Source organism: Sorangium sp. So ce1014, from assembly GCF_051521505.1.
Taxonomy (GTDB): domain Bacteria; phylum Myxococcota_A; class Polyangia; order Polyangiales; family Polyangiaceae; genus Sorangium.
In genome coordinates this window covers 2,304,860-2,362,029 of sequence record NZ_CP150356.1, presented here as the reverse complement: position 1 = coordinate 2,362,029, position 57,170 = coordinate 2,304,860, and the positions used below count along the sequence as shown (strand labels likewise).

Here is a 57,170-nt window from a genome sequence, read left to right as displayed (position 1 = left end):
CGGCGCTCGACGCTTCGTAGGATTTCTTGATCCAGCTCTGTGAGCTGCCGGCGGAGCTCCTCAAGTCGCTTTCTCTCATCCATCCTGGCCACCCTAGCACCGCCCCCGGCGCACGTGGACACGCAGCGCTCCGGGCGCAGCTCCACGGCACCACGCCGCGCACGGCTGGCCACACCTCGCCGCGGATCGCCGGGGTGGCGTCAGGCCGCCGCGGTGGCGGAACCGGAGCCGGAACCGGAACTGGAGCCGGACGAGGCGCCGGTGTCGCTCTTGGTGCTGTCGCTCGTCGCCGACTTGGTGCTGTCGCTCGTCGCCGAGGAGCTGCCCGAGCCGGCGTCGGAGCCCGTCCCCGCAGATCCCGAGGAGCTGCCCGTGTCGCTCTCCGACTTCGCGGGCGGCTTGTTCGAGCCCGAGGCATAGAGGTCGGAGTACCAGCCGCTGCCCTTGAGAATGAAGCCCGTGCCGCGCGAAATCTGCCGCCGGGCGGTCGCGTTGTGGCACGACGGGCAATCGGAGAGCGCCGCCTCCTTGATGGACTGCTCGGCCTCCCATTCATGCGCGCAAGATGTGCAGGCGTACTCGTAAGTGGGCATGGCGTTTCTACTCCTCGGAACAACGCGAGGGATATGGCCATGTTAGCAACCTGTCAAGGCGACTGCCAAGAGCGGCCGTTGCGTTTCCGACACAGTCATCGAACCGCACACGCGCCGCCCCGCCGTCACGCCCTGAGCTGGGCAAGACCTGGTCCTCCATGTGCGCGTGAGGAGGCGGGATCCGGTCTTGCCGCGCGGCGCCAGTCCACGTAGACCCCGGGGAAAGCCAGATGTGACGGTACGTGGCGTGCTGTGACGATACGTTAAGCTCGCCTGGCCGGTCCCGGGGACGTCATGCGCATTCGGAAGCTCGAGATCAGCGGGTTCAAATCGTTCGTCGACCGGACGGTTGTCCATTTCGACACGGACGTGGTGGGCATCGTCGGTCCGAACGGCTGTGGCAAGTCCAACATCGTCGACGCGATCCGGTGGGCCATCGGCGAGCAGAGCGCGAAGCACCTGCGCGGTAAGTCGATGTCGGACGTCATCTTCAACGGCTCCGAGACCCGCGCGCAGCACGGGATGGCCGAGGTGACGCTCACCTTCGACAACAGCGAGCCGACGGGGGCGTCGCAGCTCCCGCTGGAGTACCGGGACTACGCCGAGATCGCGGTGACGCGCCGGCTCTTCCGCGACGGGACGAGCGAGTACCTCATCAACAAGACCCAGGTCCGGCTCAAGGACGTGACGGACCTCTTCCTCGGCACCGGCGTCGGGACGAAGGCCTACTCCATCATCGAGCAGGGCAAGATCGGGCTCATCGTCTCGGCGCGCCCGGAGGACCGGCGGATGCTCATCGAGGAGGCCGCCGGCATCACGAAGTACAAGGCCAGGAAGAAGCAGGCCGAGCAGAAGATGGACCAGACGCGGCAGAACCTGCTCCGCGTGGGGGACATCGTCTCCGAGATCCAGCGCAACCTCGCGTCCCTGAAGCGCCAGGCCGCGAAGGCCGAGCGGTACGTGAACTACCGCAAGGAGCTGGAGGACCTCGTGCTCCACGAGGCGTCGCACAAGCTCCTCGAGATCACGGTGCTCACGCAGCACGAGTCGTTCGGCAGGGCCGAGCACGCCGAGCGCGGGCAGGCGGCCCGGACCGCGCTCGCCGCGCGCGAGGCCGAGATCGAGGTCACCCGGCTCGAGGCCCTCTCGTGCGAGGAGCGGGCCGAGCGGGCGCAGAACGAGGCGTTCACGGCCGACAACCAGGTGCGCACCCACGAGGCCGAGATCGCGCGGGCGCGCGACCGGATGCGGCACCTGGAAGAGCGGCTGGTCACCGCGGCCAAGGAGCAGGGAGAGCTCGAGAAGACGGTCGCGGAGCTGACGGCCGAGAAGGAGCAGCTCGAGGCGCAGCTCGCCGGCGTCGACGAAGAGGAGGCGCGCGAGAGCGAGCTCGCGCTCGAGCAGCACGAGCGTCTCGAGGAGCTGCGGCACGGCGAGCGCACCGCCGAGCACGAGGTCGCCGCGCTGCGCCGGCGGGCCGCCGAGGCCGCCGCGGCGGTCGCGGCCGCCGAGGCGTCGCTCACCGGGTTCGACCGGCGCATGACGGAGATGAGCCAGCGGCGCGCGAAGCTCGAGGACGAGATCGGCCGGCTGATGTACGAGTCGGAGGAGCTCGAGCGGCGGCGCTCGTCGCTGACGCGGAACGTGGCCGAGCTCGCCGACGGGAAGCGGATCTCCGCGGAGGAGCGGTCGCGCCTCGACGTGGAGATGAAGACGCTGCGGGAGCAGGCGGTCGCGAGCGACCGCACCGTGGAGCACGCGAAGAACGAGCTCGGGCAGCGGCGCAACCGGCTCCGCGCGCTCGAGGAGCTGCACGCGCGGCTGGAGGGCGTCGGCGCCGGGGTGAAGAACCTCCTCAAGACCAAGGATCCGGCGCTGCTCGGGCTCGTGGCCGACCGGATCGAGGCGCCGGCCGAGCTGACCGCGGCCTTCGCGGGGCTGCTCGGCGACCGGCTGCAGTGCGCGGTCGTGAGCGACGTCGAGCGCGGGATCGCGCTGCTCGCCGATCTGTCGAAGAACAACCGCGGGCGGGCCAGCGTGATCGCGGCGCGGCCTTCGTTCGTGGCCGGCGCCGCGCGGCGGCCGCCCAGCGGCGAGGGGGTGCTCGGGCCGCTCGTGGACCGGCTCGTCTTCGCGCCCGAGGACGAGGCGCTGGCGCGCGCGCTCGTGGGGGACGCGGTGGTCGTCGCGTCCGCCGAGGTGGCGGCGCGGCTCGCGGCCGAGGGCGCGGGGTGCACGCTCGTGACGCTCGACGGCACGGTCCTCCGCGAGGACGGCGTGGTGAGCGGCGGCTCGGGCGACGCGGTCGCGGCCGGGATGATCGAGCAGAAGCGGGAGATGCGCGCGCTGCACGAGTTCGTCGCGACCAAGTCGGACGAGGTGACGGCGCTGCTCGACGCGCAGCAGAAGCTCCGCCTGCGGATCACCGAGGTGGGGACGGCGCTGGAGCGGGCGCGGAGCGAGGCGCACGAAGGAGAGCTCGCGCTCGTGACGGCCGAGAAGGACCTCCGCCGCGCGGAGGAGCAGCTCGCCGCGGCGCAGAAGCGCGAGGGCGTGGTGCGATCCGAGCTCGAGGACCTCGCGGACAACCTCGACGCCGGCGGGAGCGAGCAGCAGGCGGCCCGCGACAAGCTCGCGGCCGGGCGCGCGGCGCGCGAGGCGGCGGCGGCCGGCCTCGATCACGCCGAGCAGGTGGCGGCCGAGTGGCGCGAGCGCGTGCTCGGGCAGCAGTCGGTCGTGACCGAGCGGAAGGTGAAGCTCGCGCGCGTGCGCGAGCGCGCCGCGGCGGCGCGGGGCACGGTCGAGCGGCTCACGCGGTCGTGCACCGAGCTCCGGGGCCGGATCGCCCGGCTCGACCAGGAGCGGACGGAGAGCGCGATCTCCGCCGGGAAGGCCGCGGCGACGATCGTCATGGCGCGCGAGGCCCTGGTCTGCGCCGTCGCCGACGCGCACGCGGCGCAGGCCACGCTGACCGAGGCGCGGCGCGCGCTGGACGAGGCGCGGCAGGCGCACGCGGGGCGCGAGGCCGACCTGCGCGGGCTGCGCCAGGAGCTCGCCGCGGTGTCGGAGCAGCTCCGCAAGCACGAGCTCGCGCTGGAGCGGCTGCGCGTCGAGCACACCCACCTCATCGAGGGGGTGCGCGAGCGCTTCCGCGGGCTGGAGCTCGCCCGCGTCGTCGGCGACTACCACAAGCGGCCGCCGGTCGACGCCTCGCACCGCTCGCGCATCCAGGAGCTGACGGAGCTGCTCGACCGCATGGGCCCCGTCAACCTGGACGCCGTGCGCGAGCACGCCGAGGCCGAGGAGCGGTACACGTACTACTCGACCCAGAAGGCCGACCTCGAGAAGGCGATCGACGACCTCGAGAAGGCGATCGCCCAGATGAACCGCGAGTCGAAGCGGCTCTTCAAGACGACGTACGACGGCATCAACGCGCGCTTCAAGGCGCTCTTCCCCAAGATGTTCCGCGGCGGGCAGGCGGAGCTCAGGCTGACGAACCCCGACGACATGCTGGAGACAGGGATCGAGATCCTGGCGCAGCCGCCGGGGAAGAAGCTCGGGAACATCGAGCTCATGAGCGGCGGCGAGAAGGCGCTCACCGCCGTGTCGCTCATCTTCGCGATCTTCCAGTTCAAGCCGTCGCCCTTCTGCATCCTCGACGAGGTCGACGCGCCGCTCGATGAGGCGAACGTGACCCGCTACAACGAGGCGATCCGGAGCATGACGAGCCACTCGCAGTTCATCCTCATCACGCACATCAAGCGCACGATGCAGTCGGTCGACGTGCTCTACGGCGTGACGATGCAGGAGCCCGGCGTGTCGAAGCTCGTCAGCGTGCGGATCAACGAGACGGCGAAGCGCCCGGAGCGCGAGGCGGCGCCGGCGGCGGCGGTGGCGTGAGCGCGGGGCCTGGCTCGGGCGGGGCGGCCGGGCGGCGCCTGTCGCGCGGCGCCTCGGGGCTCCGGCACCTCCGCTGGGCCCGCGAGGTGCTGGCCACGCTCGAGGCCCACGTCGAGCACAACCCGGCGCTCGACGACGCCGATCGCGAGGCGCTGCGGGGCGAGGCGCGCGCGCTCGCGGCGGCGGTGCAGGCCCTCAGCGGGGCCGTGAAGCCGTACCGGGATTTCCTCGAGCGGACGCGGGTGCGCTACCGCGGGCGCGTGCGCGTGGCGGAGCACCTGGTCCGGGGATCCGGCGCGGGCGGCGCGGACGAGGCGGCGCGCGCCCGCCTCGAGGAGGCGCTGGCGGAGCTCGCCGCGATCGAGGAGACGCAGCGCCGGCCGCTCAGGGCGGAGCTCTCGGCGGAGATCGATCGGCTCCGCGAGGCGATGGCGCGGATGGACGCGCGCCTCGCGGAGCGGCTCTCCGGGGAGCTCGTCGAGAGCCTGTACCCGCCCCTCACGGACGGCGCGTCGAGGGTCGCCGACGACGGCGATCCGGACGACGACGCGACGGCGAGCCCTCGCTAGCGCCGCGCGACCGGCGAGCCGACCGCAGGGGCCGCGACGGGGGCCAGCCGATCGCCGGGCGAACGGCGCGGAAGCGGCCAGCGACGCGGCAAGGTGCGCGGCAGGCGCCGGGGGAGGGATCACCATGCCTGCACGCCGGGATGGAGATGCGGTAAAGGGTCCACGAAGGACACGGAGAGGACGTCGATGGGCTGCGCGGAGTCGGTCGCCTTCCTGCTTCTCCGCGGGCGCGCCGCGGCGAGCGAGCGATTCGAAGCGCTGATCCGACGCCATGTGCCGGACGTCGCCGTCGTCTTCGATCCCGAGCGCGCGCTGGGGCGGTGCCTGGGCGAGCCGCCGCCGGTGCTCGCCGTCGACTGGAGCGACCCGGCCGGCGCCGCGGCGCTCTGCGGCCGCGTGCGGGCGCAGCCCGGCGGCGAGGCGGTGTTCCTCCTCGCGATGACCGAGCGCGACGCCGACCTCGATGGGATCCTCGCGGCGGGCGCGAGCGATTTCCTGCTCGTGGGCAACGAGGGCGGGGGCGCTCGGGCGCGGCTCGCCGTCGCCCGCGAGCGCGCCGCGCGCGACGCCGCCGCGCGCCACGCGCTCGCGCAGACGCAGGCCCGCCTCGTCCTCGCCGGCCGCATGGCGAGCGTCGGCACGCTCGCCGCCGGGGTCGCCCACGAGATCAACAACCCCCTCGCGTTCGTCATCGCGAACGTCGACGCGACCCTCCGGCGCATCGGCTCGATGGAGCGGCGGAGCAGCGCTCCGCGCAGCGGACTGTGGGCTCGCCCTCACGCCGACGGCCGCGGGACCTCGAGCGAGCTCTCCGAGGTGCTGAGCCTCCTGGAGGACGCCCGCGAAGGCGCAGAGCGGGTGCGGCTCATCGTGCGCGATCTCCACAGCTTCTCGCGCGCCGAAGAGGACCACCGCGGGCCGGTCGACCCCCGGCGGGTGCTCGACTCCTGCGTTCACATGGCGATGAACGAGATCCGGCACCGCGCCCGCGTCGTCCGGAGCTTCCAGGACGTGCCGCCCGTCGAGGCGAACGAGCCGCGGCTCGCGCAGGTCTTCCTGAACCTCATCGTGAACGCCGCGCAGGCCATCCCCGAAGGGCTCGCCGAGCAGAACGTGATCGAGCTCTCGACGCGCTGCGATGCCGCGGGGTGGGTCGTCGTCGAGGTGCGGGACACCGGCGCCGGGATCGCGCCCGGATCGCTCGGGCGGCTCTTCGAGCCGTTCTACACGAGCAAGGAAGCGGGCGAAGGGCTCGGCCTCGGGCTCGCGATCTGCCACGCCATCGTCGCGGCGCTGGGGGGTCGGATCGAGGTGGAGAGCCGCCATGGCGAGGGGAGCACGTTCCGCGTCATCCTCCCCGCCGCCACGGGCAGCGAGGCGCGCGCCCCGGCGGCCGCCGGCTCCGGCGCGTCGAGCGGGCGGCGCGAGAACGGCAGGCCCGCCGCGGCCGCGCCGGAGGTGGCGCCGCGACAGCGGGTCCTCATCATCGACGATGAGCCGATGCTCACGCGCGCGATCGCGGGGACGCTCGAGCCGCGGCACGAGACGACCGCCACCGCGAGCGCGCGCGACGCGCTCACCCGGATCCGCTCCGGGGAGCGCTACGACGCCATCCTGTGCGACCTCATGATGCCCGATATGACGGGGATGGATTTCTACGCGTCGCTCGCCGAGCACGCACCCGAGCAGCAGCGCCGGGTCGTGTTCCTGACCGGCGGCGCCTTCACGGAGCGCAGCAAGGCGTTCCTGCAGCAGGTCAACGCCCGGCTGCTCCTGAAGCCGTTCGACGCGGCGACGCTGCTCTCGCTGGTCGACGAGGTCGTCGCCGCGCCCTGACGCGCGCTGGGCTCCTCACGCGCCGCCGACCGCTCGTCCTGCGCCCTCCGGGGAGCGCACCTCCTCGAGCCCTCAGTGATAGTCGCGCGATCGGAGCGTGACCTCCTCGCCGCTCGGCAGCTCCAGCCGCTCCAGCTCGCGCGCGACCACATGGATCACCTCCCCCTGCCGCTCGACCCGCCCGGCGACGAGCAAGAGCGCGGCGTGCCGCGCCACCTGGTAGTGATCTGCGAAGACCTGCTTCTGGACGATGACGTTGATCACGCCGGTCTCGTCCTCGAGCGTCACGAACGTCACGCCGCTCGCGGTCGCCGGCCGCTGGCGGCCGACCACCATCCCGGCGACCCGCACGCTCTCCCCGTTGCGCGCCGCCTTGATCTCCTCGGCGGTCCGCACGCGCCCGGCCCCGCGCCGCCGCTTGAGCGCCGGCCGCAGGTGCCGCATCGGGTGGTCGTGCAGCGACAGGCCCACGCGCCCGTAATCCAGCGCCAGCTGCTCCAGCGGCCTGAGCGGCGGAAGCCCGACGTCCTTGTCCCGCTCGATCGGCACGCCCTCGAACAACCCCTCCACGCGGGGCGCGCGCGCCCGCCAGAGCGCCTCTCTCCGGGCGGGCACCAGCGCGGCGAGCGCGCCCGCTTCGGCGAGCGCTTCCACCTCGTTCTTCTTCAGCTCTGTGCGCGTCACGAGATCCGGGAGGCTCGTGAACGGCGCCACCTCTCGCGCGGCCACGATCGCGGCCCCGGCCGCCTCCCCGAGCCCCTTCACGAGGCGCATGCCGAGCCGCAGCGCCGGCCCCGCCGAGGGCTCGGCGCCGGGCTCGAGGGTCGCGTCCCACGCGCTCTGCACCACGCACACCGGCCGCACGTCGACGCCGTGCCGCTGCGCGTCCTGCACAAGCGCCGACGGGCTGTAGAACCCCATCGGCTGCGCGTTGAGCAGCGCGCAGGTGAACGCCACCGGGTGGTGCACCTTGAGCCAGGCCGACGCGTACACGAGCAGCGCGAAGCTCGCCGCGTGCGACTCAGGGAAGCCGTACTCGCCGAAGCCCTGGATCTGCTGGTAGAGCATCTCCCCGAACCTCGCCGAGATCCCCCGCTCGGCGAAGCCCTGGATGAGCCGCCCGCGGTGCCGCTCCAGGCGCCCGTGCTTCTTCCACGCCGCCATGTCGCGGCGCAGCTGATCGGCCTCGCCCGGCGTGTAGCCCGCGCCGACCATCGCGATCTGCATCACCTGCTCCTGGAAGAGCGGCACGCCGAGCGTGCGCTCCAGGATGGGGTCCAGGCACGGGTGCGGAGACACCGGCGGCTCCTGCCCCGTCCGCCGGCGCAGGTAGGGGTGCACCATCCCGCCCTGGATGGGCCCGGGACGCACGATCGCCACCTCGATCACCAGATCGTAGAACTTGCTCGGCTTCAGCCGCGGGAGCATCGCCATCTGGGCGCGGCTCTCTATCTGGAACACCCCCACCGTGTCGGCCCGGCCGATCGCCTCGTAGACGGCCGGATCCTCCGGCGGGATCTGCGCGAGCGCCGCGATCGGATCGAACGCGGCGCCTCGGCTTGCACGGACCGAGAGAGCCGCGGATGCAGGGTCACGAGCCGCATGAGCCGAGAGACCCGCGAGCTCGGCGTACCGGTCCGCGTGGATCAACGCGAGCGCCTTGCGGATCGCCGTCAGCATGCCGAGGGCCAGGACGTCGATCTTGAAGAAGCCGAGATCGTCGAGGTCGTCCTTGTCCCACGGGATCACCGTGCGGCCCTCCATCCGCGCAGGCTCGACCGGGGCCACCTTGTGCAGCGGCTCCGACGACAGCACGAAGCCGCCGACGTGGATCGAGAGGTGACGCGGGAAGCCCTCCAGCGCGCTCGCCATCAGGACGGTTTGCCGGACGCGCACGTCGTCCGGATCGAGGCCCGCCTCGCTCACCCGCTGCTCGGTGATGTCCGCCTCGTGGTGGAGCACGAGGCCGCTCAGCCTGTCGACCTGATCCGCCGAGAAACCGAACGCCTTGCCCACCTCGCGCAGCGCGCTCTTGCCGCGGTAGGCGATCACCTCCGAGACCATCGCCGCCCGATCGCGGCCGTACATCTCGTAGATCGCCTGGATCACCTCCTCCCGGCGCTCGTGCTCGAAATCGACGTCGATGTCCGGCGGCTCGTTGCGCTCCTCCGACAGGAAGCGCTCGAAGAGCAGGTTGGACCGGGCCGGATCCACCGCCGTCACGCCAAGCACGAAACACACCGCGCTGTTCGCCGCGCTCCCTCGGCCCTGGCAGAGGATCTGCCGCGCGCGGGCGATCTTCACGACCTGCTGCACGCTGAGGAAGTAGGGGGCCACGCCGAGCTTCGCGATCAGGGCGAGCTCCTTCTCGATCTGCGCGCGCACCTGCGGCGGCGTCCCCTCCGGGTAGCGGTCGCGGCAGCCCTCCTCGGTGAGGCGGCGCAGCGCCTGATCCGACGTCTCCCCCGGCATGCAGAGGGCGTCGCTCGGGAAGCTGTAGCGGAGCTCGGCCAGCGAGAAGCGGCAGCGGGACGCGACCTCCACCGTGCGCGCGACCCAGGCCGGATGATCGCGGAACAGCGCCGCCATCTGCGCGCCGGACCGCACGTACGCCTCCGCGTTGGGCGCGATCCGCGTCCCGGCTTGATCGAGCGTGGTCTTGGTCCGGATGCACGTGAGCACGTCGGCGAGCGGCTTGCGCGACGGGTGATGGTAGAGCGGGCGCGCGGTCGGCACCACGCAGGGGCCGTAGCGCCGCTCCGCCGCGAGGGCCGCCGCGACGCGCTCGCCGTCGCGGCGATCGAGGTGCTTCCAGGTCGCGACGAGCGCGCGCTCGCCGAACGCGTCGCGCAGCGCGCCGATGAGCGCGCCGGAGACGGCCGCGGGCACGAGCGGATCGAGCGGCACGATCGCGGAGAGGCCCCGCGGCGCCGCCGCGATCGCCTCCGCCGAGAGGCTCGCCGTACCCTTCTCGCAATCGGCGTGCGCGATCGTGAGCAGCCGGCAGAGGTTCGCGTAACCCTCGCTGTCCTCGACCAGGAGGACCACCGAGGGCTGGACCTCCGGCGCGCGCTCGGCGCGTGGCGCGACGCGCTCGACCGCCGAGCGCGGCGCCCCGATCGTCAGCTCGGCCCCGACGATCACCCGCTGATCGATCTTCTTCGCCGCCGTGTGCGCGCGGACGCTGCCGTAGATCCCGTCGCGATCGCAGAGCGCGAGCCCATCGAGGCCGAGCTCCTTGGCGCGGTGCACGAGCTCCTCGGGGTGCGAGGCGCCCTCGAGGAACGAGAAGCAGGAGCGGCCGCACAGCTCCGCGAACGGCACCGAGGCGCCGGCGCTCACTCGCACCACCCCTGCAGGAAGGCCTCGCCCGTCGCGCGGTCGACGTAGATCCACGCCTCACCGCAGGAGCTCGCGCTCGCGCCGTCGCGGGGAGGGCGCAGCTCGCCGAGGCGCGCCGGGGCGGCCCTGCCGGACGGAGAGCCCGAGACCAGCCAGGCGCGCGCGTAATCGCGCGAGGCCGGCGTGGGCGTCCACCACTCCACCGCGTCGATCCGCATCACGAAGGAGAGCCGCTCGATCGCGTAGAGGTGCCGGTCGACCGCCACGATCGCCCCGCGCCCCACGCGGCCGAGCGGGATCGGCTGCGCGAGGAGCCGCGCGGGCTCCGGCGCCGACGCGTCGGCCCCCTCCACGCGCTCGCCCGCGGCCGCCCCTTGCTCCGCCGCGGCTCGATCCGCCGCGACGCGCGCGCGGGCAGCGGCGGACGCGCGCGCCGTGGCCGCCTCGTCCGCGACCGGCACGAGCCGCGAGCGCGCCTCGGGGCGGTGCGCATCGGCGATCTCCAGGACGCCCACCCGCTCCGCGCCGATCTCGGCCGAGAGCTCGGCCAGGAGCGCCGGCAGGCTGTCCGGATCGACCGATCGGTCGCGCGACAGATCGAGCTGCACCCGGCGGGCGCGCGCGATGCGGGAGGCGATGAGGTGGACCCCCACCGCGGGCGCCGCGAGCTCGATCCGGTCGAGCTTCGTCCTGAGCGGGCGGAGCAGGTCGCCCGCGTCCGAGAGGGGCACCGGCATATCGACGTGGAAGCGCAGCGAAGGGCCGCGCTCCTCGTCTTCCAGGAGCGCGGCGACGTCGTCCTCGCGATCGCCGAGGCGGAGCCGCGCGATCGAGCGATCGTAGGCGATCGCCACGTTGAGCCGACCGCAGGCCTCGCCGCGCGCGGCGAGCCGCGACGCGATCCGCGACGTCATGCCGCGCAGCACGAACAGGAGCGACTCGGCGCTCTCGACCGGCTCGTCGAAGAGCACCTCCTCCTCGATCAACCGGGGCACCTCGTACGGCAGGAGCGGCACGGGATCGCGGCCGGCGAGGAGCTCCATCACCTCGGCCGTCCGCGGGCCCAGCCGCGCCGCCGCCTGCGCCCGCGGCAGGCGCGCGAGATCCTCGACGCGGAGCACGCCGAGCCGGACGAGGAAGCTCGCCACCTCGCGCTCGACCGGGAGCGCCTGCACCGGCAGGGGCCCGATCGCCTGCGCCCCCTTGCCCGGCGGCGCGATCGGCGCCTCCGCCCCTGCCCCGCCGTCCGCGTGCGCGCCGAAGCGCGCCAGCGCCTGCGCGAGCCGCGGCCCGTCGGCGATCGCGAGCCGCGCCCGGTGGCCGAGCGCCGCCACGCGCTCGCCGAGATCGCCGAGCAGCGCCTCCTCGCCGCCGACGAGGTGCGACGCCCCGGTGATGTCGAGCCACACCGTGTCGTACGGGCCGTCGCCCCAGGGGCTCCGCGCCGCGCTCGCAGCGCGCTCACCAGCGCGGCCCGCCCGCGGCGCCCCCGCGCGCGCCGCAGCGCCCTGCTCGCCGAGCTGGATCGCCGCCGTCGCCCCGAGCCCGAGCGCCACCTCGGCGACCCGGCCGAGCGCCGCGTCCATCTCGGTGAACGTCACCCGGTGGATCGCGAGGTGCGCGACAAGCGCCGCCGCCTCGACGACCTTCTGCCCCGGCCTCACCCCGTATCGCCTCGCCTCGTCGTCGACGACGTCGAGCACCGCCACCGGCGCCGCCGGCTCGCGCTCTGACCGCGCGCCGAGCGCCGCCCGGCGCTCCTCCTCGCCCCCGATGATCACCGCGAGCGGCGCCTTCCCGCTCGGTGAGACCGGTCCACGCTGCTTCACCAGCTCGCACGCGAGCTGCGGGAGCACGATCGCCACAATGCGCCTCGCCGCCATCGCCTCTCCTCCTTCACGCCCGCGACAGCGCGGGCCGCGTCTCGCTTCCCGCCGCCCGCTCCGCCTTCTCCCTCGATCGCTCCCCGAGCACCACCGGTGTCGGCGAGGTCACGCGCCCGCGGCGATCCTTGGCGACGCGGACCATCAACCGCCCCTCGGCGACCTGCTCGAGCTCCAGCCGCATCGCGACCGGCAGCGGCATCGGCCGCGCCGCCTGGCGATCGGTGAGGAGCAGGATCGTCCCGTCGCTCCCCTCGGTCGCCAGGGCGAGCTTGCGCACCACATTGACCCACCGCGCGAGGTCCTCCTCGCGGCGCCCCGCCGCGGGCGCGCCCCGCTCCCCTTTCCCCGCGCCCTGACCGAAGGCCCCCGGGACCCCGGCCACGTCGATCACGAGCACCGCGAATGCCCGGCTCATCGCCATCCGGACCGCGACCTTGGCGAGCATCTCCACGGGGGGCCGCGCCACGAGCAGCCGGCTCAGGTCGACCCCCGCACGCGCGACCGCCGGCGCGAAGAGCGAGCCGCTCGGGTCGATCCACGCGCACCACGCGCCCGCCGTCGCGCTCGTCCCGCGCAGCCGCGCCTCCACCTGCGCCGACGCGCACGCAGAGAGGGCGAGCGAGGTGGAGCGCCCCAGCCCCCGCGGCGCGGCGAGCTCCACGACCGCCCCGCGCGGAAGACCCCCTTCCGGGAGCGCGTCGTTCATTTCCTGTATACTGAGCGGCAGCGTCTTGGCGCGCGCTTCGAACTCGGGAAGGGTGTGGCGCAGGAGGTCCCGGGCGAGAGGGGCGGCAAGAGCGGCGGGCGACATACTGAACATGGTACCAGTGCCCTCGCGAAGCTGCCAACTTTGCTGGACGAACAAAGTCCTACCTGTGCCCGTCGCGTTCCCCTTTCGCCCTTCAGGACGGCGGAATGCCCTCGTCGGCGATCTGTGATCGGCAGGGTGACAGGACGGCGGGGATGAGGGGAATGCCCGTCCTGGGTTCTTCAATAAGTTCGGCCTGCGGCCTGTCGACCTGGAGACCGCCGAGGGCTGGCACGGCGCTCCTGTTGGCGCGCTGGCGGAGCATCTGCCGCTTCGACGTCAATGCGGCGGAGCGGTCGCTCCGGGGACAGCGGCCGGCTCGGGCACGTCCCCGATGTAACGGGAGCTCGGTCGGATGAGCCGCCCCGCGCGCCGCTGCTCGTCGATGTGGGCGCACCAGCCGGCGACCCTCCCCACCGCGAAGGTCGGCGAGAAGAGCGCGCGCGGCAGCCCGAGCGCGTCGAGCAGCACCGCCGTGTAGAACTCGACGTTCGCGCGCAGCGGGCGCTCCGGGTGCCGCGCGCGGAGGGCCGCCTCCGCCGCCCGCTCGACCGCGCGCGCCAGCGCGAGCCGGGCGCCTTGCGCCCTGCCGGCCGTCCGCCCGAGCCGCTCGATCGCCCGCTCGAGCACCGCCGCCCGCGGATCCCTCACCCGGTAAATCCGGTGCCCCATGCCCATGATCCGCCGTCGCGCCGCGAGCTCCGCCTGGACCCAGCGCTCGGCGCTGCCCGGGGACGGCGCGCCGCCCTCGCCCGCCGCCCCGATGGCGTCGAGCATGTCGAGCACCGGCCCCGGCGCGCCGCCGTGGAGCGGCCCCTTCAGCGCGCCGATCGCCGCGACCACCGCCGAGATCGCGTCCGACCCCGTCGAGGTGATCACGCGCGCGGCGAAGGTGGACGCGTTCATGCCGTGATCCGAGACCGTCACGAGGTACGTATCGAGCTCGCGCGCCTCGGCCTCGCTCGCCGCCGCGCCGCGCACCATGCGCAGGTAGTCGGCCGAGAGCCGGAGCGCCGGATCGGGCGCGACCGGCTCCTCGCCCGCGCAGCGCCGCGACCAGGCCGCCGCGAACGTCGCGACCGCCCCGGCGATCGCCGCGGGCAGGGCGTCGCCCCGGTGGTGCGCGACCGCGGCGCGGAGCGCGTCCATGCCGTCGCCCGCGTCGAGCGCGTCCCCGAGCCGCCCGAGCAGCGCGAAGGCCCGCGTCCGCCCCTCGGCGATCGCTCCCCGGAGCGACTCGCGCTCCGACGTCGACGGCAACGCGCCGCCCCAGAGCAGCCCGCACGCGTCCTCGAAGGTCACCCCGCCGTCGCCGGCGAGCGCCTCGACGTCGTGGCCGGCGAGGGTGAGCCTCCCCCGCTCCCCGTCCACCTCCGAGAGCCGCGTCTCCGCCACCACAACACCCTCCAGGCCGCTCGCGAGCGGCGCCGCCATGTCCCTCATTCCGATCACCTCCACCGAGGACATGTTGGGCATCGCATGAAGTTGATCAACCTTGATTGTACAATCAACCATGCACGCTATCGAAGCGCGTCGAGGATGCCGCCGGGCGCGGGTCGCCCAGCCCGCGCCTCCCCGGCTCGGGCGCGGCGCACGGTGGGCGCTCGCGGGCGGCGGCCAGGCGACGCGCGGCCCGCGCCTGCGCGAAGAATCCCGGCGAGGACCGGGGAAGCCGGTGCTAGGAGGGACACAGGCGCCCGGCGATCCGCGGGCCGCGCCTCACGCACCGGTGGACAGGATCTGGAGCTGACGTTGATGGGCCATCATGGTTGATCTACCTGAATCGGAGCAGCGGCCCTCGGCGTACGTGACCGGCGCCGAGGCGGCGGAGCTGCTCGGCGTGAAGCGGGAGACGCTCTATGCGTACGCGAGCCGCGGCGTGCTCCGGGGCGTGCCCGGCGGGCGAGGGCGCGCGCGGCTCTACCTGAGGGCGGACATCGAGCGGCTCAGGGCGCGGCATGACGCGCGCGCCGGCCACGGCCCGGTCGCCGCCGAGGCGCTCCGGTGGGGCGAGCCGGTGCTCGAGTCGGCGCTCACCGCGATCGGCCCGCGCGGGCCCCTCTACCGGGGCAAGGAGGCGGTCGCGCTGGCGCTCGAGGACGTGCCGTTCGAGGCGGTCGCCGAGCTCCTGTGGACCGGCGAGCTGCCGGCGGAGGGCGCGCCGGCGGCGCGACCCGGTCGGCTGGGCGTCCGCCCGGCGAAGCTCGCGGCGCTCCTGCCGGAGGGCGCGCCGCCGTTCACCGCGCTCGCGCTCGTGGTGCCCGCGCTCGGCGCGCACGACGCGACCCGCCACGTGGGCGCGCCCTCGGGCGACGGGCGCATCCCCACGAGCGACGCGGAGCGCGCGCGGGCGCGGGCGCTCGTGCGATCGCTCGCGGCGCTCGTCGGCCTCGGGCGGGAGGCGGGCAGGGCGACCGCCGCCCTCGAGGCCGAGGGGACGGCGCGGCGCCTGCTCGTCGCCCTCGGCGCGAACCCCACGAAGAAGGCGGAGCGCGCCGTGAACCGGGCGCTGCTGGTCTCGGCCGATCACGAGCTGAACGCCTCGACGTTCGCGGTCCGGGTGGCCGCCTCCACCGGGGCCGACCTCTACGCCTGCGTCAGCGCCGGGCTCGCGGCGCTCTCCGGCCCGAGGCACGGCGGCGCCAGCGACCGGGTGGAGGCCCTGGTCGCCGAAGCAGGCCGGCCCGAGCGCGCCGCCGCCGCGGTCCACGAGCGGCTGCGCCGCGGCGAGCCCATCGCCGGCTTCGGGCACCGGCTCTACCCCGAGGGCGACCCCCGCGCCCGGGCGCTGCTCGACACGGCCCGGGCGCTCGCGCCGCAGAGCGCGGCGCTGCGCACGGTGCTCGCGCTCGTCGACGCTCTGCGCGACGCCGGCCACGACCCGCCGTCGCTCGACGTCGGCCTCGTCGCGATCGCTGCAGCGCTCGGCCTGCCGGCCGGCTCCGCGGCGGCGCTCTTCGCGGTGGGGCGCGCCGCGGGGTGGATCGCCCACGCGTTCGAGCAGCGGGAGGCCGGGTACATGCTGCGGCCCCGCGCCCGGTACACCGGGCCCTGATCGCCGCGCGCCCGCGCTCTAAAAATCGACCTGCATGCCGAGCTCGACCACCCGGTTGGGCGGCAGACCGAAGTACGCCGTGGCCGGCCGCGCGTTCCGCGAGATGAACGCGAACAGCCACTTCCGCCACCGGGACATCTTCGAGCTCCCCGTCGTCAGCAGCGTCTCCCGGCCGAGATAGTAGCTCGTCCGCCCGAGATCGATGTGGAGCCCGTGCCGCTTGCACCCCTCCAGCACCGACGGGGCGTTCGGCGTCTGCATGAAGCCGTAGCACGCCGTCACCTGATAGATGCCCTCGCCCCGAGGGATCACCGTCATGCGCCGCACCTCCGGCACCTCCGGCACGTTCAGCGCCTGGATCGAGAGGAGCACCACCTGCTCGTGAAGCACCTGGTTGTGCTTCACGTGGTGCAGCAGGATCGGCGGCGTGCCCTCCGGGCTCGACGCCATGAAGACCGCCGTCCCGCGCACCCGGTGCGGCTTCACGCGCTTCACGTCCTCGAGGAACGTGTCGAGCGGCAAGATCACCGACTTGATCGCCGCGGCGAGGTGCTTGCGCCCCGTCTTCCACGTCGTCATCACCGTGAAGATCGCCGCCCCCATCACGATGGGCACCCAGCCCCCGTGGAAGAACTTGGCGCTGTTCGCCGCGAAGAACGCGAGATCGATCACCAGGAAGAGCCCGGCCAGCGGGAGCGACTTCCAGACCGGCCAGCCCCACGTCTTCCGCGTGACCACGTAATAGACCACCGTCGTGATCCCCATCGTGCCCGTGACGGCGATGCCGTACGCGGCCGCGAGCGCGCTCGAGCTCTTGAAGGCGAGCACCAGCACGAGGCACGAGATCAGGAGCCCGCTGTTCACCTCGGGGATGTAGATCTGCCCCGCCTCGTCCTTCGAGGTGTGGACCACCGTGACGCGCGGGAAGTACCCGAGCTGCACCGCCTGCTGCGTCAGCGAGAAGGCCCCGGAGATGAGCGCCTGGGATGCCACGACCGTCGCCGCGGTCGCGATCGCCACCGTGGGGTAGAGCGCCCACGACGGGACCAGCGCGTAGAACGGGTTCGCCGCGGCGGCCGGGTCCTCGAGCAGCTTGGCGCCCTGGCCGAAGTAGTTGATGAGCAGCCCCGGCCAGACGATTGTGTACCAGGTGTACTTGATCGGCCTGCGGCCGAAATGACCCATGTCGGCGTACAGCGCCTCGCCGCCCGTGATGCAGAGGACGACCGCGCCGAGGATCAGGAAGCCGTGCACGTTGTTCTCGACGAAGAAGCTCACCGCGTAGGTCGGTGAGACGGCCCGGAGCACGCCGGGGCTGTGGAGGATCTCCTTGGCCCCGAGCAGCGTGAGCGCCACGAACCACACGAGCGTCACCGGCCCGAAGATCGTCCCGACGCCGGCCGTGCCGCGCTTCTGCACGAGGAACACGGCGAGCAGCACGGCGCACGTGATCGGCACGACGGCGGGCTTCAGCGTCGACGTCGCGACCTCGAGGCCCTCCACCGCCGAGAGCACCGAGATCGCCGGCGTGATCACGCCGTCGCCGTAAAGGAGCGCGGCGCCGCAGAGGACGAGGAGCACGAGGAGGCCGCGACCCTCGCCCTTGCGCTCGCTGTTCGGGACGAGCGCGAGCAGCGCGAGGATGCCGCCCGCCCCCTCGTTGTCAGCCCGCGTGATGAACGTCACGTATTTGACGGTCACCACCATCATCAGCGCCCAGAACATCAGCGAGAGCACGCCGAGCACGTTCTGCGGCGTCGGATCGACGTGATGCGGGCTGATCGGGCTGAAGCACTCCTTCATCGCGTAGAGGGGGCTCGTCCCGATGTCGCCGTAGACGACCCCGAGCGCCGCGAGCATCAGCGGCCACGTCTTCTTCGGGCTCGATCCGTGAGCGCCCTCGGCCGACGCAGACGCCGCGGGGCGCTCTGCGCCCGGGGCCGGTTGTGGGCTTATCGTCATGGGGCGCGAATCCTACTCCATCGCGAGCGCCCCCCGCGAGGAGGCGGGGCGCGCCGTCTCAGCCGAGCGCGCGCGCCGCCGCGGTGAGATCGTCGATGAAGCGGGAGAGCTCGGCTTGCCTGGAGACCTCGTCCGGCATGCGCAGGATCGACGCGGGGTGCACGGTCGCCAGCGTGCGCGGCGCGAGCGGCGAGGCGACGATCTGGCCGCGATCGCGCGTGACCCGGAACGAGCTGCCGAGCAGCGCCTGCGCCGCCGTCGCGCCGAGGCACACCACGATCGCCGGCTGCACCGCCGCGATCTCCGCGGCGAGCCAGGGAAGGCACGCGCGGATCTCGCGCGCGTCCGGCTTCTTGTGGATGCGGCGCTTGCCGCGCGGCTCCCACTTGAAGTGCTTGACCACGTTGGTCACATACGCCCGGCGCCGATCGATCCCCGCCGCCTCGAGCGCGCGATCGAGCAGCTGCCCCGCCGGGCCAACGAACGGCTTGCCGGCCAGATCCTCCCTGTCGCCCGGTTGCTCGCCGACGAGGAGCACGTCCGAGCGCGCCGCGCCCTCGCCGAACACCGTCTGCGTCCCCCGCTCCCAGAGCGGGCACGCCCGGCAGCCCGCGGCGGCTTCGCGCAGGCGCGGCAACGAAGGATCGCTGGGGACCAGGGCCGCCGCCGTCGCCTCGCCGGCACCGGCGTCGCGCCCTGCTGCATTTCGTCTCGCCACGGTCGCCATGGATTCCCCTGAAGCATCGCGCGTGCCACCCGCGCGGCGGCGCTTCCTCGCGACGCGGCGCCGCGCTCGAACGCGCCGCGTCGCGAGGAAGCGCGGCCGAGCCGTCTTGACGGCTCCGGGTGGCCTTCCCATAGTGCCAAGGTCCCTCGAATTGACCCACCAGTCAGCATGCCCCGCCTCGCCGATCGCCGCGCCAGGATCGAGTTGCTCCGCGCCGCCGAGGCGGCCTTCACCGAGCGCGGCCTGGCCGCGGCGCGGGTCGAGGACATCACCGAGCGGGCCGGCGTCTCGAAGGGCGCCTTCTACCTGCACTTCCACAGCAAGGACGACTGCTTCAAGCAGATCGTCGAGACCTTCATCGCGCGGCTCGCGGGGTGCGTGCAGCTGCCGCTCATCGCCATCGAGGGCGTCGATCGAGCCCCGGTGAGCGAGTTCTTCAAGCGGCTCCTCGCCCACGACATCGAGGTGCTCGAGTTCTGCTGGCAGAACCGGGCGCTCCTCAAGATGATGCAAGCAGGCGGCGGCGGGGCCCCCTACGCCTACCTGATCGACGAGTTCGCCCAGCGCGTCGCGTGCCTCGTGGAGAGCCGCGTCCGGTACGCGATCGACATCGGCCTCTACCGGCGCGACCTCGATCCGAGCGTCATCGCGGCGCTCATCTCGGGCGCCTTCGATCGCCTGGTCCGCAAGCTCATCGACGCGCCCTCCAGGCCAGATATCGCCGACTGGTGTGCGCAGGTGCTCCAGCTCTTCATGCACGGCCTGCTCACCCCGGAGGCGCGCGCCGTCGCTGACCTGTCGGTCACGGAAGCGCCGCCGCGCAGCGCGCGGCAGACCGCCGGCTCGGCTCCTGCCTCAGGCCCGAGCCGCGAGCGCCGGCGCTCGAAGGCCAAGACGACCTGAGGCGCGCGCCACCTGCCCGCGGCCCTCGGCGACGGCTGCGGTGCACGCCGACCGCGGCCCGTCGTCAACCGGCGACGGTGAGCCGAGCCCGCCGTCGAGCGCCAGGGCGCCGGAAGTAGGGAATTACCTGAGCCAGCACGCGGATCCCCTGTCCAAACACGGCAAATGTACAGGAAATCCCTGACGAGTGATTCCTCATTGCCCTAGCGGTCGGTCGAGCTGCAGCTGAGGTAGAGCTAACAGTCAACCGGGACTTCGGCCTCGGGACAGTGAGGGGGGAGGAGCGGGGAGTCGGAGGGGAATCGCCCGGGCGACCCGGAGGAGCGCAGCCATGGGGGAGCGGTCCTGATCGTTCAACCGCGCCATGGTGACCATCGCGCGCTCTGTCCGATAACAGGCGCTCTCCGGGCGGTTCTCCGCAGGGGAACGGGGCTGTCGAGGGGGGCTGTATGAGCACACGATCGGGTTGCGACAGACGGTTGATCCAGGAGCTGATCCGGCAGACGTGCCGTTCGCTCCAGTGGCGCGCCGACACGGAGACGTCGATCGCGGACAGGATCGAGGTCGCCCTCGCCGAGCACGCGCTCCACGTCTCCACCCCCGACGTCGACCTGCGCGTCCGGCTGACCCCGGACTTCGCGCTCGCCATCGCGATACGCGTGCTCTCCTTCGGCGATGACGCCGAGGAGTCCCTGTGCAAAGCCCTCTTTCAGGACAGGTCGCTCATGGCGGAGCTCGTGAAGTCAGAGTGGCAGCTCGTGCGCACCGCCTGCAGAACGGCCGAGCGGACCGCCGGAAGGCTGGTGCTGCTCACGACGGTACCTGAGGCGTGAGGCGGAGAGCAGGACGCGCCCCCAGAGCTCGCGCAGAGGGCTCACGGCGGCAGACCGGCGGGAACGTGACACAGCGGCGTACTCGCATCCTCGACCCGGCGCCACGACGAGCTGACCCCTGGAAGCTGCTGTCGAGAAGAGCGAGGAGCACCGCATGACGCGGCCAGGCCCACGAGGCGATGCAGATGGCGCCCCAGACCACCTACAGCATCTACGTTCGCTTCCGGGGCAGGCGGCTCGCGCTCATGAAGCACATCCGCTCGCTCGAGACGGCGCGCGCCTCGTTGCGGGCCCTGCGGGCCGAGCGGTTCCACGACGCGGATCAGGTGTTCCTCGTCAACGACGCGACGAAGCAGGTTGTCGACGAGCGGGGGTGGGAGGACGGCCGGGAGCCCAGCGCGGACCGGGAGCTCGGCGTCAGCCTCCGCATAGGCGCCGATGACCAGCGCGGGGAGCGCGCGCACGAGGCGGGGAACCAGGCGGATCGAGCGCAGCAGGAGGCGCACGAGGCCCCCGCGCCGCGCGCGGCGCCCGCCGAGCACGAGGCGCGGGCCGAGGACAAGGCGCGGCGCGAGCCGCCGGAGAGGAGGTTGCCGAGGGTCGAGAGCCCGGAACCCCCGCGCACACGTCTGCGCCGCGCGATGGCGGCAGCCCAGGTCGCCCGGGCGCGCCACGACGCCGCGCTGGAAGCCATGACCAGGCTCCAGCCCAGCGGGAAGATGGATGAAAGGACGCTGGTGAGGCTCAACGACTCCGCCCGCATGGCGTCCGACCGATCGGCGCACGTCATCGAGCAGCTCGAACAACTCCTGAAGCGCCTGGAAGGGGCGCGCTGAGCAAGCGTGGGGTGGCCGCCTGGCGCCGTGTCCGGCGCTCCGCGCCGGCAAGGACAGGCACGTTGACCGATCGTTCGCAGCAACCCTAGCTTCGCCCCTGTCAGATCCCGCGGCAGCGAGACGCCAGAGAGAACGCTTCACCGTTCAAGCCAACAATGCCGGAACAGAAGAAGTCACGCCGGACGCAATTCAGGGCACCTGGCCACAGCGACGCCGCGCCCCATTCCGGCAGGGCGGCTGCGCCGAGGCGCGCGCCGGACCCGCTTCAGGACGCCGGGGAGGAGGCCGCGGCGGGCGAGCCGCACTCCGGGAACGAGCGGCGCTTTCCGGTCGTCTGCGTCGTCGCGTCGGCCGGTGGACGCGGCGCGATCGCGGAGCTCCTCCGGCGGATGCCGAGCAGGGACACGAGCCTCTCCCTCGTCCTGAGCTACAGCGCAGATCCTGGGGAGATCCCGGTCCTCGAGCTCGCGGCGCAGAGCAGCCCGCTCCCCGTGACCGAGCTTCGGCCAGGGGCGAGGCTCATGCCAGGTCACGTCCAGGTCCTGCCCCCGGACACGCGTGCGACGCTCGACGGTGTTCGCGTCGAGCTCGCGCCGCGCGGCGAGGGCGGCCCGAGCCCTGCCGATACTTTCCTGCGCTCGCTCGCGATCGAGCTGGGGTCGAGCGCGGTGGGCGTCGTGCTCTCCGGCGTCGGGAGCGAAGGTGCCCTCGGGCTCAAGGATGTGAAGGCGGAGGGCGGTGTCACGTTCGCGGAGGACCCGCGCACCGCCGAGTGGCCGGCGCTCCCGCGCAACGCCATCGCGGCCGGAGGCGTCGACTTCTCCCTCGGCGTCGAGGCGATCGCGGCGGAGCTCGTGCGGATGGGCCGCCCCGGTCGCGGGCTCACCCCGGGCCTCGCGCAGGGCACATCCGTGGGGGTGGACCCGGATCTCGGCAAGCTCTTCCGGCTGCTTCACGCCGCGGTGGGCGTGGACTTCAGCCACTATAAAAAGAGCACGCTGAAGCGCCGCATCCAGCGTCGAATGACGCTCCACAAGCTCGCTGCCCTGCAGGAGTACCTCGATCAACTGAGAGCGGACCCGGACGAGCTCGAGCATCTCTACCAGGAGCTCCTCATCAAGGTGACCACGTTCTTCCGCGATCCGGGCGCCTTCGCCGCGCTGAAGACCCACGTGTTCCCGGTGCTCATGCACAAGAGGCCGCAGGACTCCCCTGTTCGCCTCTGGGTGCCGGGCTGCTCGACGGGCGAGGAGGTCTACTCTCTCGCGATCTCGCTGCTCGAGTTCCTCGAAGCCGACGCGAGCGACAACGCGGTCCAGATCTTCGGCACCGACCTGAGCGAGACCGCCATCCAGCAGGCGCGCGCCGGGATCTACGTCGATAGCATCTCGTTCGACGTCTCGCCCAGCCGGCTGCGACGCTTCTTCGTCAGGGTGCACGGCGGCTTCCAGGTCAACAAAGCGGTCCGCGACCTGTGCATCTTCTCGCGCCACAACGCCGCGGCCGACCCGCCCCTCGCGAAGCTCGATCTCATCAGTTGTCGCAACCTGATGATCTACCTGGAGCCGAGCCTGCAGCGCCGGCTGCTGCACACCTTCCACCAGGCGCTCAAGCCCACGGGCTTCTTGCTCCTCGGCTCCTCCGAGAGCATCAGCACGATGTCCGACCTGTTCGGGGTCGTGGACAGGACCCACAGGATCTTCTGCAAGCGCGCCGCCTCCGAGGGGACCTGCTCGCCCGGCCTCCCCGCCGCGCTCGCGCCCGCGCTGGAGCCCGCGCCCGCGCTGGAGCCCGCGCCCGCGCTGGAGCCCGCGCCCGCGCTGGAGCCCGCGCCCGCGCTGGAGCCCGCGCCCGCGCTGGAGCCCGCGCCCGCGCTGGAGAAGGAGAAGCCACGGAGCGCCGAGGGGCTCATCATGGACGCGGTGCGCAAGGAGGCCGACGCCATCGTCATGGCGCGCTACGCCCCGGCCGGCGTGGTGGTCGACGAGGAGATGCAGATCGTCCAGTTCCGGGGCAAGACAGGGCCCTACCTCGAGCCGGCGCCGGGCGACGCCAGCCTGCACCTCTTCAAGATGGCCCGGGAGGGGCTCCTGCTCAGCCTCCGGGCTGCCCTCGACGCATCGATGAACTCGGGCGCGATGGCCCGCAAGGAGCAGATCAAGGTCCGGCAGGGAGACAGGCGCCGGGACGTTGACGTCGAGGTGTGGCCGCTCAAGGTGCGGCTCCCGCAGGGGCGCTGTTTCCTCGTCATCTTCTCCGAGTCGGGCGGGCCCTGGCTGGATCGGCCAGGCGACGATCCGGCCCAGAGCGATCCCCGGAAGGATCTGGAGATCGCCCAGCTCCGCAGGGAGCTCGTGACCACGAGGGAGTACCTCCAGTCGCTCATCGATGAGCTGGAGGCAACGAACGAGGAGCTCCTCTGCACGAACGAGGAGCTCCTCGCGAGCAACGACGAGCTGCACCGGATGAACGACGCGCTCGAGTCCGCCCACGAAGAGCTCCGGTCGACGAACCAGGAGCTGACGGCCATCAACGAGGAGCTCTGCAGCAGCAATGTCGCGCTCGGACTCGCCAACGACGATCTGCGCAACCTCCTCGGCAGCATGAACATCCCGGTCCTGATGGTCGACGCGGACCTCCGGATCCGCCGCGTCGCCGGCGCGGCCGACAAGCTGCTCGGCCTCGTCGCGAGCGACGTGGGCAGGTCGATCCTCGAGGTGAAGCCGAGGAGCGCGGTCGACATCGCGCCCGTCGTCGCCGAGGTGCTCGACACGAGGAGCACCGTCGAGCGGCAGGTCGAGGATCGCGAGGGGCGCCTCTATCTCATGCGAGCGCGCCCCTTCCGGACCACCGGGAACGAGGTGGACGGCGCGGTGATCTGCTGGCTGGAGAGCGACGCGCCGAGGCGCGCCGGGCGCGAGCTCGCGGGCGCGCGCGATCGCATCTCCGCCGTCTTCGAGGTGCTGCGCCACCCGTTCCTCCTGCTCGACGGCGAGCTCCGGATCCGCGCGGCCACCCGGCGGTACTGCGAGCTGTTCATGGTCCCGCTCGGGGACATCGAGGGGCGGCCCCTCTCCGCCCTCGACGCCGGGTGGAACACCCCGCAGCTCGAGCAGCGGCTCCGGGACGTCCTCCGCCGCAGCGCCGCGCTTGTCGACTTCCGCCTCGAGGCCGTGCTCGCGCACGCCGGGCGGCGGACGCTGTCGTTCTCCGCCTTCCGGCTCCAGGCCGACGAGGGCGAGCTCCCGGCGCTGCTGCTCGTCGTCGAGGACAGGACGGGGCCCGAGAAGGACGAGCCCCCTCCGCCGGGGCTACGGCCAGCGCGCCGCGCCGGCCCCGACTGACGCGCTCATCGCCGCCGCGCCCGCCAGTCCCCCGAGTCGATGCGGGGACACCCCAGCGCCTGGCCCGCAGGCATCAGGTACGCCTCGCAGGGCGCGCCCCCGTCGAGCTGGATCGGCTCGCGCCGGAAGAGATCGGGGCAGCCCTCGTAGACGTCGAGCGAGGCGAGCGTCTCCCGATCCGGCTCGTAGAGCTCCCCGAGGACCGCGTTCGAGCCCCCGCGCACGAGCGCCGGGTAGGCGCCGAGGTCAACGAGCTCGAACGACCGAGCGGTGCGCGCGCCCCCGAGGTAGCGCGCGCGCCCGAGCAGCCCGTGCGAGCGCTCGCCCCGCATCAGCGTGCCGTAGACGAACAGGGGCACGACGCCGTCACCGGCAGTGCTGTTCGACCGCGGCGAGCAGCTGCTCGAGGTTGATCGGCTTCTTGAGGAACTGCGCGGCGCCGAGCGAGGACACGAACTCGTCGCGGCCTGTCGCCGAGATGATCACCACCGGGATCGACGCGAGCTCCGGGTCCTTCTTCTGCTCTGCCCTGAACTGCCAGCCATCCATGATGGGCATCATCAGATCGAGCAGGATGAGGCCAGGCCTGGGATCCGTTCGAAGCGCGCTGAGCGCCTCGCCGCCGTGCGCCGCCGACGCGACGGCGTAGCCCTCCTCTTGCAGGAGCTCGGCGAGGGTCTCTCGAATATCCGGATCATCATCGACAACGAGGATCCTCTTCAAGGGAGTGGCAGGCACGGTGCATCAACCACTATGCGAAAGCCTGACGTCACGGCGAAACAGGGAAAGCCCTGAATCCCTGCTCGGGGTCCGCTTGATCAGGCCTGTTCTGCGAGGAAGGGGGCGCATGAAGGTCTCTCTGCGGCAATGGGCGCCGCGGGGGGCATCTCGGAGCGGAGCCCGCTCGATCGACGCCCCTCACGCCGTGGACCCGCGCGGAGTCAACGGTCCTCAAGCCGGACAGGTCATCGGGCAGGAGGGGTTCGGGCGTGCGCATCGTGCTCGATCGTCGGCGGTCGAGCCCGATGTTACAGCACGGTCGCGCTCCGGCGAAGCCGCTCTCTGTCCGATCTGCGGCCTGCCAGGGTGAGCATCGCGCGGCTCGGTCGCGCTCCACCACGTCATGAGCCTGCGATCGTACCACCGGCGCGGGGGTGCGCAGCAGGGCGGCCCACCGGAACAGCGGCGCGCGACACCGCCGCGCCGCGCGGATCGAACGGGCAGCGTCAACCTTCCTGGCCCGCGGAGCCGAGCACCACCTTCGCAAGGGTGCTCAGCAGCACATCGATGTCCACCGGCTTCGGGATGAGCGCGGCCGCGTGCAGCCGCTCGGCGATCGCCTGCATCTCGTGGGGCAGGCGGGCCGAGAAGATCATGAGGGGAGAGGGCGTGCCGAGCCGCGCGATCTCGGAGACGAACCGGTCCGTCGTCATTCCCGGCATCGTCAGATCGAGGAGGACGGCGTGGAAGCGTCGCTCCGCGAGCGCGTCGAGCACCGCGCGCGCGGTCGCGGTCAGCTCGACCTCGTACCCTTCCAGCGTCAGGAGCTCCTGCAGCATTGCCGCAGTGTCAACGTCGTCCTCTGCAACCAGGATCACGTGCTTGCCACACATGGCTCCCCTCGGCTTTCCTCGGAAACGGGGGCCGCTCCGCGGGGCGGCGCGCCCTCTTTCCCCCACGCACGGAGGAGCGACGCTCGACGCGACGCGAGCCCCCACTGGCCAGCAACCGGCGCAGCGCAGGCCCGCTCGATGACGATGACCGACCCGGCGTGACGAATCACCCGGGCGAACGATCTGCGCAGTCCAGAGCGCTCACCGCGGCGCGCCACGTCCACGCCACGAAGCGCGCAACCCGACAGACCGCCGCACTCCGGCGATCCGGTACGTTCCTTTCCCCCTCTTTCGCCCCGGGCACTATGAAAGCCCGGACGCGCTCCGGATGCAACTCCGGACGCGAGCGCCGGACGTAAGCCTGGGCGTAACCCCGCACGCCCTCGGAGCGGACGGGAGCGGGAGCCAACAGAGAGCGCGAACGGACTCCCCGACGGGCGAGACACCCTGGTAGACTCCCATGGATGCCTGGCGAACGCCGCGTCGCGCTACTCGCGATGGAGTCAACCATGCCGGACGGTGGGGGAGCGCCGTTCAGCCATGGAATCCGTCGTGTCGAAGCTTCTTTGCTCGCCGATCCGGAGCTCGCCGGCGTGCCGATCCATGGGATCGACGCGCAGACGAGGGATCTCGACGCGTGGATCGCGGAGGTCGAGACCGTGGACGCGGACGTGGTCGGCCTCGCCGCGCACGTCTGGTCCTTTCCCACGTTCATCGAGGTCGCGCGCCACCTCCAGCGCAACCGGCCGGGGCGCACGATCGTCCTCTGCGGTCCCCTCGCGCGCCCCGCGATGTTCGCGCTCGCGCCCTGGCGCGACGCCGCCGCCAGCATCGACGCCCTCGTGTACGGCAACGAGCTCACGTTCCGGAACATCGTCCGCCTGAGCGAGCGCTCCTCCGAGGCGCTGCGCACCGTGCCCGGGCTGCACGTCTTCACGGCCGACGGCTGGGTCTCCACGGGCGAAGCGCCTCACGTGACGCCCGACGAGCTCCCCTCGCCGATCCGGATGAAGCTGCTCCCGACCGATCGCATCGTCCCGATCGAGATCTGCCGCGGCGGCGTCGTGAGCTGCCCGGCGTGCGGCGTCTCGACGGGCGACGCCGGCGCCGGCGTCTTCTCGGAGGCCTACCTCGTCGAGGAGCTGAGCGCGCTCCGCGACGCCGGCGCCCCGGGCGCGCAGGTCGTGGACGCCCCGCTCAACCTGAACGCTGAGGCGTTCCGGAACCTCGTGGCCGCGGAGAAGCAGGTCGGCTTCTTCAAGCAGGCGACGCTGATGGCGTCGATCGATCCGGAGCACGTGCACGACGAGCACCTCGAGTTCCTCCGCGGCGCCGCGCGCGTGTCCCTCGAGGCGCGGCTGCCGCCGCTCAACAAGGACACCGGCGACGGCACGCAGCGCCCCTTCCGGGAGTCGAAGTTCGCGAAGGTGATCGAGGAGCTCTCGACCTTCACGGACATCGAGGTGGACATCCTCCTCGGTCTGCCAGGCGACGGCCCCGTCACGTTCCGGCGCACGCTCGAGCGCGCGCGCGAGCTGCCGTGCAAGGTCCGCATCTTCCACAGCCTCGTCCTTCCGGACGACCTCATGACCCGCGCGCCCGCGTCGTTCGAGCTCCGCTTCGACCCGTTCACGCTGATGATGCGCTCGTGCCTCGGCTGGTCCGAGGACGCGCTCTCCCGCGAGCGCAGCCGCCTCATCGAGATGGCGTACCGCGAGGGCGGGGAGATCACGCCGGACATGTGGTCGTTCCCCGGGCCGCGCGAGATGCGGCGGCCGGCGATGCCGCTCGGCAGCGGCGTGGTCCCGCCGGGCGGGGAGATCCGGGTCGAGGGCGCGACGACGCTCGCGCCGGCGGGGCAGGATCTGCAGCGCGTGCTCGAGCTCGGGATCAAGGAGGCCACCTCCGGCGGGTGGACCTTCGTGGAGGCCTCCGCGCGCCCGGGCGAGATCGTCGTCATCATGAAGACGCGCGACGGCGCGCTGGTCGTCGAGATGCGCCCCGCCTCGCCCACGGAGAACGCCTACAAGGTGGTGGACGGCGTCGCGTTCGGCTACCGCTCGCCGCGCGGCGTGAAGATGAGCGACGGCGCGCTCCGCCTGCTCGATCGCGTCCTCCAGCGCCTCCACGCGCCGGCGCGCACGGCGCTCGGCCTGTCGACGCAGGACGGCGGCCCCGGCTCGGCGCGGGTGCGGCGCTTCCGCGCGACGCCCTCCTGACGCCGCGACGCTACTGCGCTCCTTCGCGATCCGTGCTCTGCCAGGCGGCGGGCGCCAGCGCCGCGTCGGCCCGAGGCGGTATCGATGCGATGGGGCGGGGCGCCGAGAGGAGCTGCTGCCGGAGCGCCTCCAGGAGCGCCGGCGGGAGCTCCTGGTGGTCCACGATGTAGGGGTGGACCTGGCGGCTCTTGCCCCGGATGCTCAGGGCGCCGGTCGGCTGCGTCGGGACGCAGTCGTCGAGGTTCGCGTACGTCGACTGGCAGATGATGATCTTGGAGCCGAGCTCCTTGTTGAACTGCTCGAGGCGCGAGGCCGTGTTTACTGTATCTCCGATGCAGGTGTATTCCATTCGCTGGAGCGACCCGATGTTGCCGGAGATGACGGTGCCGGTCGCGATCCCGACGCCCATCTTGATCTCGCCGCCGCCGAGGAGCTGCCGCTGGTTCATGCGCTCGAGGGCCTGCACCATCTCGATCGCCGCGATCACGGCGCGCTTCGGCGCGTCCTCGACCGAGAGCGGCGCGCCAAACACCGCCATCAAGCCGTCGCCGATGTACTTGTCGAGGGTGCCCCCGTAGCGGAACACGATGTCGACCATCGCCGTGAAGTACTCGTTCAGGAACGAGACCACGACCTCCGGCTCGACCGACTCGGTGAGCGGCGTGAAGTTGCGGATGTCGGTGAACATCACCGAGACGTGCCGGCGCGTGCCGCCCAGCTTGAGCCGCCCCGGGTCGGACAGGACGAAGTCGACGAGGTCCTTCGAGAGATACCGGCCGAGCTCCTGCTTCTCGCGCTCGAGCCGGAGACGGCCCAGGGACTCGATCTCGGCGCGGAGGACCAGGTTGCGCGACATCCGCGCGATGATGCCGGCGACGACGCCCGGGAGCGCGATGAAGAGGACCTGCTGGCACTGGTCCGCGATGTTGATGGCGTTCTGTCCGTAGACGGACACCGGGCTGATCGGGATCGCGCCGGAGTGGACCGTGATCGCGAGCACGACCGAGTTGAAGAGGGCCGACAGCCCCGCCGAGTACAGGCACGCCGCGAGGCTGTAGCGGAAGCCCGACATCAGGTTCCAGAGCACGTAGACGGTCGCGAGGTAGCTCGAGAAGTACTCGATCATCCCCGAGTGGTTCCTCGCCGTCGCCAGCGCTGTGAGCGTCAGGAGCGCGAGGTCGACGAAGATGCTCACGTACTTGAGCCAGCCCGCGTAGGCGCCGGGGCGCAGCCGGAAGAACGCGTAGAGCAGGAGCGAGAAGGCGAGGTACCCGCCGATCTGGATCGCGAAGACCTGGTTCGCGGCCGGCGTGTTGACGGTCCACACGTGCGTGAACGTGTAGGCGGAGAGCAGCGCGAACACGAACCGGACGTGGTTCACGATCTGCTCTCCGCGCATCTCCTGCGCCTGGAGGATCCGCACGATCTCCGTCGATTTCTCGATGCTCATGCGCGCCGCTCTCCTCCGCGCCACCGCCGCGACCACGCCGCGGCGAACCCGCGCGCGCACAGCGCGGTCGTCAGCGCCCTGCCCTGGTGGTGCCCCTCGCGGCCGTGCTTCATCGGCGCCCGGTAGAGCGGCTCGGCCGACCAGGAGCCGTCCACGAGCTGGTGCTCGCCGAGGTAACGCAGCCCCCGCTCCACCATCAGCGGGTCCGGCGACGACGTCATCGCCGCCCCCTCGAGGCACGCGGCCGTGCGGAGCGGCGTCCCGAAGCCGCCGTCGAGCCGCTGCGCTCCGAGCATCCGCGACAGGGTCGCGGCCTCGACCGCGGCGACCTCGGTGGCCCACCGCGCCTCCCCTGCCCTCTCCCGGTAGAGGCGCGCGAAGCGGAGGAACGCGAGGTCCGTGTACGACGCGTCGTAGAAGCAGGCGCCCTCGATGCCGCCCTCCGTGGCGCCGTCGAGCACGCGCCGCACGTTGGCGTCGATGAGCCGCGCGAACCGCTCCGCGTCGAACGACAGCAGGCCCGCGAGCAGGTTCAACCGGACCGCCGCGCAGTCGTCGCCGGCCCACGCCGCGCCCGGCGTGGTTGGCCCCGCAGGCCCGCGGTAGAACCAGGTCGGCACGACGCCATCCTCGCCCACGTTGGTCAGCATGACCTCGACCCACGTCTCGGCGCGGTCCCGGGCGGCGCCCGTCTCGGCGACCAGCTCGAGCATGATCGAGAGGTCGTCGGCGTCCGGCGGGAGCTCGCGGAACGCGCCGAAGTAGCGGAGCTCTCCGGCCGGGATCTCGTCGAGCAGCGCCGCGGCGTCGGCGCGGACGTCGCGCCCGACCTCCCCGATCTCGATCAGCGCCTTCAGGATCGTCGCCCGCACGAACCAGTGCCCGACCGGCTTCTCGCGCGACCCGAGCACGCCGAAGCGCTGCACCTCCCAGGACTCCGACCACGGCGCCGCCTCCACGAGAAACGCGACCGCCGCCTGCAGATCGGCGCTCGCGTCCTCGCGCGGCGCCCGGTCGCCCTGCGGCCGCGATGGCCCGAGCGCCGCGCCGGCGTCGAGGAGATCGCGGAACGACATCAGCCCCTCGAAGAAGCGGAGGCGCTCGCCGAGGGCGTCGACAAGCTCGCGCTGGGCCTCGACGAGGCCGCGCTCGGTCGGGCGCGATCGAGGCGAGCTGACCGCCGCCTCGCGGGCCGACGCGAGCGTGCCGCGCATGCGCGCGGCGAGCGCGGCCCGGTAGGGGCGGGTCGCGAGCAGGCCATGGATCTCGCGGCGGCGCACGGGGGACGCGCGCTCGCCCGAGAGCGCGCGGAGCAGCGGAGGAGCGAGATCCGCGCCGCGCAACCAGAGCGCGAGGAGCGGCGTGAGCGTCGGCGCCGCCAGGTCCGGCGCGGCCGGATCGAGCCACAGGCGCACGAGCCCGTCGAGCAGCGCGAGCGGCTCGGCCACGGCCTCTGCGAAGCGGCGCGCCGGCGCGAGATCGTCGCCTGCAACGAGCGAGATCGCCGTCCACAGGGCGACGACCTCGCGCGAGCCGGCGGCGTCGGCGCACCCCGCCGCGGCGTCCGGCCCGGCGCCCACGACCACCGGGTTGCGGCGCCACGAAGCCTCCTCGAGCTCGGCCAGGTCGACGAGCCAGCGGCGCGCGCGCGCCTCGTCCGCGTGACGCGCGAGGAGACGCGCCGCGAGCGCGCCCCGCGCGAGCGCGTCCGGAGCGCCCTCGACGCCGCCGGCAGCCACCGCGGCGATCGCCACGGCGACGTCGCCAGCCGCGGCGGGCGAAGACACGCGGCCGCAAAGCCGGAGCGCCCAGCTGGCCCACGGGATGCCGTGACCCGGCGGAGCGCCCACGCCGCGCGCGAGCGCGAGCGCCCCCCATGCCGTGTCACCGCGCCGGAGCGCCCCCGCGGACAGCAGCGCCGACCAGGAGCGCTCGCACGCCCCCCTGTCCTCCGGCTCGATCCAGGGCCAGACGGCGGTCGCCCCTGAGGCAGGGGACAGCGTCACATACCGACTCCGCCGTCACGCGCCGCGGTCGCGATGGCCGCATCGACCGCTTCGGGCGTCGAGGTCGCGGCGTCGCGGATGCGCTGGAGCGTCTCCGGTCCGACCTCGTACCCCTCCGCCTCGATGGTGCTCTCGGGAGCGGCAAGGAGCTGCTGGCGGAAGCTCGAATCCACAACGGCACGACCGATGAGCTCTGCCTCTGTTTTCTTCGACATCACGACTCCTCGCTTTCTCGCTCGGGAGGCTAGGAGACCTCCAAACGGCTAGCAAGTACAAGCAGGCGCCTCCGCGGGTGCTCGCGTCCGCGGCGCACCGCGTCCGCGCGCCGGTTCAGCGCGGCGCGCCGCCGTTCGCGACGGGCTCGCCGGTGAGCGCGCCGAAGAACGCGAGGAATACGCGCCGCTGGATCTCGGTCATGTACTGCCCGCGCTTCTTGCAAAAGCGCGCGGCGTCGGGCAGCCCGAGCGCCCTGGCGGCGACCTCGGCGCGAGCGAGCTCACAACGCGCCTCCTCCAGGATGGCGTCGAAGCCGCCACGCGCGAACAGCTGCGCGCGCAGGGCCGTCGCGCCGCGCCCCGCGGGATCGTGACGCGGCTCGCCTCCGGCGAGGGCGGCGCCGCTCGGCTGAGGCTGTCCTCCATCCCTCGCTTCGGCCTGCGCTCCGAGCCGAGCGAGCACGTACGTCGCGTTCCCGAGCGCGCGATCCTTCTCGGCGTGCAGCAGGTCCGCGAACAGCTGGTGCGCTGCGGCGAGCGCCGAGACGAACTCCTCGAGGACCGCGAGGTGCTCCGCCTGCGACAGCGCGAACAGGGCCGCGGCCGCGGGGAGCACGAGCGGGCGCGAGCGGGCGAGCACCCGCCGGAACGTGGCGGCGTCGCGCGGACCTGCGCCCCGGTGCAGCCGCCGCTCGAGGAGCATCGCCTCGCCGTATCCCAGCCAGACCTCCTCGAAGAGGCCCCAGAACGGGCTCCCGCCGGGCAGCGAGCGAGCGAGCAACGCCTGGTGGCGAGCGAACAACGCCCCGGACAGGAGCACCGCCGCGCCGGGCTCGCCGACCCCTTCGTCCAGCAGGTCGTCTTCGATGCGGACGTGCAGGTATCCGACCGCCGCCGCCTCGGCGAGATCGACAGCGAGCGGCGGAAGCGCCCGCGATCCGGCGTCCGGCTCGGGCGCCGGCCCGCCGGGCCGCGTCGCGACCCAGAGCGGCAGCTCGAGCACCGGAAGCGCCGTCGGGTGGGAGAAGTAGCCCTCGCCCGGCTCGCCCTCGAGGAGCCTGAGGCGCGCGGCGAGCGCATCGAACAGCGCGCCGAGCTCGCCCCCGAGCCGGCCTCGGAACGACGTGAGTCGCCTCAGCACCTCGGCCTCGAGCCGCGGCGCGACGTCGCCGACGTCGCCCTGCGCGCTCTCGCCTCCTCCCCCTGCGCGGCTGTCCTCGCTCATCCCACCTCTGGCCGGGGCGCGGCGGCGCCGCCTCGGGCGACGCTAGCACGAGCAGACTCGTCCCAGGGGCGGGCGCAGCCGACTTTGCCAGGAGCGCCGCCCGTGCGACACTCGGCGACTTCACGAGATCGGAAACCATGATCGACTCCGAGCGTTTCGCCGAGCGTCACGGGGACATCACGACCGACGCCCGCGCTGACGTCCTCGATTTCCGCGACACCCTCTATCGTCCGACGATGATCGAGGTGCCTCCGGTCATGCCACCGGAGCGCTTCATGGACTACGGCGTGCCCGTGCTCGACCAGGGCAGGAACAACGGCTGTACCGGCTTCACGGTGGCCACCGTGGCCCACTTCCTGCTGCGCAAGCGCAAGGTCTCCCCGGAGTACGGCCTCGTGAGCCAGAACATGGTGTACACGATGGCGCGCCGATACGACGAGTACCCGGGCGAGGACGACGCGAGGGGCTCCAGCCTGAGGGGCGCCATGAAGGGCTGGCACAAACACGGTATTTGCTCTTGTGAGCAGTGGCCGTGGGACCCGAACGATCTCCACGGCACGCTCACGCCGGAGCGCGCCGCGGACGCGATGCTCCGGCCGCTCGGCCTGTATCAAAGGGTGAACCACAAGGACCTCCCGGCGATGCACAACGCCCTCGCGGAGGTCGGGATCATCGCGGCCTCGGCGCTCATCCCGTTCAACGGCTGGTATTACGGGACGCAGAAGAGCGGCATCATCCCGCCGGTCGACAAGACGAACCCGTTCATCGCGCCCTGGGGCGGCCATGCCTTCACGATCGTGGGGTATGACGCGGAGGGCTTCTGGCTCCAGAACTCCTGGGGCCCCGGCTGGGGCAAGAGCGGCTTCGGGCGGCTCTGTTACGACGACTGGCTCCAGTACGGCTTCGACGCGTGGGTCGGGCGGCTCGGCGTCCCCATCCGCCTGAGCCAGCCGCGCTCGCTGCGCCCGCTCACGTCCGCGAGCCGCACGTTCGCCAGCCTGCGACCGCACCTCATCAGCGTCGACATGCACGGTCAGCTCCAGCAGCGCGGGGCCTACGGCACGTCCTCGGAGGACGTCCGCATCATCATGGAAGAAGACTTCCTGAGCGCGACCGAGGGCTGGAGGCGCCGCCGGCTCCTGCTCGTCGCGGGCGGCGGGCTCCGCCGGCAGATCGACGCCATCAACCGGATGTCGCGCCTCCGGCCGAAGCTGCTCGGCCACGAGATCTATCCCCTGGAGCTCCTCTGGGACACCGACCACTACCCGCGCCTCCTCGAGATCCTCCACCGCGCCACGGAGGGCCGCCGCCACGACGGCTATGATCCCAGGGCGTTCGGGTTCATGATCGATCGGCGCGACGACGCCCTGGAGCCGCTCGTCCGGCGCATGGGCGGCAAGGCCGAGTGGGATCGCATGAAGCTCGCCGCGGGCGACGCGACGATGGACGCCGATCACGGCGGCCTCCGCGAGATGATCGGCCGCCTCGCGTCGCTGATGGACAGGGATCCGAGGATCGAGCTCCACCTGGTCGCCCACTCCAGCGGCACGTTCCTGCTCGCGCCGCTGGTCCAGCTGGTCACCTCGGAGAAGGGCAGGAAGATCGAGGGCGGTCCGATGCGGGGTCAGCTCGGGCTCGGGCTCCCGATCGATTCGCTCTCCCTGCTCGCTCCGGCGAGCGCCATCGACGCGTTCCGCGACACGTACATGCCGTCGATCAAGAGCGGCATGGTCCGCCGGTTCGCCCTGTTCACGCTCACGGACGAGGCGGAGCTCCAGGACCACTGCGAGGTGTACGGCAGGTCGCTCCTCTACCTGGTCTCGAACGCGCTCGAGCGGCGCCCGCGGGTGCCCGGCACGAGCGGCGTCTCGCTGCTCGGCATGGAGGCGGGGCTCCTCGACCCGGAGAACGCCGACGTCCTCGCGCTCCTCACGGAGAACAGGGAGGATCGGCCCACCGTGTTTCCGCGGGCGGAGTGGATCAAGGGGCCCAACACGAGGCCCCCTCCGCACGGCTCGGAGGCGCGACGGCACGAGGACTTCGAGAACGACGCGACCACGTGGAAGTCCGTCATCGCCCGCATCCTCAACCAGCCGTTCGCCGATCACCTGCCGCCGATGTCGGCGCGGGATCCGTGGTGAGCGCGCGCTCCTCACCCCTCCGGGCGGCGCCGCTCCACTGAGGTCATCCCGCGGAGGACCGGGGCGACGAGCCGCTCGGACCCGAGCGGCGGCGCGATCGCTCCGCTCAGGAGGATGGCAAACGAGGCCCGGATCTCCTCGCCAAAGTTGATCCGGAAAAGGCCCATCTCAGGCCGGCTGCGGATATCGCGGATCACGTCGCTGGGGTCGCAGACCTGGCGCATGCCGATGAGCAGCGCATACATGCGGACGAGGATCGGGCCGCCCTGCCCGGGCGTGAGCGACGGCAGGCACCGCTCGATCAGCGCCCCGGTGCGCTCGACGTGAGCGAGGAGCGAAAGCTTGAAGCGGAGGGCGGCCTCGTAGCTGACGTTCTGCTCGAGGACGCTGTGGAGGATGGAGAGCAAGCGCGTCATCGCGTCGCGCGCCACGAGGGTCGTCGACAGGATCGAGGCGATGCCGGCCGCGGCATCCGGGGCGGACGCCGCGGGCGCGCCGCGGCGCGCTCGCGAGGGTCGGGGGCGCGCCGCGGTCGCCTCGCCCTGGGACGCGCCGAAATGCGTCAGGCGGAACTCCACCTCATGGAACCACTTCGCGAGCTCTTGATCCACGACCGCGAGGAAGAGCTCCTCTTTGGTGGTGAAATAGAGGTAGAGGGTGCCCTTTGCGAGCCTGGTGCGCTCGGCGACCTGAGCCATGGTGACCTCGATAAACGGGGTCTCCTGGAACAGCTGCCAGGCTGCGTCGATGATGAGCCGCCGTCGCTCCTCCTTCTGTTCCTCCTTCCTCGCTCTTCGCGTCGAGCTCATAGGCTTACCGGTTTACGCTGTCTCCAGAAGCGCCGCAATGCAGACGCCGTGGTCGACACCCGCGCGAATTCGAGTTGACGGAAGCGCCACGAGCGTCCGACGCGCGCTCATTCAGCCATTGCTCATGGCAGGGTAGCCGCGCTCATCACATTTCACCGGATACGGTCACACCGAGCCCGTGCAGGCCGAGGAACATCGGGGCGATACCCGAGCGCGCCACCCGCTCGACGGTCCTTGAGAGCGTTCGCGCGATCCGCGCCGCGAACTCGCCTGAGCTGCCGGGCGCGCCCCGCGCGGCGGGCGGCGCGGCGGCGCGCAATGCGCGCGGCGCGGGCAGCGCGAAGAGGCCAGCGCCGTCGGCCTCGGGCCGCGCGAAGCAGAGAGGAGAAAAGAGCAGGGTCGCCGCCGCGACAACCACCATACCCTTCACGATCGCTGAACCAGCGCTCATCCCGACACCCACGTGAAACCTAGCGCTGTCGCCGGCGCATGTCGTGGGCAGCAGGGCGGCAAAATAGCGCTGTCACCACACGACCTTGGACTCTCAACGTGGAGAGTCGCGCCTCGGGCGACATCCCGCCTCCGCGGGCTGCGGCCCGTCGGGCTCTCCCCGCATCGCGAGCTCTCAGCCCGCGGTCGCCATCGCCAGGGCCCGATGGATCACGCGGAGCGCGTCGTCGGCGAGACCATAGGCCGGCAGCTCGGGGACTGGCACGAGGGCCACCTCGGAGGCGTCGTCGCCTGGAGCGAGGACACCTCCGGTCGACTCGCACAGGTAATCGAGGATCACGTAGTGATACGGAATCTCCACGACCTCCACGACCTCCACGAGCGGGCCGACGCGGATCTCGAGGCCCGTCTCCTCGCGGATCTCGCGGGCGACGGCGTCTGCGAGCCGCTCTCCTGGCTCCACGCGACCGCCGGGGAGCGACCATGCGCCATCGAGCGGGGGGTGAGCGCGACGGACGAGGAGCACGCGGGGCGCACCGGACGCGTCCGGGCGGCGCTCGAACACGACGGCGCCGACCGCCACGCGCGGGGGCTCCGGGGCGCGCGCCGGCGCATCCCTCACGGGGCGGCCGTCTCGGTGCGGCCGGCCTTGCAGCGGACGTCGCCCGGCGTCGCGACCGCGAGCTCGTAGTCGCCGAGCGCAAAGTCGCCGGGGATGATCACGGCCCCGTCGTAGCGGCCGCGCTCATCGGTCGACAGCGAGCCGATCGCCACGCCGTGCGGCGCTGCGTTCCCCGTCAGGATCACGTCGACGCGGACGTGCCCGCACGGCGCCCCGTCGCTGCTGACCTGCCCCTGCAGGTGGAGGGGAAAGCCGCGGCGGATGTCCTTGTCCAGCGCGGTCACGACCACGTCGGTGCGCTCCGCGCGCCCGGTCGCGTCGCTCGTGGCCGTGGGCGCCGGCGGTGGAGGCGGCGGCGCGGCGGTGCTGCTACCGGCAGCGCCCGGGCCGGGCGGCCCCTGCTGCATCTGCTCGGCGCGCGTCCGCTCGGCGAGATCCTGGCCCGAGTCGCGCTGCTCCGGCCAGCTGTAGGGGTCCGGCGGCGGCACGTAGGGCGGGCGGCTCGGATCGACCTCTTGGTCCATGTTGAGGGCGGCGCCCCCGAGATCGATGCGGTGCCAGAGCGAGCCGTCGAAGACCTCGACCCAGGCGTGCGCCTCGTTGACGACCATCCGCGCGGGGATCCCGATGTGCAGGGCCGTGACGAGGAACGCGAAGGCGCGGTGGCGGCACACGCCTTTTCGCGACAGCGCGAGGTCGAGGTAGATGTCGCCGTTCCCCTTGGGCGGGTCGTCCGACGGGGTGAACGACCGGAAGTACTCGACCATCTTCTGCACGACGTCGCGCGGCCGCATCGTGGGCGAGATGCCGATCGCCTGGGCGACCTGCCGGAACGCCGCCTCGTGCGACGCCTCCTGCGGCGTGCGGTACGGCGCGAGCTTGCCCCAGTCGACGTCGGCGAAATCGCTGCCGAAGGTCGCGCGCGCGATCGCGAGCTGCACGACCAGCCGGACGCGCGCGCTCTTCGTGCCGCGCACGAACCAGTTGTCGGCGCCGTCGCGCAGCACGACCACCGGCGTGTCGGGGTTCACGTGCATGCGCACGAGCCGCGTGTCCGGCCCGACCGTCGGGATCCGGACCGGCTCGTTCGGCACGAGATCGACCGAAATGTCCCCGTAAAATGCCTCGTCACCCGCCGCGACCGAGCCGTCGGCCTTGAGGGTCTTCAGGCCTCGATCGCGGACGACGAGCGAGTAGTCCGCCCTCACCGCGTCGTAGGCTTGCAGCCGCTTGAACGGCGCGGTCGCCGGGGAGAACGGATCGTCGTAGCGCTCGACGTTCGGCCGGCGGGTGTCTCGATCCGGCTCGTAGGACGCCTCGGGACCGGCGTCGGACCCGACGTTGCTGTAGACCTGCTGCTGGTTCGACGGCGGGCGCTGCGGATCGGGCGCCGTGGCCAGGCCGCTCGGCGTCTGGATCGCCGCCGGGAGCCCTCCGTCGAGCGTCGTCGTGGCGAGCGAGACGTCCTCCGCCGGGTCCGGCGCGATGAACTCGTGCAGGAGCGACACCTGCGCGTCCGCGAGCGGCGACACGGCGCAGGCGAGCGCGAGCACGAGCAGGCTGCGCGCCCAGCCGCCGAGCCGGCGCCGGGACGCGGAGACGGCGGGCGGACGAGCAGGGCGCAGGCGCGCGGCCGGAGAGGACATCAGGGGCTGTTATGAAACCAGAAACCCCGGCGATGTTCCACGCCGACCGGTCCGTCCGCGCCCTCGTCACCGGCTTTCACCGTCGGCCAGCGCCGGCCACGGTCAGACGCCGATCAGCGCCGGTGCTGCGCGGCATCGGCGTGGTGGCGCCGCGGCTGCGGGGCGGAGCGGAGCCGGTCGATCGCCTCGGTGGATTCCCCGCGCGCGGTCAGCTCGGCGGCCAGCACGTCGAGGGCGGGCTGAAAGATGTCCGTCCGCGCGAAGCGGCCGGCGCGGCCGCCGGCCAGCCTCGGCAGGACGGCGACGATGCGGCGCATGCCGTCGGCGTAGCGGCGGGAGATGGCCAGCCGGTCGATGAGCGGCTCGAGGAAGTCGGCGACCGCCGCGGCGCGGTCGCGGACCCCGTCGCAGGCTTCCTTCATCGGCTCGAGGAGCAGGAGCGTCCAGAGCACCGTATCGTCGAGCGGCCGGTCCGCGGCGGTGCGCCGGTCGACGTAGTCGAGCACGCGCCAGACGCGCTGGCCTGGGCCGTCGTCGCCGCGATCGTCGTAGAGCAACGCCGAGACCTCCGGCAAAAGGACGTCGAGCACCCCCGTCTCCCACGCGAGGTAGATGGTGCGGCGCGCCTGGCCGCCGCGCAGCAGGCGCAGGATCTCCTCCGAGAGGCGCGGGCGCGCCGCGAGCGCGAGCGCGTCGCGGCAGTAGACGACCGCATCGTAGACGTCCGGGGTGATCGCGAAGCCCAGCCGGCCGGCGAACTTGAGGGCGCGCAGGATGCGGATCGGATCCTCGCGGAAGCGCGTCTCCGGGTCGCCGATCGTGTGGACCACCTGGCGGCGCACGTCATCCATGCCGCCGACCCAGTCGAGGATCTGCCGCGCCTCCACGTCGTAGAAGAGCGCGTTGATCCGGAAGTCGCGGCGGACGGCGTCCTCGTGCGCGACGCCGAACGCGTTGTCGCTCCGGATGAGCAGCTCGCTCCCGTCCTCGGAGTCCTCCTTCGGGTTGCGGCGGAAGGTCGCCACCTCGATGACCTTCCCGCCCTGAAAGAGGACGTGCACAAGGCGAAACCGCCGGCCGATGATGCGCGAGTTGCGGAACAGCTCGCGGACCTCCTCCGGCCGGGCGCTTGTGGCGACGTCGAAGTCCTTCGGGCGGCGATCGAGCAGCAGATCTCGCACACAGCCGCCTACCAAGTAGGCCTGATAGCCATGGCGGACGAGACGACGCACGACTTTCTGGACGTCTGGATCGATCCGCGCCTCGTCGAAAATGACCTGGTAGCGACGCGGGGTGGGGATGTCTTCGTCGACGAACTCGACGCGGAACGGATCGGCGTCGAGGACGCCTGTGTCCGTCGGCATAGGCTCGCCTTCGGGCCCCGCGCGTAGCCCGGGGGCGCTGCGGCTCTCATACATCGGGAGTTCGGCCTCTTGAATCGCCGCTGTTCCGTTATCGGGAGATGGGGTCGCGCGACCCATAGTGAGCAACCGAGAAAGCACCAGGCAGCGCCTGGAGGGAGTGGAGGGCGACTGGCGCGCGATGGTGGGATTCCAGGACTCCCTGGAGAGCCGACCCGCGCAGATGAGGCCCGCGCCCGCGGACCTCCGAACCGTGCCGGCTCGCTCGCCTCTGCCTGCATCGGCCTGACGAGCGGATCCGGCTGTCGCCCGGAACAAGAGATGCTAACGGCCGTCTAGCAGGGCTTCGCCGTGAGAGCAAAGCCGGAGGCGCAGGGGGACCGACGGAAGTCTCCGGAGCGAGCGGGCTTCACGGCTTGGTACCCCAGTGCCCGATCCCGGGGACCGGCGGCGGGGCTGCGTCCGGCTGGGCGGCGAGCGGCGCCCCGGCGCTGGCCTCCGGCGTCGCGAGCAGCGCCTGCCGCAGCTCCGCCATCGAGGGAAACCGGCCGCGCGGATCCTTCACGAGCGCCTTGCGCACAACGGCGTCGAGCTCGCGCGAGATGAGGAGCCCTGGGTGCAGCCGGTGCAGCGGCGGCGGAGGCTCGCGCCCGTGCTTCTCCGCGATCGCCGGGTACGGGCCCTGGAACGGCACACGGCCCGCGAGCATCTCGTAGAGCACGATGCCCAGGGAGTAGACGTCGGCGGCGGGCGCCGCCGGAGCGCCCTGCGCCTGCTCGGGCGCCATGTACTCCGGCGTCCCGACGACCCGGGGGAGCCGCGCGCCTTCGCCCTGGCCCTCGATGAACGAGAACCCGAAGTCGAGCAGCTTGACGAGCTCGCGCCCGTCGGCAACGTGCACGAGGAACACGTTCTCCGGCTTCACGTCGCGGTGGATCACGCCGGCGCGGTGCGCGGCCTCGAGGCCCGCGGCGAGGTCGGCGGCGATCCGAACCGCGCGCGCGGGGACGAGCCAGCGCGTGAAGCTCAGCGTGTCGGCGAGATCGAGGCCGACGAGCAGCTCCATCGCGAAGCACGGCGTATCGCCGGCGCGCGCGAGCGCCTCGACGCCGAGGACGTTGGGGTGGCGGACGCGCGACGCGGCGCCGGCCTCTCGCTCGAACCGCGCGACGACCAGCGGATCGTCGCGGAGCTCCGCCCGGAGGACCTTGACCGCGACGCGCGACGGCGCGGCCTCCTGGGGCCTGCCGACGCGATCGGCGAGGTAGACGTGCCCGACCCCGCCGCTGCCGAGCAGCTGCACGACGCGGTACGTGTTGCAGAGGAGCCCGCCCACGAGCGCTTCGGCGGCGACGCGAGCAGGAGGCATGGGATCGAGCGTAGCGCAGTCGCGCCCGCCGAAGGGCAAAGGCGCGCAGAGGCAGCGCAGAAGAGAGCGCGGTCCGGCCCGACGCAGCAGGAGGTTCGCGCCCGCACCGACCGGCGGCCGCGCGCGACCGCTTGCGAGGAGCTTGGGCCGGCGCGCTCGCTCCCGCCGACCGGGCTGGCTCCGCCGGACGACGAGGACGCAGGGGGATGACGCGCAAAGTCATCCGTGCCGCGCACGAGCCTGGCCGAGCCTGCTGGGACCGCCATCGAGCGCCGCGGGGGACGGGTCGCGCGCGAACGAGGCGGCGCGCGGCGTGCGCTCAGGCAACGCGGCACGCGGCGAGCTGCCTGTCCGGACGCAGGAGCGCGCGGATCGCTTGAGCGGCGACGAGGAGACGGCCACGCTTAGCGGCGCATGACCGACGATCGTCGATTCTCCTCCCCGAGCCCGCTCGATGTGGAGGCCGAGCAGGCTCCTGCGACGGCGAGCTCCCCAGGACCGAGCGCTGCATCCACCTCGCGTCCGCCTCCGCTTCGCTGGAAGAAGAACCTCGCGCTCTTTTGCCTGACGGTCGTCTCGGTGTTCGTCGCCGGCACCCTCTGGGCTCCGATCAGTCCGGAGGACGACAGCGTGCTCGCCCTCGTGAAGGCGCTGCCGCAGACGTGGCCGTTCGCGGTGCCTTTCCTGTCGATCCTCCTGGCGCACGAGTTCGGGCACTACTTCGCGGCGCGCGCGCACGGGGTCGAGGCGTCGCTCCCCTACTTCATCCCGCTGCCGATCGTCAGCCCGCTCGGCACGATGGGCGCGGTGATCTCGATGAAGGGCAGGATCAAATCGCGGAACGCGCTGCTCGACATCGGCGCCTCCGGACCGCTGGCCGGCCTGGTGGTGGCGCTCCCGGTCCTCGTCGTGGGTCTGATGCAGTCGGAGGTGCACGCCACGTCGGGACCCGCGCTGCAGGAGGGGCGGAGCCTGCTCTACCTTTTGCTGAGGCGGCTCGCTGTCGGCCCGATCCCGGAGAGCCACGACGTCTTCCTCGGCCCCGCGGCGATGGCCGGGTGGGCCGGGCTGCTCATCACGGCGTTCAACCTCTTCCCGGTCGGCCAGCTCGACGGCGGGCACGTCGCCTACGCGCTGTTCGGCAAACAGCAGGACCGCTACAGCCGCGCCGCGCATTTCCTGATGCTCGCGCTCTTCGTCGGCAACGTCGTCTACTTCACGCGGCACTTCATCGCCGACGGGCTCTCCGACGCGCTCCGCGCCGGGGTCGCCAACGGGATGCCGTGGCTCACGTGGTTCGGCGTGGTCTACCTGATGCTGCGGATGGGCGGGCGGGAGCACCCTCCCACGGAGCCTGGCGAGCTGTCGCCGGCGCGCAAGGCGATCGCGGTGGTGACGCTGCTCCTCTTCGTTCTGCTGCTGATGCCGACCCCGTTCGGGACCTACTGAGCGCGCCGGCGCTCAGGGCTTCGCGGCGCCGAACTTCGCCCGCAGCGCGTCGCAGACGACGGCGGGCGCGTAGTGGCTGACGTCGCCCCCGTGGCTCGCGATCTCGCGCACGAGCGACGCCGAGACGAAGCCGTAGTGGGTGCGCGTCGGCAGGAACACGGTGTCGACGCCGGGGAGCATGTCCGCGTTCGCGTGGGCGATCTGCAGCTCGTACTCGAAGTCGGTCGCCGCGCGCAGGCCGCGGACGATCACCCGCGCGCCGACCCGCTGGCAGTACTGGATGAGCAGCCCCTCGAACGAGTCGATCCGCGCGTTCGTCACCTCGCTCGTGGTCTGGCGCAGCAGCTCCAGCCGCTCCGAGTAGGTGAAGAGCGGGTGCTTCGTCGGATGCCGGCCGACCGCGACGATCACCTGATCGAACAGCTTCGACGCTCGCTCGATCAGGTCGAGGTGACCGAACGTGATCGGATCGAAGCTCCCCGCATAAACCGCCAGCAGTTCCTTGGGCATGGCGCTCACTGGTCCGGCGTCCGCTTGGGAGCAGCCGCAGGCGGGGGCGACTTCGGCGCGGCCGCGGGCGAGGCCGGCGCGGGGGACGGCGGCGCCTGGGGCGCAGGCGAGCCGATCGCGCCAGCGGGGCCGGCCCCATCTGCAGGGGCGGCAGGGGCCTGCCCCTCGTTCGAGGGCGCCGGCTCGCTGCCCTGGAGCACCTTGTTCATGGCGGTGTCGTCCTCGATCCACATGAGCCGACCCCCGTCGCCGAAGGTGACGCGGAAATAGGCGAGCAGCCCCGCGCCGATCACGCCGTCCAGATCGAGCTGGAGCTGCTTCTCGACCGCCTGGAGCGGCGCCCCGTACACGCCCGGGACCTTGGGGATCTCCAGCGCGCCGAGCCGCAGCATCGGCACGACGCCCTGCTTCAGCTTCTGCTCCGGATCCTGCTCGACCCGCTTCAGCCCGTCGGCCTCGAAGCCGGCCTTCTTCCAGCCCTCCTTGTCGAGCGCGACCGGGAACGTCATCGACGTGTCGATGAGCATCGGCCCCTGCACCGTCTTGTCGGGCCCGAGGCTGCTGCGCAGCACCATGCCGCCGCCCTTGATGAAGGCCACGTCGACGCGCGTCGCGTCGGGCGGCGCCGGCGGGGAGAAGCTGCGCACGACGAACTGCCGGCCGCCGTAGTCGATGGTCGCGTTGAGGTGCCGGATCAGGTTCACCCCGAGCAGCGCCTTGATCGGCGCGCCGATCTGCTTCGAGATGCCCGAGAGGTCCTGCGTGAGCGCCGGGACGTCGTTGACCTCGATCTTCCTGTCGAAGCGGAGGGAGACCCAGCTCGGCTCCTTGCGCGTGCTGCTGTCGAGGACCACCTCGCCGGTGCCGGTCGAGATCATCGCGAGCGCCGACTCGCCGTCGATCTCGACCGGGACGACGAAGAACGGGGCCGCGGGGTTGACGTGGGGCATCTCGATCGCCGCCAGGAGCCCGCCCGAGAGGGTGAACGGCACGCGCCCCGCCCCGCGCCGCGCCAGCTTCGCGATCGACTTCGCCCAGTCATCGACCACCTCCGGATCGTCGAGCATCGCCTCGAGCTCGTCGGCGGCGGCGTCGAGGTCACCCTTGTACCAGAGCGCGCGCCCGCGGAGCCCGGCGGCCTCGGAGCCGGCGACGCCCTTGAGGAGGCGCAGCGCTTCGGCGTAGTCGAGCCGGGCCAGCGCGATGCGCCCCGCGAGCAGGCGTGTCTCGGTGTCGGCCGGGGCGATCGTCAGCGCCTTCGCGACCGCATCACGCGCGTTGTCGACGTCGGCGGACTGAAACTCCTGTCGAGCGCGGGCGAGCCACTTCTCCGCCGCCGGCGGGCGGGCGGACTCCGGGCCGATCATCGTCGAGCACGACGCGAGGAGGGTCGCGGTCAGCAAGCCGCCGAGGCGAACAGCGAGGGAGCTCCTCGTCGGCGCGTTTCGATTCGATTGGATTCGCACGTGGATCTCAGGCCCTTTGCGGCGTGCCGTCCGGACCGATTTCTCCCGGCGAAATCGGCTCGATCGCCAGGATGCGATCGGCCCGTAGCTCCCGGCGGCTGCGCGACGGGAGCAGATAGCCGAGAACCCGGGGTGGGTCGAGGTCCGTTCGCACCCCCGTTATCCGTACCACGAGCTCCTCCTGCCCACGGCGCGCCGGCCGGTATCGCACCCGCACGGTGGCGGCATGCTCGGCCGCGTGCACCGCCGCTGCGACCAGCTCCGGGCGAGCGTGGCGCTCGCCGATCCGGACGTGCCACAGGTCGCGCGGCGTGCGCGGGGCGAGGACCTCCACGACCTTGCGGAACACGGCGCGCAGGGCGTGCACGTCGTCCTCGGCGCGGTGGGCGCGCTCGCGGTGCACGCCGAGCTCCCGGCAAAGGGAGGCGAGGCTGTGGCTCGGCAGGGCGAAGGCCCGGCGGGAGAGGACGAGCGTGTCGAGGTAGTGCGGGACGCGCTTCGCCTTCCCCGCCCGTGCGAGCTCCGCCTCCAGGAACGCGACGTCCCACGCGGCCGCGTGGGCGACGAGCACCGCGCCCTCTGTCACCTGATCGATACGATCGCAGAGCTCGGCGAACGTGGGCGCGCCCGCGAGGTGCTGCGGATCGATGCCGTGCACGTGCGCGTTGCCGAACACGCCCGGCTCGGGCCGCACGAGCGACGTGATCGCGTCCTCGCACGTGTCCCCCCGCATCCGCTCGGCGCAGACCTCGATCACGCGGTCGCTCTGGGGGCGGAGGCCCGTCATCTCGAGATCGAGGAACACGAGCGGCGCGCGCTCGATCGGATCGTCCCAGGGCGAGCCAGCGGGCGGCTCTGCGCCGGTCGCCCGCTCCGGCCCCGCACCTTCGCGCTGCTCCGTCATCCGACCTGCTTCCCCACCTCGGCGGCTCGACCCCGGAGACGACCGTCCCTCGACATGGACGCGTCTTAGCGAAACCGGCGCCCGACCGAAAGCGGTCCGCGGCGCGAGACGCCCCCCGGCCCGCGAGGCACGGGCGCCGGGCTCCTGGCCCCGCGCGGGCCGCCGGAGCATGGAGGCGGCGCCCGAGCGTCGACGGAGCGGGCGCAGTGTTCGGGGCGAGGCCCGAGGCGCGTCGCGTGGCGGCGGAGTTCCAGCAGAATTTCCGCGGTGCAGCACCGGATGTTCAAGGGAGCTTTCGTTGCTACACTCCCCAGCGTGCCGGACGGGGTAGCTACAGTCCCGGGGGGCTCTCCTCACGAGGAGCTCGATCTCGGCGACGGGTCTTCAGGGTTTCACCGCGAGCGCAGGACCGAGCCGCTCGATCTTCCCGTCCTTGTGGTGAACCGCTTCTTCCAGCCTGTGCAGATCACGACGGCGCGTCGTGCTTTCCTGCTGCTCTTCGGCGGCGCCGCTCTCGCCATCGATGAGCTCGGCGAGCTCCACGATTTCTCGGCCTGGCGAAGCTTGCCGGTGCGGGACAAGGACGACGGCCTCCCTGTGGTCGGCGGCTCGCTCCGCGTGCCGCGCGTCCTGCACCTCCGCCGCTACGAGCGCATGCGGCGCCCGACGATCCGGCTCACGCGAAAGAACGTGATGCTGCGCGACGCGCACCAGTGCCAGTACTGCGCGCGCCGCCCGCCCGTCCGTGATCTCAACATCGACCACGTGCTCCCTCGGTCGCGCGGCGGTGGGGATTCCTGGGAGAACCTCGTGACCGCCTGCCGCACGTGCAACCTCCGCAAGGGCTGGCGCACGCCCGACGAGGCCAGCATGCGGCTCATCCGTCAGCCGCTGCCGCCGCGGTGGTCGGCGACCATGCAGATCCTGCTCGGCTTGCCGCACTCGTTTGACGAGTGGAACCCCTTCCTCAAGGCCGGCTGACCGCCCCCGCGCGGGCCTCGCCGCGACGGCCGACGGAGGCTGGCGCCGACGAGGCGATCCGTCACGGGATCACGGTGAGTCGCCCCTGCTCATCGCAGGTGGCGACCCCTCTCCACCCGTCTTCGGTGCAGAGGAAGAAATCGATGCAGCCGGTCCAGCACGCGGCATCCGCGCATGTCTCGGCGGCTTCCACCGGGCAATCCGGCTGCTGCAGCGCGGGCTTGCAGCCCCGCGCCTCGCCGGTGCGGTCGAGCGTCACGCTCTCGCACGCGCCGTCCGTTCCGCCGCCCGCGCCTCCGCCGCCCGCGCCCAGCGCAGGAACGCCCGGTCGATCGCAGCGGGCGACCTCCGTCCAGGCGCCATCGAGGCAATCGTGGAGGGCGCGGCAAGCCGCGTCGTCGCAGCTCCCCCCTCGGCCGATCGGGCACCCTCCCTGGGGGATCTCCCCGCACAGCTGCGGCTCGGCGATGGGATCGCAGCCTGCCGGTGCAGCGGCGGCGATGGCGGCGCCGGCGATGAATGACAGCGGAATCTTCAAGGCGGCCGTGAGGAGACCTCGGATTGCCGGCGCGCGGGGGAGAAAAACACAAGGCGCCTCGCCTCCGCTCCTCCGAACCGTTTAGTATGCGCGCCATGCGTCCCTGCGCCACTGCCAGCGCCGTGTTCACCGGAGTCCTCCTCGCCGCGACGCTGTCGCTGTCCGGCGCCTGCTCGAGCGGCACCGCGCCGCCCTCGCCGCCGGACAGCGCATCGCTCGGCGCATCGCCTACGCCGGCATCGCAGCCGGCCACCGCCGCAGACCCGGGCGCCGCTGCCCCGGGCGCCGCTGCCCCGGGCGCCACCGACCCGGGCGCTGCCGCGCCGGCGCAGCCGGACAAGCCAGCGGCTCGCAAGAAGGCGCCAGAGACGGTCGAGGACTGCAAGGTGATCGCCTCCGAGATCACGAACGAGCCGCCGGAGGGCGGCGTCGTGATGAACAACGCGATGACCTCCGCCGACGCGGGCTCGAGCGATCGCCTGCAGCCGCTCGTGGACGCGATCAAGGCGAGGCGCGACGGCTTCCGCTGCTGCTTCGATCTCTATGCCCGCAAGCACCCGGGCGCGCAGGGCAGGATCACGTGGCAGCTCAAGCTGAAGCCCGACGGCACCTTCGAGGAGGCGACCATCGTGCGCGACAAGAGCGACGTGACCGCGCCGCAGGTCGAGTCCTGCATGGCGGAGCTCGCGAAGTCGACCACCTGGGCGCGCTCGCCGAGCGGCAAGGAGACCGTGCTGACCTACCCTTTCGATTTCAAGCGACGCAACTACTAGCAGCGCGCCGCCGCCGAGGAGCACGTCTGTGTCGAGCGACGCTTCGGGGATCCTGCGCGGCTCGGGCTACCCCGGCCGCAACGCCTACGCCGAGCTGCTCCGCGACACGCGCGGCCTGCGGCGGGAGCAGCAGCAAGCCCGCGAGGCGTGGTTCGCGCGCCTCGCGGCCGACAAGAAGGACGAGACGCTCTTCGAGCTCGAGATCCTCCTGAAGGGCGTCGCCTGCTTCGCGAACCCGCGGAACCACCCCGGCGCCGGGCAGCGCCAGACGATCGTCAGCCACGACTTCCACGAGCACCTCCAGCACGCGCGCGACGGCATGGCGCGCGTGGTCCAGCTGACGCGCGCCATGCTCGGCGATCGCGACCGCGCCTTCGTCTTCCAGCGCTACCTGGAGACGGTGATGCCGGAGGACACCGCGCGCACGCGGCTCCTGCACGCGACGATGGCGCAGGAGTCGCCCGAGTCCAGCCTCTTCGTGCTGCGGCACGGGTTCACGAACCTCATCGAGGTCGCGGGCGGGCTGCTCCGGCTGCCGCGGGTCAGCTTCAGGCTCTTCTACGCCCACCTCGCGACCGCGATGCGCGAGATCGCCCAGAGCACGTTCTTCAACCCGCTCCACGCGCTCGAGTTTCGCCCGGAGTTCGATCGCATCGCGTCGACGCAGGTGCTCGAGCTGATCCATCGCGTGCCCGGCGAGCAGGCCCACCGCCTCGTGGCGCTCACGTTTCTCGCGCTGTTCAGGATGCTCCGGTACCTCCGGCTGCTCGACGCCATCGCGCTCGATCACTCGGATCACCGCGTCGCCGGTCGCGGGTACCTCGTGCTCGCGGTCTTGCGCAGCGACGCCCGCGCGCTCTCGAACTACCTCCGGCGCCGCGCGGGCGCGCTGCTCGCGGACAGCTACGAGCGCGATCTCCTGCGCGTGCCCGCGAGCGACATCGTCGCGCGCCACGACGAGCTGGCCGCCGAGGGCCACCGCCTGCTCTCCACGAAGGCCGCCCTGACCGGGCTCGCCGCGAACCTGCGGCTCGAGATGCGCCGCGCCTTCGAGCACGACCTGCCGCCCGCCGACGCGCTGGTGAGCGAGTCCGAGTACCGCGTTCGCCTCCGCGCCGTCGCGCACGGCCTCCGCCCCGCGCTGCAGAACGCGATCCTGTTCATCGGCAGGTCGCTCGGCGCGAAGCTCGAGGAGGGCCGCGTCTTCGACGATCAGGCGGCGCGGCGGTCGACGAGCGATCGCCTCCGGCGCGACGTGTGGATGTTCGCCCAGATCGCGCGCGCGTTCGCGAGCAAGGCGCGCACCACCGGCCCGGCGCCCGATCGATGGACGGGCATCGCGAGCTTCGCGTTCGTCCGCGAGTTTCTCTCGTACTTCCGGGCGATGGGCTACCCGCTGCTCAGGGTGGGCGACTATCCCCGCGTCGACGCGTTCATCTCGGCGATGACGGCGCTCGAGGAGAGCGACCTGCTCGATCCCCAGCGGCTCGACGCCGCCATCCGCGAGTGCGAGGCGTTCTTCGAGTTCCTGATGAAGCTCTTCGAGCAGATCTCGAAGCGCGAGGATCTCGCCGGCGTCCCGTTCGATCGCAAGGGCGCCACGCGCGCGCTCCGGCTCTACCTCGGCGAGCGCACCTGAGCGCGCGCCGAGCGCATCTGGCGGCGCCGCGCCGCCGCTCGATCACCGGGAGCTCGACCGCCGCCCGCGGCACATGAAGGCCTCGCCGCGATCCGCGCCGGGCGGGACCACGCGCGCGTTGCACGCCGGTCCAGCTCCGCGCCGAGCGGTGGGCAGCGAGCTGCGCTCGCCGCGCCGATGCCGGTCGCCGCGATCACGGGCGGCGGTGCATCGCGAGGACATCGTCCCCACCACGCGCCCGACAGCCTGGCTCGGACGCCGGATCCACGGCGTCCTCACCCCCCGAACATTTTATAAGACGGATTGTCTCGTCGCGGCCGGTGGGCCCGCGCGCGGCGCCTCGAGCTGTTGAGAAACGCGAGGCGCGCCTTCTGCGCCTTATTCCGACTCGTCGGACGGCCCGGCGCTCGCGGGAGCCGGCGCCGGCGTGCTCTTGCGCGTGCCACGGGTGCTCGCGCCCTTGGCCGGCGCTCGCTTGGCAGCGGCGCGTCCGCCTCGGGGCGCGGCCGCCTTCTTCGGAGCAGCCGCGCGCTTGCCGGCGGCCTTCGCCTTGCGCTTCGGAGCGGCCTTCTTCGCGGCGGGCTTCTTGGCAGCCGCGCGCTTCGGGGTCTTCTTGGCGGCGGCGCGCTTCGGGGCGGCCTTCTTCGCTGCCTTCCGCGCCGGCTTCTTCGCGACCTTCCCGGCCTTCGCGGCGGCCGGCTTCTTGGCCGACTTCGTCACCTTCTTCGCAGGCTTCTTCGCGGTCTTCTTAGCAGCCATTGGAAATCCTCCTGCATTCGCCCCGGCACGGCGGACATCGCCCAACGTCGTCGCCGCTACAATTTACTCACCGAGGCAACAGATGTTGCACGACGTATATTGCCACGCATGGTGATGGTCAAGGAAAATCTTGCAGGGCCTAAACCGATGTATCCCGTGTGTTCCAGGCAAACTGGTCCGCAAGCGTTGCGAGGGTAAACGCCGGATCAGGCCGTGGTGAAAACAACCAGACCGCACTGGACAACAGATTTTCGTTGACAATCTATAAAACGTCTGTCTTGTCCCTCCGCGCTCCTTCCCGGCGATCGCGCGCCCGCACGGCGCGGCGAGCGGCGCCGGAGCGCTCATGGTCGCACGGAGCACCAGCGTTGCGCAGGCTCTAGAGAGCCTTGTGCGGCGCCATTCGCCTCGCTACCGTCGCGCCGCCTGCGCGGCGCCCCTCATGGCCGAGCGCCGCGCGGCTCTAGGAGGAAAGGTATGTTGGTTCGTCGCTCGACGTCGTGGGTGCTCCTGGGCGCAACGCTCCTCGCCGGCTCGGGGGCGCTCGGATGCGGCTACTCGGAGGAGGAGATGCAGGCGAAGGTCCGTGAGATCGAGGGCCTGAAGACCCAGCTGAGCGCCGAGCAGGCGCAGAACAAGAAAGCCAAGAGCGAGATCGACGAGGCGGCGGCCCGGATCGAGCAGCTCAAGTCCCAGCTCAAGGCCGCGGGCGTCGACATCTCCAACCTGAACGCGAACCTCGAGCAGCAGGCCCGGGCGCTCGAGGACTTCCGCCGCCGCGCCCAGCAGCTCGAGGACATCAAGAAGCGCTTCGAGGTCCTGCGGGACAAGCTCCAGGCCCTCACGAAGCTCGGGCTCAACGTGACCGTCCGCAACAACCGGATGGTCATCCAGCTGCCCGGCGACGTCCTCTTCGACTCGGGCCGGGAGACGCTGAAGAAGGAGGGCCACGACATCCTGCTCAAGGTGGCCGAGGTCATCCGCAACGACGCCGGGCTGTCGACGCGCTCGTTCCAGGTCGCCGGGCACACGGACAACGCGCCGCTCGCCGGCGGCCGCTTCAAGGACAACTGGGGGCTCAGCGTCATGCGCGCCCGCGAGGTGCTGGCGTTCCTGCTCCAGCCCCAGGACAAGGGCGGCGGCGGGCTCAAGCCCGAGCGGTGGAGCGCCTCGGGCTACGGCGACACCGACCCGGTGAAGGCCAACGACACCCCGGAGAACAAGCAGGCCAACCGGCGCTGCGAGCTCGTGGTGCTGCCGAACGTCGAGGAGATGCTCGACCTGAAGACGCTCACCCAGTGAGGCCTCGCGGATGAGCGTCGCGGCCATCGACATCGGGACCAACTCGGTCCTCCTGCTCATCGCCGAGCGCCGCGGGGGTGAGCTCGTCGCGCTCGTCGAGCGCGCGACAATCACCCGGCTCGGCCAGGGGGTCGACGCGGCGCGCGCGCTCGCGCCCGAGGCCGTGGAGCGGACGCTCGCTTGCCTCGCCCGGTACGGCGAGGAGCTGAGGTCGCTGGGGGTCGAGCGCGTGGACGCCGTCGGGACCAGCGCGATGCGCGACGCCGCCGGCGGGGAGGAGTTCATCGCCCGCGCCCGCGGGCTCATCGGCGTCGCGCCGCGCGTCATCTCCGGGCCGGAGGAGGCGGAGCTCACGTACGCCGGCGCGCTGACGGGGCTCGACCTGCCGGCCCAGGGTCCCAGGATCGTGTTCGACGTGGGCGGCGGCAGCACCGAGATCATCGTCGGCAGCGCCGGCGGGGCGGTGGAGGGGGCGGTGAGCCTCGACATCGGGAGCGTCCGGCTGACCGAGCGTCACATCCGGGCGGATCCGCCGGCCGGCGAGGAACTCGAGGCCGTCCGCGCGGACGCCCGGGCCGCCCTGGCGACGGTCCCCGCCGTGACCCTGCTCGCCGCGCCCACCCTGGTCGGCGTGGCGGGGACGGTGACGACCCTCGCTGCGCTCGTGCGCGACGTCGTCCCCTACGACGGCGCTCGCGTGCACGGCGCGCGGGTATCCGGGGCGGAGGTCGTGGCCATCACGTCCCGCCTCGCCTCGCTGCCGCTCGCCGAGCGCAGGCAGCTGCCCGCCCTGGATCCGGCGCGCGCCGACGTCATCGTGGCGGGCAGCGTGCTCATCGAGGAGATCCTCGCGTGGGCCTCGCGGCTCGCCGGAGCGCCCGTCGAGCTCATCGCCTCGGATCGCGGCGTCCGCTGGGGATTGGCCGAGCGGCTCTGCACCGCCTGAGTCCCTCTGGCTCGCTTGAAGTCCGGACGGATATGACGCCACGCGCCGTTGTGTCCGCCACATTTTCGACCCATCCCACCCAGGTCAGGTCCGCCGCCTCTCCCGGAGAGGCCCGCTCTGCCCTAAGCTAGGCGGCGTCAGCCAGCGTGCATCCACGCGGATGCCCCATCGGTACACACTGTGGCCCCGTCCGATCCCCAAAGAAAAACCAGAGCGATCACGCCACGATGGACCCGCCACGGGGATTTTCGTTGACGTATCTGGGCCGGCTCACTAGAGTGCGCGCGCCTGGCGCAAACCGGCCCTTTCTCAAGAGGGCCGTTCCCCCAACCTCAATCCCTTCCGCCCGGAACCGTCCGCTTCTACCGCCGCCGCTCAAGATTCCACTGTGCACGCCGGAGCACCGGCCCCTCGCGGGTCATGGCGGTGGTGCTCTCGCTTCAGTTTCTCGCACAGCGGTCTCGAGAGACGGCTCATGGCTCTTTTCTAGGAATGCGCGACGGTGTGTGTCGGTTCTGCGGGTCCAGGTTCAACCGCATGTTCAACGTACGCGTCCCGAAGAGGATTTCGGGAAGCAGACGAGAAAATAAAGAGACGGCGGGGTGGAAGGCAAAGGAGACGATATGCAGGCTCGTTCGGAGATCCAGTTCAAGGTGGGCGACAAAGCCGTCTACCCGGCCCAAGGCGTTGCCGAGGTGGTCAACATCGAGGAGAAGGACATCGCTGGGAATCGCCAGCGATTCTACGTTCTCCGCATCCTGGACACGGATCGAAAGATCATGGTTCCGGTCAGCAACGCGAGCGCGGTCGGCCTTCGCCAGGTCATTTCTGAACAGGAAATCCGGGAAATCTTCGACATCCTCCGCGAGCGCACCATCGCGTTCGACAACCAGACCTGGAACCGCCGCTACCGCGGTTTCATGGACAAGATCAAGACGGGCTCGATTTACGACGTCGCGGAGGTGCTCCGCGACCTCTACCGCCTGAAGACGGACAAGCAACTCTCGTTCGGTGAGCGCCGCATGCTCGACACCGCCCGGACGCTGATCGTCAAGGAGATCGCGATCGCCCGGGGCCAGACGGAAGAGCAGGTGAAGACCGAGATCGAGGCGATCTTTCTCGCCAACTGAGGCGTTACCTCATGGCTAGCGGCCCTGCGGCCGCTGCCGATGGAGGCCGGCACTGCCGGCCTCCGGGCTTTTGTGGGCCCGAGATCCCATCCAGAGGGCTCGGAACGTCGCGCCTCGGTCCGCACCGCCGGTGGCGGAGCGGGCGCGCTCAGAGATCGCTGCCTGGCCGCTTCTGGACGGGAGGGAGCGATGGCAGCGCAAGATCGACGCGCCACCCTGCGTCCTCGTAGACGCAAGGCACCTGGACGCGCTCGCCTGGGAGCAGGCCGGCGACGTCCACCAGGGCATGGGCGCCGGCGATCTGGGCGACGTACCGCTGCGGCTCGAAGCGCAGGACGAAGCGGGACGGCGTGATCATCGCCTCGGGCGCGATCGCCTTGCCGGTCGCCGCGCTGTAGCGCTGTGCGCGCGCGGCCAGGTTGTCCCGAGCGCGCCGGGACAGGAGCTCGAAGGCGGCCTTGGCGTCCGCCGGGTCGCCATGCAGCTGCCGCAGGCGCGCGACGAGCTCCCGGACGGCGCCGTCGGGCGTGCCGTTCGGAGGCCGCCTGGTGCATCCGGCAGAGGCGAGCGCCGCGACCGAGAGCGCGACGGCCACGCCGACCCGTCCGAAGCGCGCGGCAGCCCGGCCGAAGCGCGCGGCAGCCCGTCCGCCGTCGTGCCGCGCGCGCTGCCGGTGCATGTTCATGTCCCCGTCCCTTAGAACGACGCCCGGCCGCCGTCCACCGCGCGCGGGCGCCGGGATCCACCGCGCGCGGGCGTCACCTCCGGCGCGACCTCGTCGCGGATCACGCGCTCACCCCGGCGCGGCGCCCGCGAGCGCGCCCACCTGACGGAGCGCCTCGTAGAGGACGATGGCCACCGAGTTGGCCAGGTTGAGAGAGCGCACGGGGCCCAGCGTGGGGATGCCGAACACGTCGTCGGGCATGCGGGCGAGGAGGTCGGGGTCGAGGCCCACGCTCTCCTTGCCGAAGACGAGGGCGTCGCCCGGTCGGAAGTCCGCGTCGAGGTAGCTCCGTCGCGCCACCGCGCTGAACAGGCGCAGCCGCGCGTTCGGGTGCCGGTGGCGGAAGTGGGCGATGTCAAGGTGCTGCTCGAGCGTCACCAGATGCCAGTAATCGAGCCCCGCGCGGCGGACGCTCCGCTCGTCGATGCGGAACCCCAGCCTCCCGAGCAGGTGCAAGGGGCTCTGCGTCGCAGCCGCGAGCCGCGCGATGTTGCCTGTGTTCTGCGGGATCTCCGGCTCGACCAGCACGATCCGGAACGGCGGATCGAGCGGCGCCGCGCGGAGCCTGGGGCGACCATCATTGAGCACGTCCTCTCTTTCCGCGACGCGCCCGCGCGCCGCAACCCCCGAGCGGGGGATCGCGCCTGCGACCTGGCTCGCCACCACCGCCCGATCGGGTGCCGGCCCACGCGGCAGCGCGCAAAACGCGATCGGAACCGGCCGAGGTGCCTCTGTTCGCTTGACGGCTGTAGGAGCGGACACGTAGCCTCCCGCCTCGGAGACACGGAATGCGCGCATCGTGCTGGATCGCCTCGGCTATTACCCTCGCAGGGGTCGCGTCGTCCTCGCTGGCCGCCGCAGACTCCATGGACCCGGCGCTCGCGCGGCTCGTGCGCGACCCGGCTCAGGGCGCCGCCGCGGCCGTCCCCTGCCGCCTCGTGGGGCCGGACCATGGCGTCTACTACAACCCGGCGTCGCGCTATCAGCGCTGCCAGACCGACGACGCGGCGTTCGCGAAGCTCATCGCGCAGTACGGCTTCGCGGTGGCGCCGTCGGCGATGCACTCGGCGCGGACCACGGGCTACGGCGGCTTCGAGATCGGCGTCGAGGCCGACTACACAAAGATTGACAGCGACGCGGACTACTGGAAGCGCGGCACGCAGGGACCGCAGGATCCGTCGAGCGGGAACTTCTCGATCGAGAACCGGAGCCCCGACTCCTTCCTGCAGCACTACTCCCTCAAGGTGCGCAAGGGCTTTCCGTTCGGGCTCGAGCTGACCGGCGCGGTCGGATTCCTGGCCAACACAAGCATCGTGAGCGGGGGCGCCGACGTGCGCTGGGCGCTGTTCGAGGGGTTCCGCCGAGGGATCCCCGCGATCTTCCCGGAGTTCGCCGTCGGCGGCAGCGTCCGGACGGTCACCGGGACCGAGGAGTTCCAGCTGACGGTCGCCGGCTTCGACGCGCAGATCTCGAAGCCTCTGCCGATCGGCGGCACGGTCGTCGTCACCCCGTACGCGGGCTACCAGTGGATCCACATCTTCGGCGACTCGGGGCTGATCGATCTCACCCCGAACACCGACGCCGTGAACTACTGCAACTTCGGCGGGCTGAACTCGCCCGCGAACCCCGTGCAGGGACAGGACGGCGAAACGCTCCCCCACGACGGCCAGCCGGTTTGCAACGGCGGCTCCCAGGCCGACTTCAACAACACCGTCGTGTTCGACGCCGTGCGCATGACGCGCCACCGGCTCCATTTCGGCGCGCAGCTGCGGTTCCAGATGGTCAAGCTCGGCGCCCACTTCATCACCGACGTCATGAGCCCCGAGGACGCGAACCAGGGTTCGACCCACGAGATCAACGGCGAGAACAAGTTCGCCGGGCTCGCGTCGCAGTGGACCCTGGCGCTCGATCTCGGCGCCGTGTTCTGAGGCGCGCACCGCCGGGACGCCTGGCAGGCGCTTCCGGCGCGGCGCCGCTTCCCGGCGCAGGCCCGCCTCGACCGGCGCGGGCCGAGGGCCCGCGGGCGGAGCTCCACCGCCTCAGCGCTTCGAGCTCAGATCGGGCAGCGCATAGCCGAGCTCGGCGAGGAGCGCCCGGAACGCTCGGTCCTCGTTCCGCGCCACGGTCAGGTGTTCCATGAACTTCTTGAAGTTGCCCTGAGCGGCCGCGTCGGCCGCGCGCTCGCTGTTCTCGAGCACGAGCAGGAGATGCGGGTGCGCCCTGGAGACGGAGGCAGGGCACTCCATCTTGCTCGCCACCCGGGCGCGCGCGTCGGCGAGCGCGTGCACCACCATGATGAGCTCCTTGTCATGGGTGCGCGGCAACAGCA

General features: G+C 72.1%; 47 protein-coding genes and 1 pseudogene (2 of these 48 running past the window's edge). 19 read left to right on the top strand and 29 right to left on the bottom strand.

Going from position 1 to position 57,170, the window contains the following annotated elements; all coding sequences use genetic code 11:
- Nucleotides 1-83 carry the beginning of a bifunctional chorismate mutase/prephenate dehydratase gene (locus WME75_RS09045; RefSeq protein WP_437488578.1) on the bottom strand. Its footprint begins 1,012 nt before the window's first position, so the window shows 83 of its 1,095 coding nt (coding positions 1-83); it begins with the start codon at nt 81-83; its stop codon lies beyond the left edge, outside the window.
- Between the two features lie 130 nt (nt 84-213).
- On the opposite strand from WME75_RS09045, the gene WME75_RS09040 reads away from it, so the two are divergent.
- Nucleotides 214-420 carry a hypothetical protein gene (locus WME75_RS09040; RefSeq protein WP_437495109.1) on the top strand — a complete coding sequence of 69 codons (207 nt, stop codon included), beginning with the start codon at nt 214-216 and terminating at the stop codon, nt 418-420.
- A 26-nt stretch (nt 421-446) separates the two neighbouring features.
- Here the strand turns inward: WME75_RS09040 and WME75_RS09035 are convergent.
- Nucleotides 447-593, bottom strand: a pseudogene (locus WME75_RS09035) (FmdB family zinc ribbon protein); the annotation flags it as partial.
- Nucleotides 594-887: 294 nt separating this feature from the next.
- Between WME75_RS09035 and smc the strand changes: the two are divergent.
- The 3 genes from smc (at nt 888) to WME75_RS09020 (ending at nt 6,898) form a co-directional block, all read left to right on the top strand.
- The gene (gene smc / locus WME75_RS09030; RefSeq protein ID WP_437488575.1) at nt 888-4,493 is read left to right on the top strand and encodes a chromosome segregation protein SMC; all 3,606 of its coding nucleotides are present in this window, start codon (nt 888-890) and stop codon (nt 4,491-4,493) included.
- Nucleotides 4,490-5,062: a hypothetical protein gene (locus WME75_RS09025; RefSeq protein ID WP_437488574.1), complete on the top strand. Its 573-nt coding sequence runs from the start codon at nt 4,490-4,492 to the stop codon at nt 5,060-5,062. Before smc ends, WME75_RS09025 begins: the two co-directional genes overlap by 4 nt.
- A 186-nt stretch (nt 5,063-5,248) precedes the next feature.
- Nucleotides 5,249-6,898 carry a hybrid sensor histidine kinase/response regulator gene (locus WME75_RS09020; RefSeq protein WP_437488571.1) on the top strand — a complete coding sequence of 550 codons (1,650 nt, stop codon included), beginning with the start codon at nt 5,249-5,251 and terminating at the stop codon, nt 6,896-6,898.
- Between the two features lie 72 nt (nt 6,899-6,970).
- Here the strand turns inward: WME75_RS09020 and WME75_RS09015 are convergent, their stop codons facing one another.
- The 4 genes from WME75_RS09015 to WME75_RS09000 all read right to left on the bottom strand — a co-directional run bounded on the left by WME75_RS09015 (nt 6,971) and on the right by WME75_RS09000 (nt 14,401).
- Nucleotides 6,971-10,240, bottom strand: coding sequence for an error-prone DNA polymerase (locus WME75_RS09015; RefSeq protein WP_437488569.1), 3,270 nt, complete (start codon nt 10,238-10,240; stop codon nt 6,971-6,973).
- The gene (locus tag WME75_RS09010) at nt 10,237-12,123 is read right to left on the bottom strand and encodes a DinB/UmuC family translesion DNA polymerase (protein ID WP_437488566.1); all 1,887 of its coding nucleotides are present in this window, start codon (nt 12,121-12,123) and stop codon (nt 10,237-10,239) included. Before WME75_RS09010 ends, WME75_RS09015 begins: the two co-directional genes overlap by 4 nt.
- A gap of 13 nt (nt 12,124-12,136) precedes the next feature.
- Nucleotides 12,137-12,832, bottom strand: coding sequence for a recombinase A (locus tag WME75_RS09005; protein ID WP_437488563.1), 696 nt, complete (start codon nt 12,830-12,832; stop codon nt 12,137-12,139).
- Nucleotides 12,833-13,213: 381 nt separating this feature from the next.
- On the bottom strand, nt 13,214-14,401 hold the full coding sequence (locus tag WME75_RS09000) for a citrate synthase (protein ID WP_437494774.1): 1,188 nt from the start codon (nt 14,399-14,401) through the stop codon (nt 13,214-13,216).
- A gap of 298 nt (nt 14,402-14,699) precedes the next feature.
- Between WME75_RS09000 and WME75_RS08995 the strand changes: the two genes are divergently transcribed.
- Nucleotides 14,700-15,989, top strand: a complete 1,290-nt coding sequence (locus WME75_RS08995; RefSeq protein WP_437488561.1) for a citrate synthase family protein — start codon at nt 14,700-14,702, stop codon at nt 15,987-15,989.
- A gap of 18 nt (nt 15,990-16,007) precedes the next feature.
- Here WME75_RS08995 and WME75_RS08990 read toward each other — a convergent pair whose 3' ends face one another.
- Nucleotides 16,008-17,951, bottom strand: a complete 1,944-nt coding sequence (locus WME75_RS08990; protein ID WP_437488558.1) for a potassium transporter Kup — start codon at nt 17,949-17,951, stop codon at nt 16,008-16,010.
- A gap of 58 nt (nt 17,952-18,009) precedes the next feature.
- Nucleotides 18,010-18,678: a UdgX family uracil-DNA binding protein gene (locus WME75_RS08985; RefSeq protein WP_437488555.1), complete on the bottom strand. Its 669-nt coding sequence runs from the start codon at nt 18,676-18,678 to the stop codon at nt 18,010-18,012.
- Between the two features lie 168 nt (nt 18,679-18,846).
- Between WME75_RS08985 and WME75_RS08980 the strand changes: the two genes are divergently transcribed.
- From WME75_RS08980 to WME75_RS08965, 4 genes are all read left to right on the top strand, one after another.
- Nucleotides 18,847-19,581 (top strand): TetR/AcrR family transcriptional regulator, encoded by a 735-nt coding sequence (locus tag WME75_RS08980; protein ID WP_437488552.1) that lies wholly within the window; start codon nt 18,847-18,849, stop codon nt 19,579-19,581.
- A 449-nt stretch (nt 19,582-20,030) separates the two neighbouring features.
- Nucleotides 20,031-20,414 carry a hypothetical protein gene (locus WME75_RS08975; RefSeq protein ID WP_437488550.1) on the top strand — a complete coding sequence of 128 codons (384 nt, stop codon included), beginning with the start codon at nt 20,031-20,033 and terminating at the stop codon, nt 20,412-20,414.
- Nucleotides 20,415-20,599: 185 nt separating this feature from the next.
- Nucleotides 20,600-21,250, top strand: coding sequence for a hypothetical protein (locus WME75_RS08970; RefSeq protein ID WP_437488547.1), 651 nt, complete (start codon nt 20,600-20,602; stop codon nt 21,248-21,250).
- A 155-nt stretch (nt 21,251-21,405) separates the two neighbouring features.
- Nucleotides 21,406-24,594: a CheR family methyltransferase gene (locus WME75_RS08965; RefSeq protein ID WP_437488544.1), complete on the top strand. Its 3,189-nt coding sequence runs from the start codon at nt 21,406-21,408 to the stop codon at nt 24,592-24,594.
- Between the two features lie 5 nt (nt 24,595-24,599).
- Here the strand turns inward: WME75_RS08965 and WME75_RS08960 are convergent, their stop codons facing one another.
- From WME75_RS08960 to WME75_RS08950, 3 genes are all read right to left on the bottom strand, one after another.
- Nucleotides 24,600-24,953 carry a gamma-glutamylcyclotransferase family protein gene (locus WME75_RS08960; RefSeq protein ID WP_437488541.1) on the bottom strand — a complete coding sequence of 118 codons (354 nt, stop codon included), beginning with the start codon at nt 24,951-24,953 and terminating at the stop codon, nt 24,600-24,602.
- A gap of 7 nt (nt 24,954-24,960) precedes the next feature.
- Nucleotides 24,961-25,317, bottom strand: coding sequence for a response regulator (locus WME75_RS08955; protein WP_437488538.1), 357 nt, complete (start codon nt 25,315-25,317; stop codon nt 24,961-24,963).
- Between the two features lie 503 nt (nt 25,318-25,820).
- Nucleotides 25,821-26,207, bottom strand: coding sequence for a response regulator (locus WME75_RS08950; RefSeq protein ID WP_437488535.1), 387 nt, complete (start codon nt 26,205-26,207; stop codon nt 25,821-25,823).
- A 509-nt stretch (nt 26,208-26,716) separates the two neighbouring features.
- On the opposite strand from WME75_RS08950, the gene WME75_RS08945 reads away from it, so the two are divergent.
- Nucleotides 26,717-28,426 carry a B12-binding domain-containing radical SAM protein gene (locus WME75_RS08945; protein WP_437488533.1) on the top strand — a complete coding sequence of 570 codons (1,710 nt, stop codon included), beginning with the start codon at nt 26,717-26,719 and terminating at the stop codon, nt 28,424-28,426.
- Nucleotides 28,427-28,436: 10 nt separating this feature from the next.
- Here the strand turns inward: WME75_RS08945 and WME75_RS08940 are convergent, their stop codons facing one another.
- The 4 genes from WME75_RS08940 to WME75_RS08925 all read right to left on the bottom strand — a co-directional run bounded on the left by WME75_RS08940 (nt 28,437) and on the right by WME75_RS08925 (nt 33,322).
- Complete coding sequence (locus WME75_RS08940) at nt 28,437-29,876, bottom strand: adenylate/guanylate cyclase domain-containing protein (protein ID WP_437488532.1); 1,440 nt, start codon at nt 29,874-29,876, stop codon at nt 28,437-28,439.
- On the bottom strand, nt 29,873-31,882 hold the full coding sequence (locus WME75_RS08935) for a hypothetical protein (RefSeq protein ID WP_437488530.1): 2,010 nt from the start codon (nt 31,880-31,882) through the stop codon (nt 29,873-29,875). Before WME75_RS08935 ends, WME75_RS08940 begins: the two co-directional genes overlap by 4 nt.
- Entirely contained in the window at nt 31,879-32,097 is a 219-nt protein-coding gene (locus tag WME75_RS08930) for a Franean1_4349 family RiPP (RefSeq protein WP_437488528.1), read from the bottom strand. The genes WME75_RS08935 and WME75_RS08930 overlap by 4 nt, the downstream gene beginning before the upstream one ends.
- Before the next feature lie 115 nt (nt 32,098-32,212).
- Nucleotides 32,213-33,322, bottom strand: coding sequence for a geranylgeranyl pyrophosphate synthase (locus WME75_RS08925; protein WP_437488526.1), 1,110 nt, complete (start codon nt 33,320-33,322; stop codon nt 32,213-32,215).
- Nucleotides 33,323-33,459: 137 nt separating this feature from the next.
- Between WME75_RS08925 and WME75_RS08920 the strand changes: the two genes are divergently transcribed.
- Nucleotides 33,460-35,463, top strand: a complete 2,004-nt coding sequence (locus tag WME75_RS08920) for a C1 family peptidase (RefSeq protein ID WP_437488524.1) — start codon at nt 33,460-33,462, stop codon at nt 35,461-35,463.
- 11 nt (nt 35,464-35,474) lie between these two features.
- Here the strand turns inward: WME75_RS08920 and WME75_RS08915 are convergent, their stop codons facing one another.
- From WME75_RS08915 to WME75_RS08890, 6 genes are all read right to left on the bottom strand, one after another.
- Complete coding sequence (locus WME75_RS08915; RefSeq protein WP_437488522.1) at nt 35,475-36,272, bottom strand: TetR/AcrR family transcriptional regulator; 798 nt, start codon at nt 36,270-36,272, stop codon at nt 35,475-35,477.
- 145 nt (nt 36,273-36,417) lie between these two features.
- Nucleotides 36,418-36,723, bottom strand: coding sequence for a hypothetical protein (locus WME75_RS08910; protein WP_437488519.1), 306 nt, complete (start codon nt 36,721-36,723; stop codon nt 36,418-36,420).
- A 174-nt stretch (nt 36,724-36,897) separates the two neighbouring features.
- On the bottom strand, nt 36,898-37,344 hold the full coding sequence (locus tag WME75_RS08905; protein ID WP_437488517.1) for an NUDIX hydrolase: 447 nt from the start codon (nt 37,342-37,344) through the stop codon (nt 36,898-36,900).
- Nucleotides 37,341-38,990: a transglutaminase-like domain-containing protein gene (locus WME75_RS08900; RefSeq protein ID WP_437488514.1), complete on the bottom strand. Its 1,650-nt coding sequence runs from the start codon at nt 38,988-38,990 to the stop codon at nt 37,341-37,343. The genes WME75_RS08905 and WME75_RS08900 overlap by 4 nt, the downstream gene beginning before the upstream one ends.
- Nucleotides 38,991-39,103: 113 nt before the next feature.
- Entirely contained in the window at nt 39,104-40,354 is a 1,251-nt protein-coding gene (pcnB, locus tag WME75_RS08895; RefSeq protein ID WP_437488511.1) for a polynucleotide adenylyltransferase PcnB, read from the bottom strand.
- A 406-nt stretch (nt 40,355-40,760) separates the two neighbouring features.
- Entirely contained in the window at nt 40,761-41,720 is a 960-nt protein-coding gene (locus WME75_RS08890; protein ID WP_437488509.1) for a serine/threonine-protein kinase, read from the bottom strand.
- Nucleotides 41,721-42,134: 414 nt separating this feature from the next.
- Between WME75_RS08890 and WME75_RS08885 the strand changes: the two genes are divergently transcribed.
- Nucleotides 42,135-43,169, top strand: coding sequence for a site-2 protease family protein (locus WME75_RS08885; protein WP_437488506.1), 1,035 nt, complete (start codon nt 42,135-42,137; stop codon nt 43,167-43,169).
- A gap of 12 nt (nt 43,170-43,181) precedes the next feature.
- Here WME75_RS08885 and coaD read toward each other — a convergent pair whose 3' ends face one another.
- The 3 genes from coaD to WME75_RS08870 form a co-directional block, all read right to left on the bottom strand.
- Entirely contained in the window at nt 43,182-43,679 is a 498-nt protein-coding gene (gene coaD, locus WME75_RS08880; RefSeq protein ID WP_437488504.1) for a pantetheine-phosphate adenylyltransferase, read from the bottom strand.
- A 5-nt stretch (nt 43,680-43,684) separates the two neighbouring features.
- On the bottom strand, nt 43,685-45,082 hold the full coding sequence (locus tag WME75_RS08875) for a tetratricopeptide repeat protein (RefSeq protein WP_437488501.1): 1,398 nt from the start codon (nt 45,080-45,082) through the stop codon (nt 43,685-43,687).
- A gap of 70 nt (nt 45,083-45,152) precedes the next feature.
- Complete coding sequence (locus WME75_RS08870; RefSeq protein WP_437488498.1) at nt 45,153-46,049, bottom strand: 3'-5' exonuclease; 897 nt, start codon at nt 46,047-46,049, stop codon at nt 45,153-45,155.
- A 315-nt stretch (nt 46,050-46,364) separates the two neighbouring features.
- Between WME75_RS08870 and WME75_RS08865 the strand changes: the two genes are divergently transcribed.
- Nucleotides 46,365-47,030, top strand: coding sequence for an HNH endonuclease (locus WME75_RS08865; RefSeq protein ID WP_437488495.1), 666 nt, complete (start codon nt 46,365-46,367; stop codon nt 47,028-47,030).
- A gap of 61 nt (nt 47,031-47,091) precedes the next feature.
- On the opposite strand, the gene WME75_RS08860 is transcribed toward WME75_RS08865, so the two are convergent.
- Nucleotides 47,092-47,568, bottom strand: a complete 477-nt coding sequence (locus WME75_RS08860) for a hypothetical protein (RefSeq protein WP_437488493.1) — start codon at nt 47,566-47,568, stop codon at nt 47,092-47,094.
- 122 nt (nt 47,569-47,690) lie between these two features.
- On the opposite strand from WME75_RS08860, the gene WME75_RS08855 reads away from it, so the two are divergent.
- Both WME75_RS08855 and WME75_RS08850 read left to right on the top strand, forming a co-directional pair.
- Nucleotides 47,691-48,341, top strand: a complete 651-nt coding sequence (locus WME75_RS08855; protein ID WP_437488490.1) for an AgmX/PglI C-terminal domain-containing protein — start codon at nt 47,691-47,693, stop codon at nt 48,339-48,341.
- A 28-nt stretch (nt 48,342-48,369) separates the two neighbouring features.
- A complete protein-coding gene (locus tag WME75_RS08850; protein WP_437488487.1) occupies nt 48,370-49,980 on the top strand; it encodes a hypothetical protein in 1,611 nt (536 codons plus the stop codon).
- A 378-nt stretch (nt 49,981-50,358) separates the two neighbouring features.
- Here the strand turns inward: WME75_RS08850 and WME75_RS08845 are convergent, their stop codons facing one another.
- A complete protein-coding gene (locus tag WME75_RS08845; protein WP_437488484.1) occupies nt 50,359-50,739 on the bottom strand; it encodes a histone H1 in 381 nt (126 codons plus the stop codon).
- 477 nt (nt 50,740-51,216) lie between these two features.
- Here WME75_RS08845 and WME75_RS08840 point away from each other — a divergent pair, with 477 nt between their 5' ends.
- The 3 genes from WME75_RS08840 to WME75_RS08830 all read left to right on the top strand — a co-directional run bounded on the left by WME75_RS08840 (nt 51,217) and on the right by WME75_RS08830 (nt 54,117).
- Nucleotides 51,217-52,041 carry an OmpA family protein gene (locus tag WME75_RS08840; RefSeq protein ID WP_437488481.1) on the top strand — a complete coding sequence of 275 codons (825 nt, stop codon included), beginning with the start codon at nt 51,217-51,219 and terminating at the stop codon, nt 52,039-52,041.
- A 10-nt stretch (nt 52,042-52,051) separates the two neighbouring features.
- Nucleotides 52,052-52,987, top strand: coding sequence for a Ppx/GppA phosphatase family protein (locus tag WME75_RS08835; RefSeq protein ID WP_437488478.1), 936 nt, complete (start codon nt 52,052-52,054; stop codon nt 52,985-52,987).
- Nucleotides 52,988-53,610: 623 nt separating this feature from the next.
- The gene (locus WME75_RS08830; protein ID WP_012234339.1) at nt 53,611-54,117 is read left to right on the top strand and encodes a CarD family transcriptional regulator; all 507 of its coding nucleotides are present in this window, start codon (nt 53,611-53,613) and stop codon (nt 54,115-54,117) included.
- Nucleotides 54,118-54,265: 148 nt separating this feature from the next.
- On the opposite strand, the gene WME75_RS08825 is transcribed toward WME75_RS08830, so the two are convergent.
- Together WME75_RS08825 and WME75_RS08820 are read right to left on the bottom strand one after the other, a co-directional pair.
- Nucleotides 54,266-54,802, bottom strand: a complete 537-nt coding sequence (locus WME75_RS08825; protein WP_437488475.1) for a hypothetical protein — start codon at nt 54,800-54,802, stop codon at nt 54,266-54,268.
- A 108-nt stretch (nt 54,803-54,910) separates the two neighbouring features.
- Nucleotides 54,911-55,429, bottom strand: a complete 519-nt coding sequence (locus tag WME75_RS08820; RefSeq protein ID WP_437488472.1) for a tRNA (cytidine(34)-2'-O)-methyltransferase — start codon at nt 55,427-55,429, stop codon at nt 54,911-54,913.
- A gap of 278 nt (nt 55,430-55,707) precedes the next feature.
- Here WME75_RS08820 and WME75_RS08815 point away from each other — a divergent pair, with 278 nt between their 5' ends.
- The gene (locus tag WME75_RS08815) at nt 55,708-56,769 is read left to right on the top strand and encodes a hypothetical protein (protein ID WP_437488469.1); all 1,062 of its coding nucleotides are present in this window, start codon (nt 55,708-55,710) and stop codon (nt 56,767-56,769) included.
- Between the two features lie 111 nt (nt 56,770-56,880).
- Here the strand turns inward: WME75_RS08815 and WME75_RS08810 are convergent, their stop codons facing one another.
- Nucleotides 56,881-57,170: the 3' portion of a hypothetical protein gene (locus tag WME75_RS08810; protein WP_437488467.1), read on the bottom strand. 130 nt of this gene lie beyond the right edge of the window; 290 of the gene's 420 nt are visible here — the last part of the coding sequence; its start codon lies beyond the right edge, outside the window; it ends in the stop codon at nt 56,881-56,883.

Excerpts from the sequence above, each read along its gene's own strand:
- smc (WP_437488575.1), top strand. The coding sequence starts at position 888 with ATGCGCATTCGGAAGCTCGAGATCAGCGGGTTCAAATCGTTCGTCGAC.
- WME75_RS09020 (WP_437488571.1), top strand. The coding sequence starts at position 5,249 with ATGGGCTGCGCGGAGTCGGTCGCCTTCCTGCTTCTCCGCGGGCGCGCC.
- WME75_RS09010 (WP_437488566.1), bottom strand. The coding sequence starts at position 12,123 with ATGGCGGCGAGGCGCATTGTGGCGATCGTGCTCCCGCAGCTCGCGTGC.
- WME75_RS09005 (WP_437488563.1), bottom strand. The coding sequence starts at position 12,832 with ATGAACGACGCGCTCCCGGAAGGGGGTCTTCCGCGCGGGGCGGTCGTG.
- WME75_RS09000 (WP_437494774.1), bottom strand. The coding sequence starts at position 14,401 with ATGTCCTCGGTGGAGGTGATCGGAATGAGGGACATGGCGGCGCCGCTC.
- WME75_RS08995 (WP_437488561.1), top strand. The coding sequence starts at position 14,700 with ATGGTTGATCTACCTGAATCGGAGCAGCGGCCCTCGGCGTACGTGACC.
- WME75_RS08990 (WP_437488558.1), bottom strand. The coding sequence starts at position 17,951 with ATGACGATAAGCCCACAACCGGCCCCGGGCGCAGAGCGCCCCGCGGCG.
- WME75_RS08985 (WP_437488555.1), bottom strand. The coding sequence starts at position 18,678 with ATGGCGACCGTGGCGAGACGAAATGCAGCAGGGCGCGACGCCGGTGCC.
- WME75_RS08980 (WP_437488552.1), top strand. The coding sequence starts at position 18,847 with ATGCCCCGCCTCGCCGATCGCCGCGCCAGGATCGAGTTGCTCCGCGCC.
- WME75_RS08975 (WP_437488550.1), top strand. The coding sequence starts at position 20,031 with ATGAGCACACGATCGGGTTGCGACAGACGGTTGATCCAGGAGCTGATC.
- WME75_RS08970 (WP_437488547.1), top strand. The coding sequence starts at position 20,600 with ATGGCGCCCCAGACCACCTACAGCATCTACGTTCGCTTCCGGGGCAGG.
- WME75_RS08965 (WP_437488544.1), top strand. The coding sequence starts at position 21,406 with ATGCCGGAACAGAAGAAGTCACGCCGGACGCAATTCAGGGCACCTGGC.
- WME75_RS08950 (WP_437488535.1), bottom strand. The coding sequence starts at position 26,207 with ATGTGTGGCAAGCACGTGATCCTGGTTGCAGAGGACGACGTTGACACT.
- WME75_RS08945 (WP_437488533.1), top strand. The coding sequence starts at position 26,717 with ATGCCGGACGGTGGGGGAGCGCCGTTCAGCCATGGAATCCGTCGTGTC.
- WME75_RS08940 (WP_437488532.1), bottom strand. The coding sequence starts at position 29,876 with ATGAGCATCGAGAAATCGACGGAGATCGTGCGGATCCTCCAGGCGCAG.
- WME75_RS08930 (WP_437488528.1), bottom strand. The coding sequence starts at position 32,097 with ATGTCGAAGAAAACAGAGGCAGAGCTCATCGGTCGTGCCGTTGTGGAT.
- WME75_RS08925 (WP_437488526.1), bottom strand. The coding sequence starts at position 33,322 with ATGAGCGAGGACAGCCGCGCAGGGGGAGGAGGCGAGAGCGCGCAGGGC.
- WME75_RS08920 (WP_437488524.1), top strand. The coding sequence starts at position 33,460 with ATGATCGACTCCGAGCGTTTCGCCGAGCGTCACGGGGACATCACGACC.
- WME75_RS08915 (WP_437488522.1), bottom strand. The coding sequence starts at position 36,272 with ATGAGCTCGACGCGAAGAGCGAGGAAGGAGGAACAGAAGGAGGAGCGA.
- WME75_RS08910 (WP_437488519.1), bottom strand. The coding sequence starts at position 36,723 with ATGAGCGCTGGTTCAGCGATCGTGAAGGGTATGGTGGTTGTCGCGGCG.
- WME75_RS08900 (WP_437488514.1), bottom strand. The coding sequence starts at position 38,990 with ATGTCCTCTCCGGCCGCGCGCCTGCGCCCTGCTCGTCCGCCCGCCGTC.
- pcnB (WP_437488511.1), bottom strand. The coding sequence starts at position 40,354 with ATGCCGACGGACACAGGCGTCCTCGACGCCGATCCGTTCCGCGTCGAG.
- WME75_RS08890 (WP_437488509.1), bottom strand. The coding sequence starts at position 41,720 with ATGCCTCCTGCTCGCGTCGCCGCCGAAGCGCTCGTGGGCGGGCTCCTC.
- WME75_RS08885 (WP_437488506.1), top strand. The coding sequence starts at position 42,135 with ATGACCGACGATCGTCGATTCTCCTCCCCGAGCCCGCTCGATGTGGAG.
- coaD (WP_437488504.1), bottom strand. The coding sequence starts at position 43,679 with ATGCCCAAGGAACTGCTGGCGGTTTATGCGGGGAGCTTCGATCCGATC.
- WME75_RS08870 (WP_437488498.1), bottom strand. The coding sequence starts at position 46,049 with ATGACGGAGCAGCGCGAAGGTGCGGGGCCGGAGCGGGCGACCGGCGCA.
- WME75_RS08845 (WP_437488484.1), bottom strand. The coding sequence starts at position 50,739 with ATGGCTGCTAAGAAGACCGCGAAGAAGCCTGCGAAGAAGGTGACGAAG.
- WME75_RS08840 (WP_437488481.1), top strand. The coding sequence starts at position 51,217 with ATGTTGGTTCGTCGCTCGACGTCGTGGGTGCTCCTGGGCGCAACGCTC.
- WME75_RS08835 (WP_437488478.1), top strand. The coding sequence starts at position 52,052 with ATGAGCGTCGCGGCCATCGACATCGGGACCAACTCGGTCCTCCTGCTC.
- WME75_RS08830 (WP_012234339.1), top strand. The coding sequence starts at position 53,611 with ATGCAGGCTCGTTCGGAGATCCAGTTCAAGGTGGGCGACAAAGCCGTC.
- WME75_RS08825 (WP_437488475.1), bottom strand. The coding sequence starts at position 54,802 with ATGAACATGCACCGGCAGCGCGCGCGGCACGACGGCGGACGGGCTGCC.
- WME75_RS08815 (WP_437488469.1), top strand. The coding sequence starts at position 55,708 with ATGGACCCGGCGCTCGCGCGGCTCGTGCGCGACCCGGCTCAGGGCGCC.